The organism is Pseudomonas sp. P9_2, assembly GCF_034008255.1.
In the GTDB taxonomy this organism is placed as follows: Bacteria; Pseudomonadota; Gammaproteobacteria; order Pseudomonadales; family Pseudomonadaceae; genus Aquipseudomonas; species Aquipseudomonas synxantha_A.
In genome coordinates, this window is record NZ_CP125376.1 from 2,818,769 (window position 1) to 2,876,196 (window position 57,428).

A 57,428-nucleotide genomic window follows, 5' to 3' on the forward strand; every position below is an offset into this window, starting at 1 on the left:
AAGGTTCCAGCTGTTACAGGCCTGTACGCTGAATTTGCTCACTTCGCCGACGTTACCGGCGTCTTGACCGCCGACGAACAGCAAGTGCTGGCACGCCTTCTGAAGTACGGCCCAAGCGTTCCCGTTCAAGAGCCGACTGGCCGCTTGTTCCTGGTTCTGCCGCGGTTCGGCACCATCTCGCCCTGGTCGAGCAAGGCCAGTGACATCGCCCGCAACTGCGGCCTGGATAAAATCCAGCGCTTGGAGCGTGGGATCGCCTTTTACGTCGCTGGCCAGTTCAGCGATGCCGAAGCCGAGCTGATCGCCAGCAGCCTGCATGACCGCATGACCCAGATCATCGTCAGCCAGCTGGAGCAGGCTGCCGGCCTGTTCAGCCACGCCGAGCCCAAGCCGCTGACCGCGATTGACGTGCTCGGCGGCGGCCGCGCCGCCCTCGAGAAGGCCAACACCGAGCTGGGCCTGGCCCTGGCCGAAGACGAGATCGACTACCTGGTCAACGCCTTCACCGGCTTGAAGCGCAACCCCCACGACATCGAACTGATGATGTTCGCCCAGGCCAACTCCGAGCACTGCCGTCACAAGATCTTCAACGCCAGTTGGGATATCGACGGTCAGAGCCAGGAAAAAAGTCTGTTCGGCATGATCAAGAACACCTACGTGATGCACAGCGAAGGCGTTTTGTCGGCTTATAAGGACAATGCCTCGGTGATCGTCGGCTCCGTCGCCGGTCGCTTCTTCCCGGACCCGGAAACCCGCCAGTACGGCGCGGTGCAGGAGCCGGTGCACATCCTGATGAAGGTTGAAACCCACAACCACCCGACCGCGATTGCCCCATTCCCGGGCGCAGCCACCGGGTCTGGCGGCGAAATCCGTGACGAAGGCGCCACCGGCCGTGGCGCCAAGCCCAAGGCGGGCCTCACCGGTTTTACGGTGTCCAACCTGCAGATTCCGGGCTTCGAACAGCCGTGGGAAGTGCCGTACGGCAAGCCTGGGCGCATCGTCACCGCGCTGGACATCATGATCGAAGGCCCCCTGGGCGGCGCCGCGTTCAACAACGAATTCGGGCGTCCGGCGCTGACCGGTTACTTCCGTACCTTCGAACAGTCCATCACCACCCCGCGTGGCGATGAAGTGCGCGGTTACCACAAGCCGATCATGTTGGCCGGCGGCATGGGCAACATCCGTGAAGAACACGTCAAGAAAGGCGAGATCCTGGTCGGCTCCAAGCTGATCGTGCTCGGCGGCCCGGCGATGCTGATCGGCCTGGGCGGCGGCGCAGCTTCCTCCATGGCCACCGGCACCAGCTCGGCCGACCTGGATTTTGCTTCCGTACAGCGCGAAAACCCGGAAATGGAACGCCGCTGCCAGGAAGTCATCGACCGTTGCTGGCAGTTGGGTGACAAGAACCCGATCAGCTTCATCCACGACGTCGGTGCTGGCGGTTTGTCCAACGCCTTCCCGGAACTGGTCAACGATGGCGACCGTGGTGGCCGTTTCGAACTGCGCAACATTCCAAACGACGAGCCGGGCATGGCCCCGCACGAAATCTGGAGCAACGAATCCCAGGAACGCTACGTGCTGGCGGTCGGCCCTGAAGACTTCGCACGTTTCCAGGCCATCTGCGAACGCGAGCGTTGCCCGTTTGCCGTGGTCGGCGAAGCCACTGCCGAGCCGCAGCTGACAGTTACCGATAGCCACTTCGGCAACAGCCCGGTAGACATGCCGCTGGAAGTGCTGCTGGGCAAAGCCCCACGCATGCACCGTTCGGCGGTACGTGAAAACGAACTGGGCGATGATTTCGACCCAAGCACGCTGGAACTGGCCGACAGCATCGAGCGCGTGCTGCACCACCCGGCCGTGGCGAGCAAAAGCTTTTTGATCACCATTGGCGACCGCACCATCACTGGCCTGGTGGCCCGTGACCAAATGGTCGGCCCATGGCAGGTGCCGGTGGCCGACGTTGCCGTCACCGCCACCAGCTTCGACGTGTACACCGGTGAAGCCATGGCCATGGGCGAGCGCACGCCGCTGGCCCTGCTGGACGCTCCGGCGTCGGGCCGCATGGCGATTGGTGAAACCCTGACCAACATCGCGGCCTCGCGTATCGGCAAGCTGTCCGACATCAAACTGTCGGCCAACTGGATGTCCGCTGCCGGCCACCCCGGTGAAGATGCGCGCCTGTACGACACCGTCAAAGCCGTCGGCATGGAGCTGTGCCCGGAACTGGGGATCACCATTCCGGTGGGCAAGGACTCCATGTCCATGGCCACCCGTTGGAACGAAGATGGCACCGACAAGAGCGTGACCTCGCCGCTGTCGCTGATCGTCACCGGTTTCGCGCCGGTCACCGACATCCGCCAGACCCTGACGCCGCAACTGCGCATGGACAAGGGCACCACTGACCTGATCCTGATCGACCTGGGCCGTGGCCAGAACCGCATGGGCGCTTCGATCCTGGCGCAGACCCATGGCAAGTTGGGCAAACAGGCGCCGGACGTCGATGACGCCGAAGACCTGAAAGCCTTCTTCGCCGTGATCCAGGGCCTCAACGCCGACGGTCACCTGCTGGCTTACCACGACCGCTCCGACGGTGGTTTGCTGACCAGCGTTGTCGAGATGGCCTTCGCTGGCCACTGCGGCCTGAACATCGTGCTCGACAGCGTTGCCGAGGATGCTGCGGAAATCAACGGCATCCTGTTCAACGAAGAGTTGGGTGCAGTGATTCAGGTGCGTCAGGACGCTACCCCGGATGTACTCGCCCAGTTCAGCGCTGCCGGCCTTGCCGAATGCGTGGCGGTAATTGGCCAGCCGATCAACAATGGCGAAGTCAATATCTCGTTCAACGGCGACACGGTCTTTACCGGTCAGCGCCGCCTGCTGCAACGCCAGTGGGCCGAGACCAGCTACCAGATCCAGCGCCTGCGCGACAACGCCGACTGCGCCGAGCAGGAGTTCGACGTGATCCTGGAAGAAGACAACCCGGGCCTGAGCACCATGCTCAGCTTCGACGTCAACCAGGACATCGCCGCGCCTTACATCAAGAAGGGCATTCGCCCACAGGTTGCCGTACTGCGTGAGCAGGGCGTCAACGGTCAGGTGGAAATGGCCGCGGCGTTCGATCGCGCCGGTTTCAATGCGATTGACGTGCACATGAGCGATATCCTCGCCGGTCGCGTTGATCTCAACGAGTTCAAAGGCCTGGTGGCCTGCGGTGGTTTCTCCTACGGCGACGTGCTGGGTGCCGGTGAAGGCTGGGCCAAGTCGGCGCTGTTCAACAGCCGCGCTCGCGACGCGTTCCAGGGCTTCTTCGAACGCAACGACAGCTTCACCCTGGGTGTGTGCAACGGTTGCCAGATGATGTCCAACCTCAGCGAACTGATCCCGGGCAGCGAGTTCTGGCCGCACTTTGTGCGCAACCGTTCCGAGCAGTTCGAAGCCCGTGTCGCCATGGTGCAGGTGCAGGAGTCCAACTCGATCTTCCTGCAAGGCATGGCCGGTTCGCGTATGCCAATCGCCATCGCCCACGGTGAGGGCCATGCCGAGTTCGCCAGCGAAGAAGCGCTGCTTGAAGCCGACCTGTCCGGCACCGTGGCCCTGCGTTTCGTCGACAACCACGGCAAGGTCACCGAAAGCTACCCGGCCAACCCGAACGGCTCGCCGCGCGGCATTACCGGCCTCACCAGCCGCGACGGTCGCGTCACCATCATGATGCCGCACCCGGAGCGTGTATTCCGCGCCGTGCAGAACTCGTGGCGCCCGGAAGAGTGGAACGAAGACGGCGCCTGGATGCGCATGTTCCGCAACGCTCGCGTGTGGGTGAACTAAGGCCGTGTACAAGCTCGCCTTCTTCGTGCCCGACAGCCATGTAGAGACGGTGAAAACCGCCGTCTTCGCAGCCGGCGGTGGGCGCATCGGCGACTACGACAGCTGCGCCTGGCAAGTGCTGGGCCAGGGCCAATTCCGCGCGTTGGACGGCAGTCAGCCGTTTATCGGGCAGGTCGGTCAGGTTGAAGTGGTTGAGGAATGGAAGGTGGAGCTGGTGGTGGCGGATGAGTTGATTGTGGCGGTTGTGGCTGCACTCAAGCTTAGCCATCCGTATGAGACACCGGCGTATGAGGTGTGGCAGTTGGCGGATTTTTAATCGGCTGGCTGCATAAACAAGAAACCCGCTGGGCCAGTTTGGTCAGCGGGTTTTTTGTTGGCTGTAAGTGCCAATCGCAGGCAAGCCAGCTCCCACATTTGACCCCGTTGTCAGACCGTACATCAATCCCATGTGGGAGCTGGCTTGCCTGCGATGGCGTCGGTGCAAGCGCCTCAGAACTTTCCGACAAGCCTTTCAGGTTGTCCGTCGGAACCTGTCTCCCTAGCCTCAATCGGTCACTGATAACTCAGTGATCGGGGCTTGAATTCAAGACCCGTCCAGCAATGATCTTGCGTACGGTTTGAAATTCAATATGCAAATTCCAGATTTCGTTGTTCCTCGCCTCAATACCAGCTCTGCGCTAGGGCAAGCTCTGATTTCAATGTTCAGAGCCATTGAAATGGAATTGACGCTCGAAGGCGCCAGTCCGGGTGCGGTCCAGGTCATTGTATTCGGTGGTTGTGCTGTTCATTTATATACCCACCACCGTGTGTCCACGGACGTGGATGCGGAGATTTATTGCGCAAATACTCAAGACACGCTGCGCCTACGAACATTGCTTGCAGAGTTTCCAGAACAGTTTTTCGATGAGCAGTCTGGCCGTGTCATGGAGTTGAACTATGACCTCCAATACAACACTAGCTTTGGTCCGCTCCACGAAGACTACTGGGAGCGAAGTCTTCCTCTGGAAGAGTTTCCTCTTGAGTCTGCGCTGCATCTTCATGTAGCTGCGCCTATCGACATTGCAATCTCCAAATTGGGCAGAGCCACTGATCAGGATGTAGATGACATCATGGCGTTGCTCAGGGCTGGCTTCATAGTGACCGCTGAGCTCCGTCAGCTGGCATTGCAGGCGATTGATATGTATGTTGGCAACAAAGAGCCACCCAGATCCATACTGACCAATATCTTGCACGATTATCTGGAGACTGCAGATGGCGAAGCCCTTTAACGGTCCGGTCCTCTCGTCCGCCTTGGACACACTGGTCAAAAGCCCCTTGAATCAGGCTGATGATGCTGCGTTGGTCAGTGCAGCGAAAGCTGTGTGGTATTCGGATACGAATCTTGTGGACGAGGTGAGGGCGTTCATTCAGGAGCACTCCAGTGAGGTAGAGCTTCGTCGCGCAGGCTATTTGCTTGAGCGCTTCACACGCTTTTCGTGTGCGACCGATAGTCGGGTAAAGGAAGCGTTGAAGGCGCTTGAACTGTTCTCAGCCTCAAGGCAATACGTGAAATCCCAAGGCGCTGTTGCGTTGCGCAGTCGTCGTGACGAACTGGCAATGTCCTGGGGATTATGTGAGGGTCTGGGTTTGAAGGTTCAGACCTTGATGCCTTTTCAGACCCGCCACTATGAAGCCGAACAGCGTGCGGCGTCTGCCTAGGTATAGATAGCTATCAAAGAACCCGGCTTAGTCCGGGTTTTTGCTGTCTGCGATGTCTTCAGTTCTCGGAGATTTCCGGCAAGCCTTTCAGGTTGTCCGTCGGGACTCGCACAACTAACCTTCTCGCGTCGCTGCCAATTCAGTGACCGGGACTGCAAGCCTGAAAAATCACTAGGAGCCTATTCCATATGGAGTTTAATGATGATCAGCGACAACTTGCTAACTGGTTCAATCTCATCTCAAGCCGAGTCCCGCCAAGCTGGTGATTCACCGTCCGACCAGATCTTCACCGTACTACCCAGTCTGAACAGCGAAACTCTGCTCGCCAACGCCTCCCAAGACCTGGCATCCGTGCAGGCACTGGCGGGTCATCTGGCTTTTGATGTCGACGGTCCCCAGCGTGATGCAGTGCTGGGTATTCATCGGATGGTGGAAGGGATTCAGTTGATGGTGGATCGGGTGCTGGATTTAGTTGAGGTGCCTGAGCAGAAGTGATCAGGCGCCTGTGAGGGCCAATCGGGAGCAAGTCGAATCGTCGCACCGCCCCTCCCACATTTTGAATTGTGAATACCTTCAAATGTGGGAGGGGCGGTGCGACGATTTGACTTGCTCCCGATGAGGCCAGAACAGTCACTACCTCTCTAAACCCTGGCGCCGACCTCACGGGCACTGACCAACCGCTCCAACGCCTCACCCAGCCCAGAGGCCTTGTCACCAATCAACAAGTGCCAAACACCGCTCTCAAGCTGACTCACACCTTGGCAACCGAGTGCAGTGAGCTGAGCTTCAGACAACCCCGAATCATCCCCCAACTCCACCCGCAACCGGGTCATCGCCACCGCTCCTAGTTGGCGTACATTCCCTCGGCCACCCAGAGCATTCAGCCATTTTTCGGCCTCTTGCACATTCACCGTCACGGGCTTATCCCCAGGTGCAACTGCTACAGGTGCTGTGGCAACAAACCCCGGCATCGCCAAGCGAATTTCATCGGCAATGCTATCGGCCATCGGCCCAACCACCACCTGCAAACTACCGCCGTTACCCGGGCGCACTACAGCCATGGCGCCCAGTGCTTTCAGTTCAGCATCCACCGCCTTGTTGCGATCCACCATGTCCAAGCGCAGCCGCGTGGTGCAGGCACCCACACTCAGCAGATTCTCAGCACCACCCAGCGCCTGGATATATGCCGTGGCACGCTGGTTATCACTCATCGCTTCAGCCTGCACCACCTGGATATCTTCACGCCCCGGTGTCTTGAGGTTGAAGCGGCGGATGCAGTAGCTGAACACCGTGTAGTAGATCACCGAGTAGGCCAGGCCCACCGGTACCACCAGCCAGCCATTGGTGGACTTGCCCCAACCCAGCACCATGTCGATAAACCCACCGGAGAAGGTAAAGCCGAGGTGGATATTCAACATATTGGTAACAGCCATCGACAGGCCCGTCAGCACGGCGTGGATCAGGTACAGGAACGGTGCCAGGAACATGAAGGCAAATTCAATCGGCTCGGTCACCCCGGTCAAGAATGACGTCAGCGCCATGGACAGGAAGATCCCGCCCATCACTTTGCGCCGCTCAGGCAACGCATTGCGGTACATCGCCAGGCACGCAGCCGGCAGGCCGAACAGCATCACCGGGAACATGCCGGTCATGAACTGGCCGCCTTTCGGGTCGCCGGCAAAGTAGCGGGTCAGGTCGCCGGTCACCACCGCGCCGGTTGCCGGGTCGGTAAACGTGCCGAACACGAACCACGCCATGTTATTGAGGATATGGTGCAACCCGGTGACGATCAGCAGGCGGTTGAACACGCCAAACACGAACGCACCCAGGCTGCCGCTTTCCATCAGCAACACGCCAAAGCTGTTGATGCCGTGCTGGATCGGCGGCCAGATCAGGCCGAAGATCACGCCCAGGCCCACCGCCGAAAAACCGGTGACAATCGGCACAAAGCGTCGCCCACCAAAGAATGCCAGGTACTCCGGCAGTTTGATGTCCTTGAAGCGGTTATACAGCCCGCCCGCCATCAGGCCACTGGCGATACCGGCGAGCATGCCCATGTTAATGGACGTGTCCATCACCTTGAGCGTGGAGATCATCACCAGGTAGCCAATCGCCCCCGCCAGGCCGGCCGTGCCGTTGTTGTCGCGGGCAAAGCCCACGGCGATGCCGATGGCGAAGATCAGCGCCAGGTTGGCGAAGATCGCCTGCCCGGCATCGTGCATCACCGCGATGTTGAGCAAGTCGGTGTCGCCCAGGCGCAGCAAGAGGCCGGCGATTGGCAGGATCGCAATCGGCAGCATCAGCGCGCGGCCCAGGCGTTGCAGGCCTTCGATAAAGTGTTGGTACATGGCGTGTCTCCCTATTCTTGTTGTTTTCAGCTCAGCGGCCAGTGGTGTTGACAGGCTTGGCGAACGGCCTTGGCGCTGCTCAGGTCGAGCAGCTCAAGGCTCAGTTGCCGGCATTGCGCCGCGTCCAGGTGGCGGACGCGGTCCTTGATTTCGCCGATCTGCGGCGGGCTTACCGACAGTTCGCTGACCCCCAGGCCGACCAGTACCGGCGTGGCCAGTGGGTCAGATGCCAAGGCACCGCACACGCCGACCCAGCGACCATGCTTGGCCGCCCCGGTGCAAGTCTGGGCAATCAACCGCAGCAGTGCCGGGTGCAGGGCGTCGACCCGGGCGGCCAGGCCTGCGTGGTCGCGGTCCATGGCCAGGGTGTATTGGGACAGGTCATTGGTGCCGATGGACAAGAAGTCAGCATGTTTGGCCAACTGCTCGGCCATCAGCGCGGCGGCGGGCACTTCGATCATCACGCCCAGCTCGGGGCGCTGCGTCAGCTCCAGCTCCACGCACAGTTCATCCAGGCGCTGGCGAATCTGCAGCAATTCATCCACCTCGCTGACCATCGGCAGCAGGATGCGGCAGCGCGCCAGTGGCGAGATTTGCAACAGGGCGCGCAGTTGCTGGTCGAGCAGTTCCGGGCGCACCTGGGCCATGCGAATACCGCGCAGGCCCAGCACCGGGTTGGCCTCGACAGGCAGCGGCAGGTAGTCGAGCTGCTTGTCGCCGCCCACATCGATGGTGCGGATGATCACCGACTTGTCGCCCATGGCATCCAGCACGGCCTGATAAGCCTGGCGTTGTTCCTGCTCATCCGGCGCGGTACGGCGGTCGACGAAGAGGAATTCGGTGCGCAGCAGGCCGACGCCGTCGGCGCCGTTGTCAAACGCCACTTGGGCTTCGGCGCTGGAGGCGACATTCGCCGCGACTTCAACCGTCACGCCATCGGTGGTGCATGCCGGTTGCCGGGCTTGGGCCTGTTGCTGCTGGCGTCGTAATTTCTGTGTTTCGCGAATCTGGTGAACTTCGGCGTGACGTGCATCGCTGGGCGCCAGTTCCAGACGGCCGTTGGCGGCATCGAGCACCACCCGCTGGCCTTGGGGTACGTCGAGCACTTCATTGCCCAGGGCGACGAGGCACGGCAGGCCTTTGCCCCGGGCCAAAATCGCCACATGGGAGGTCGCACCGCCTTCGGCCATGCAGATGCCCGCGGCCTGTTGCGCGCTCAGTTGCAGCAAGTCCGAAGGCGTCAGCTCATGGGCGCTGACAATCGCCCCCGCCGGCAATTCGAAATGCCAGGCTTCACCCAGCAACGCACGCAGCACCCGTTGTTGAAGGTCTCGCAGGTCATTGGCGCGCTCGGCAAACAGCGGCTTGCCCAACGCCAGCAGTACGGCGCATTGGGCCTGGATCGCATCACGCCAGGCATGGGTGGCGGCGCTGCCTTGTTCGATGGCGGCGGTGGCTGCGTCGAGTAATGCCGGGTCTTCCAGCAGGGCGAGGTGGGCGGCGAAGATCTCTTCTTCTTCGACATTCTTGCGTTGGCGCGCCTGGTCCAGCGTGTTGCGGATTTCGCCGCGCACTTGGTCAAGGGCGGCATTCAGGCGTTGCAGTTGTTCGTCGACGCTATGATTGCCGCTGTCCTGCGGCAGCTCGATGCCCGTCAGGCGGAACAATGGCCCACATACCAGACCGGGTGCCGCGCATACGCCTTGCAGCACATTGGCTTCGGTATTCGCCCGGCGTGGCGCGGCAACGACCGGCGCGTGATGCTCCTCGTGGATCGCCACGGACAGCGCGGCGACCAGTGCCTGTAACGCCGCCTCGCCATCCTTGCCACGACAGGTCACCCGTACCTCGTCACCTTCGCCAATACCCAACCCCATCAGGCCGATCAGGCTGTCGCAAGCCGCGGTCTTATCACCGAAGTGCAGCTGCGATTGGCTGCTGAAGCCCTGGGCAGTCTTGCGGATCAGCGCGGCAGGGCGCGCATGCAAGCCGCCACGATGGGTGATGCGTACCGTGGCGCTCACTTCTGCGACCGAGTTATCCACAGCGGTTTGAACCGGCGCGGATGTGCGCAGGGCAATCCGCATCAGTGATTCACCGAGCTTCACGGTCTTGCTCGCGATGGGTTGCAGCTCGAAGCGGTCACTGTTGGTCAGGATGATCAGGCTCACCAGGCTTTTGCACTGGCGCGCTATGCGGTCCAGGTCAAACTGCACCAACGGCTGGCCCTCGCTCACCCGTGCGCCATCCTTCACCAGCAAGGCAAAGCCTTCGCCATTGAGCTCCACGGTGTCGATGCCCACGTGCATCAGCACTTCGGCACCGTTGTCGGCGCGGATGGTCAATGCATGACCGGTGCGGGCGACATGGATGATCACGCCGTCACAGGGCGCGTGCAGGCAATCGTTCAACGGGTCGATGGCAATCCCGTCGCCCATGGCGCCGCTGGCGAACACTTCGTCGGGGACGCTGTTCAGGGCCAGCACCGGCCCACTCAAGGGGGCGCTTAAGGTCAATGGATTATTGTTGTTGGGCATGGGCACGGTACTCATCAGGAAAACGCCGCTTTAGTGCGTGCGGGTGACTTTGCTCAGGTGGCGCGGCTGGTCCGGGTTCATGCCCCGTGCCTCAGCCAGGCCGGCGGCCATCACGTAGAAGCTCTGGATTGTCAGGATCGGGTCCAGGCTCGGATGTTCGGCGCGACTAAGGGTCAGGTCGCGTTCGGCGATATCGTCCGGTGCGGCCAGCAGCACGCGGGCGCCGCGTTGGCGCATATCGGCGGCCAGGCTCAACAGGCCGGGCTGCTCGGCGCCGCGTGGGGCGAACACCAGTAGCGGGTAGTTTTCGTCGATCAAGGCCATCGGCCCGTGGCGCACCTCTGCGCTGCTGAAGGCTTCGGCCTGGATCGCCGAAGTTTCCTTGAGCTTGAGCGCAGCTTCCTGGGCGATGGCAAACCCGGCGCCGCGGCCGATTACCATCAATTGCTGGCAGTCGCGCAGGGCCTCGATGGCTTGGGTCCAATCCTGCCGGGCGGCTTCACGCAAACCGTCGGGCAGCGCCTGGCAGGCCTGGAGCAACTCGGTTTCCTGGTTCCAGTGGCCGATCAATTGCGCGCTGGCGCTGAGGGTGGCGATAAAACTCTTGGTCGCGGCCACGCTTTGTTCCGGCCCGGCGCACAGTGGCACGTGGAATTCACAGGCGGCTTCCAGCGGCGAGTCTTCGGCGTTCACCAGCGAGATGCTCAGGGCGCCGCGCTTGCGCAGCAGTCGCAGGCTGTTGACCAGGTCCGGGCTCTGCCCCGACTGGGAGAACCCAAACGCCACCTGGCCGCTGACTTTCATCGGTGCCTGCAACAGGGTCACCACCGACATTGGCAACGACGCCACCGGGATGCCCACATGCTGCATGGCCAGGTAGGCGAAGTAGCTGGCGGCGTGGTCGGAGCTGCCGCGGGCAATGGTCATCGCCACTTGCGGCGGCTGGCGACGCAGGCGACCGGCGATTTCTTCCAACTGCGGGTTCAGGCGTTGCAGTTGTGCCGCGACGGCGTCGCAGGAGGCCAGGGCCTCTTCAAGCATTTTTGAAGTCAATGGTTTCTCCTTCGACCATTACGTCGGTGAGTGTCAGGGAGCGGTCCAGGCGCACGCAGTCGGCATAGCTGCCCGGTTGCAGGCGGCCGCGTTCTTCCAGGCCCAGGTAGTCCGCAGGAAATTGCGACAGGCGCTGTGAGGCTTCACTGATGGGCAGGCCGATTTTCACCAGGTTGCGCAGCGCCTGGTCCATGGTCAGGGTGCTGCCGGCCAGGGTGCCGTCGGCCAGGCGTACGCCACCCAGGCATTTGGTCACTGTGTGGCTGCCCAGCTTGTATTCGCCGTCGGGCATGCCGGCGGCGGCGGTGGAGTCAGTGACGCAGTACAGGCACGGGATCGAACGCAAGGCCACGCGCATGGCGCCGGGGTGTACGTGGAGCAGGTCCGGGATCAGCTCGGCGTATTGGGCGTGGGCCAGCGCGGCGCCGACGATGCCCGGCTCGCGGTGGTGCAGCGGGCTCATGGCGTTGTACAAATGGGTGAAGCTGGTGGCGCCGGCGGCGAGGGCGGCGACGCCTTCTTCATAGCTGCCCAGGGTGTGGCCGATCTGCATGCGCACGCCGCGTTGGCTGAGGGCGCGGATCAGGCCGTCATGGCCGGCAATTTCCGGGGCGATGGTGATTACCCGGATCGGCGCCAGGCGCAAATAGGCTTCGACTTCGGCCATCAACGCGGTGTGGGCGAAGTTGGGTTGGGCGCCGAGTTTGCCCGGGTTGATATAGGGGCCTTCTAGGTGCACACCGAGCACCCGCGCACTGCCGGCAGGACGTTGTTCGCAGAAGTTGCCGAGTTCACTGAGGACCTGGGAGATTTCATCCACCGGAGCAGTCATGGTGGTGGCCAGCAGCGAGGTGGTACCAAAGCGCACGTGGGTGCGGGTAATGGTCTCAAAGGCTTGCGCCCCTTCCATGATGTCGGCACCGCCACCGCCGTGTACATGCAGGTCGATAAAGCCTGGCAGCAGGTAGGGCAGGTCGTTGTCAGCCGGGTCGCAAGGCGTGCCTTCAATGGCGACCACCTTGCCGTGTTCATGCACCAGGCGGCCGCGCATCCAGCCGCTGGGCGTGAGGATATTGTCTTCTGACATGGGCAGTTCTCTAGATTCGCAATTCGGCGGAGTAATCATGACGGCGCAGCTCTGCGACAAAGTCGTAGTAGTCGTTGCGGCAGTAGGTGTCGGTGATTTCAATCGGCGTGTTGTCGGCGGTGTAGCCCACGCGGGTCATCAGCAGCATGGCGGTGCCGGGGGCGATGCCCACCAGCTTGGCGAACTCGTCCGAGGCGTTGATCGCCTGGATATGTTGCAGGGCGCGCACGATGGGCTTGCCGATGCCTTCCAGGTATTCGTACAGCGAATTGCCGATGGCTTGCGGGTGTGGCAACACCGAGGCGGGCATGGCGGTCATTTCAATCGCCATCACCGTGTCATCGGCTTTGCGCAAACGCTTGAGGCGCGCCACTTTGTCGGTAGGCGACAGGCACAGGCGGATCAGCTCTTCGTGGGTCGGCGGGGTGATGTCGCGCTCCAGCCACTGGGAGGTGGGCACAAAGCCCTTGAGCCGCAGCATTTCGCTGAACCCCGACAAGCGCGACAAGGGTTGTTCCAGGCGCGGCGTGATAAATGTGCCGGAGCCCTGGCTGCGGCGGATTAGGCCCTGGGCAAGCAGCACTTCCAAGGCTTTGCGGGCGGTGACCCGCGAGATGCTCAACTGCTCGCTGAGGGCGCGTTCCGACGGCAGGGCCTGCTCGGATTTCCACTGGCCGGCGTGGATCGCCGCCTCAAGGTTGCGGGCCAGTTGCAGGTACAACGGCGTGGATTGCTTGTCGTCGGGGCGCAGCGTCAGGATGGGGTTCATCTGTGAAGTTTCCGATGCGGTTATTGGAGTGTTGTCGCCCGGTAATGGCCGGAAATTAATACCACTTAAATACCATGTCAATGCTACCAAAACGGTGCAAGCCCCGGTTTCAGGGCTCTTTAATGGGGCTTGGTATCAAGTGGTATTAGAGAGGTCTTTGTGTCGCGCACAAGTGCACTGTCCCGCGCGGTGAACTGGTATTCACCGGCAGGCGCTGCTGGAGGCAGGAATTATTTTCGAATTAATTTACGAACGGTACGAGATTACGGCCGGATCTCGATCAGGGTGCCGTCCTTGACCAGGTTCCAGACTTCACGCATATCCACATTACGCATGCCGATGCAGCCGTCGGTCCAGTCCAGGGTGTGGAACCACTGCTCCGGGTAGTCTTCTGTGTCGGGGGTGCCGTGAATCATGATCATGCTGCCCGGTTTCACCCCTTCGCGGCGGGCGCGGGCGGCGTCGCTGATGTTCGGGTAGGAGATGTGCATGGCCAGGTTGAAGCGGTCGCTGGTCTTGCGCCAGTCGATCCAGTAGAAACCCTCGGGGGTACGGCGGTCGCCTTCGATCAGCTTGTGGCCCTTGGGGTTCTTGCCCAGGGAAATGCGGTAGGTCTTGAACGGTTTGCCGTCGTTGATCAATTGCAGCTGATGAGCGGACTTGAGCACCAGGACTTTTTCGACCGGTTTGCCGCCCAGGGTGATTTGGGTTGCGGCTGGCGACAGCGTGGCGAACGACAGGCAGATCAGAGCAAGCAACCAGCGCATTGAAACGGTATCCCTTTGGCGACAATCGGCCGGCTTGTTATTGGGCGGGCTTGGACAGCGGTGGCACGGACTCGCTACGTACCGGGTACACCTGTTGGCGACGGTCAGCGAAAAAGCATTCTAAGGTACGTCCGACCGTGCGGAAAGCCAGCTCGGACCAAGGGATATCAGCTTCATCGAACAGCTTCACTTCCAGGCTTTCCGGGCCTGCGGCAAAGTCCAGGTCGATCAGCTCGGCGCGGTAGAAAATATGCACCTGGCTGATGTGCGGCACATCGATCAGGGTATAGATGTTCAGGTTACGCACCCGGGCGCAGGCTTCTTCCAGGGTTTCACGCATGGCCGCCTGTTCCACGGTCTCGCCGTTTTCCATAAAGCCTGCGGGCAGGGTCCAGTAACCCAGGCGTGGCTCGATGGCGCGGCGGCACAGCAACACTTTGTCGCCCCACACCGGTACGGTACCGGCGACGATATTGGGGTTCTGGTAATGAATGGTCGAGCAGTGATCGCATACATAACGCAGGCGTGCGTCGCCTTCGGGAATGCGTTGGGTCACCGGTTTGCCGCACTGGCTGCAGAAATTCATGCTGGGGTTCCTGAACAATGGGCACATCTTGGCTTGGTGCCGGGCGTTCCTGCAAGTTGTCGTTTAGCGACAGCCCTGCGGTTTTGGGGTTGGGCGCGTTCACGCTTTGGTGCATGATGCAAGGTAGCCAACAGACCGAGATGACTCATGCTGGACGAGCTACTTCGCCGGGTAAGCAATCACACCCCTCACCTGCTTGAGACTGACGGGCGTTTCCCCGAGGCCGCGGTGCTGGTACCGATTACCCGCAGTGATGAACCCGAGCTGATCCTGACCCTGCGCGCCAGCGGCCTGTCGACCCATGGTGGCGAAGTGGCCTTTCCTGGCGGGCGGCGTGACCCTGAAGACCCGGACCTGATCTTTACCGCCTTGCGCGAAGCCGAAGAAGAAATCGGCCTGCCGCCGGGGCTGGTTGAGGTCATTGGCCCGTTGAGCCCGCTGATTTCCCTGCATGGCATCCGCGTAACGCCCTATGTGGGCGTGATCCCTGACTACGTCGAATACCTGGCCAACGACGCCGAAATCGCCGCCGTCTTCAGTGTGCCCCTGGAGTTTTTCCGACAGGACCCACGCGAGCATACCCACCGCATCGATTACCAGGGCCGAAGTTGGTATGTGCCCAGCTACCGCTTCGGCGAATACAAGATCTGGGGCCTGACGGCGATCATGATCGTCGAGCTGATCAATCTGCTCTATGACGACGCCAAGATCAGCCTGCACCAGCCGCCCAAGAGTTTTATCAATATCTAAGCCATCGCATGAATGGCAAGCCGTGAGGGAAAACCATGAAATACCGCCTGGGCGACGCCCGTGTCGAGACCCATCCCAACAGTTGGGTCGCACCCAATGCCACGCTGGTGGGCAAGGTCAAGCTGGAGGAGGGCGCCAACGTCTGGTTCAACGCGGTGTTGCGCGGCGATAACGAACTGATCCTGATCGGCAAGAACAGCAACGTGCAGGACGGCAGCGTGATGCACACCGACATGGGCTATCCGCTTACCCTCGGCACTGGCGTGACCATCGGCCATAACGCCATGCTGCACGGCTGCAGCGTCGACGACTACAGCTTGATCGGCATCAACGCCGTGATCCTCAACGGCGCCAAGATCGGCAAACATTGCATCATCGGCGCCAATTCGCTGATCGGCGAAGGCAAGGAAATTCCCGATGGTTCGCTGGTGATGGGCTCGCCGGGCAAGGTGGTACGTGAGCTGACCGAGGCGCAGAAACGCATGCTCGAAGCCAGTGCCGCGCACTATGTGCATAACTCGCAGCGCTATGCCCGAGACTTGGTTGAGCAGGAAGAATGAGTGCGGTTGAACGGCCTGTAGCCTCGCCATGCGTGAGTATCTGCGCGTTGGATGAGGACGATATCTGTACCGGTTGCCAGCGTAGCGTGGATGAGATCACACGCTGGAGCCGCATGGATAACGCCGAGCGCCGGGTGGTGTTGGGGTTGTGTCATGAGCGGGCGGTGGCGGGTGGGTTGGTGTTTATGGCTTCTGGTAAATCCGGTGCCTGAACCACCGCTATCGCAGGCAAGCCAGCTCCCACCCTTGATGTGTGAATGCGTTCAAATGTGGGAGCTGGCTTGCCTGCGATGAGGCCCTGCCAGACGACATCCTTGTAATTGTGTACCCTGTGCGGCATTACCCACAGGTCCATCCCCATGTTTTTCCTGATCGCCTACATCAGCAGCGTCGTGCTGATCAACTTCGCCTTCTCCACCGCCCCGCACCTGGATGTCATCTGGTCCGCCTGGGGTGGCCTGGTATTTATCCTGCGCGACATGGTGCAAACCCGCTTCGGTCACGGCGCGATCATCGCCATGCTGGCGGCGCTGGTGCTTTCGTATATCACTTCCGACCCGTCCATCGCCCTGGCCAGTGCTACGGCGTTCGCGGTGTCCGAGTGCATCGACTGGCTGGTGTTCAGCATCACCAAACGCCCGCTGCATGATCGCCTGTGGATAAGTTCGGCACTGAGTATTCCCCTCGATACCTTTATTTTCTTCGGCTTGATCGGCGCGCTCACACCGGCGGTGGCGGGCACGGCGTTGGTGTCTAAATTTGCCGGTGTCACCGTGGTCTGGCTGATCATGGCCTGGCGCATCCGCCGCCGCACCATCGCCAACTGAGGCCAATTTTTACAGTTCATGTAAAATGCCGGCCTTTCTCCCCCATGATCCGCTCCCCTGAGGACCTGAGATGACCCGAATCGGAACTCCATTGTCGCCAACCGCGACCCGCGTTTTGCTGTGTGGCTGCGGTGAGCTGGGCAAGGAAGTGGTAATCGAACTGCAACGCCTGGGCGTTGAAGTGATTGCCGTGGATCGCTACGCCAACGCGCCGGCCATGCAGGTGGCGCACCGTAGCCACGTGATCAACATGCTCGACGGCGCCGCCCTGCGTGCGGTGATCGAGGCGGAGAAGCCGCACTTCATCGTGCCGGAAATCGAAGCCATCGCCACCGCCACTCTGGTGGAATTGGAGGCTGAAGGCTTCACGGTTATCCCGACCGCCCGCGCCACGTCGTTGACCATGAACCGTGAGGGCATCCGTCGCCTGGCCGCCGAAGAACTGGACCTGCCGACCTCGCCGTACCACTTTGCCGACACCTTCGAAGACTACAGCAAGGCCGTCCAGGACCTGGGCTTCCCCTGCGTGGTCAAGCCGGTGATGAGTTCGTCGGGCAAGGGCCAGAGCCTGTTGCGCAGCACTGATGACGTGCAGAAAGCCTGGGATTACGCCCAGGAAGGCGGGCGTGCCGGTAAGGGTCGAGTCATTATCGAAGGCTTTATCGATTTCGACTACGAAATTACCCTGCTGACCGTGCGCCACATTGGCGGCACCACCTTCTGCGCGCCGGTTGGCCATCGTCAGGAGAAGGGCGACTATCAGGAGTCCTGGCAGCCACAGGCCATGAGCCCGATCGCCCTGGCCGAATCCGAGCGCGTTGCCAAGGCGGTAACCGAAGCCCTGGGCGGCCGTGGTCTGTTTGGTGTGGAGTTGTTCATCAAGGGCGATCAGGTGTGGTTCAGCGAAGTGTCGCCGCGCCCACATGACACCGGTTTGGTCACACTGATTTCTCAGGACCTGTCGCAGTTCGCGCTGCACGCTCGCGCCATCCTGGGCTTGCCAATTCCGTTGATCCGTCAGTTCGGGCCTTCGGCATCGGCGGTGATCCTGGTGGAAGGGCAGTCGACCCAGACGGCGTTTGCCAACCTCGGCGTTGCATTGAGCGAGCCGGACACGGCGTTGCGCCTGTTTGGCAAGCCGGAAGTGAATGGCCAGCGCCGTATGGGTGTGGCACTGGCGCGGGATGAGTCGATTGAGGCTGCACGGGCTAAAGCTACCCGCGCTTCGAAGGCTGTTGTTGTAGAGCTCTAAAACCGCGTCGCGTCTATCGCAGGCAAGCCAGCTCCCACATTTGATTGGGTTCACATAGTTTGATGTGTGAATGCTTTCTAATGTGGGAGCTGGCTTGCCTGCGATAGCGGTCTATCAGGCGACCTTGTTCAAATCATTATCCCGCGTCTCTTTAAGGCACAGCACCGCAATCAAACTCAACAACGCTGCCGCCGACACATACCCACCGACATAGCTGAGCCCACCCATCGCCACCAGCTTGGTCGCGAAGAACGGTGCTGCAGACGCCCCGACAATCCCACCCAGGTTATACGCCGCCGAAGCACCGGTATAACGCACACGCGTCGGGAACAACTCCGGCAGCAGGGCGCCCATCGGTGCGAAGGTCACACCCATCAGAAACAGCTCCAACGCCAGGAACAGCGCCACGGCCCAGGTCGAGCCGTGGGTCAGCAGTGGCTCCATGGTAAAGCCCGAGAGAATCGCCAGGATCGCCCCAACGATCAGCACCGGCTTACGTCCATAACGATCACTGGCCAGCGCTGCCAGCGGCGTCGCCAAGCCCATGAACAGCACGGCAAAGCACAGTAAGCCGAGGAACGTCTCGCGGCTGTAGCCCAGTGTGGAAACGCCGTAGCTCAGGGAAAACGCCGTGGTGATGTAGAACAGCGCGTAGCACACCACCATCGACGCAGCGCCCAGCAGCACCGGCAGCCAATGCTGGCTGAACAGTTCCACCAGTGGCACCTTCACCGGTGCTTCTTTGGCTACGGAGTTGGCGAACACTGGGGTTTCATGCAGCTTCAGGCGCGCATACAGGCCCACCATCACCAGTGCGGCGCTGAGAATGAACGGAATACGCCAGCCCCAGCTACGGAACTGCTCGTCATTCAGGCTCATGGCCAGGATCAGGAATAAACCGTTGGCCGCCAGAAAGCCAATCGACGGGCCCAGTTGCGGGAACATGCCGAACCAGGCGCGCTTGCCCTTGGGCGCGTTCTCGGTCGCCAGCAATGCCGCGCCGCCCCATTCCCCGCCAAGGCCCAGGCCCTGGCCGAAGCGTAATACGCACAACAGAATCGGTGCCCAGGCGCCGATGCTGTCGTAGCCTGGCAGCAAGCCGATCAAGGTGGTGCACACGCCCATCAGCAGCAGCGAGGCCACCAGTGTGGATTTACGCCCGATACGGTCGCCGAAGTGGCCGAACAACGCCGAGCCCAGCGGGCGGGCGATAAAAGCGATGCCGAAGGTCAGGAACGAGGCCAGCATCTGCGCCGTACCGGAGCTCTGGGGAAAGAACACCGGGCCGATCACCAGTGCGGCAGCCGTGGCGTAGATATAGAAATCGTAGAACTCGATGGCGGTGCCGACGATGCTCGCCGTGGCGACGCGGGCGGTCGAATTGGTCGGGGCGGCGGTCGCAGCCTCTTGGTAGGTGGTGCTCATGGCAGTATCCCTGACGGTCATTGCGCGTTTGGACGCGGATTATTATTGGTCGAACACCCATGGATCAGGGTTGTGCGCGGGGCGGCTCGGGATGGGAGCAAACACCGGTCGGACATGATAAAGCGGTGCCTGGACACGCTGAGTGCGGGTAGCACGCGGTCGGGCGGGGCTTGGGTAAGCCGCAGGGATTATAGGAAGGGGGCTAAGGATCCAACAAGGGGCTGGTGAGGATCTATGGCCTGGAACTGGATCAATGTGGGAGCTGGCTTGCCTGCGATAGCATCACCTCGGTTCAACTGAAGGACCGAGTCGCCTGCATCGCAGGCAAGCCAGCTCCCACATTGACCGGGTTGAGCCTGCTGAGGTCAGGCGGCCACCGGCACATGGCTGGTATGCCAGATCAACACCTTGCTCACCCGGTTGTCCTCGGTTTCGAGGATTTCCAGGCGATAGCGGCCGATCTTCAGGCACACCGCGCAATCGGGGATGGTTTCCAGCGCTTCGGTCACCAGGCCGTTGAGGGTCTTGGGGCCGTCGCTGGGCAGGTGCCAGCCCAGGCTTTTGTTCAGTTCGCGGATCGAAGCGGCGCCGTCAATGATGTAGCGGCCATCGGGCTGGGCCTCGATGTGGGGGTTATCCACAGCCTGATCGCTTTCGAATTCGCCGACGATTTCTTCCAGGATATCTTCCAGGGTAACGATGCCCAGCACTTCGCCGTATTCGTCCACTACCATGCCCAGGCGCCGCTGTTGCTTGTGGAAGTTAAGCAGCTGCAGCTGTAGAGGCGTGCTTTCCGGGACGAAGTAGGGTTCGTGACAGGCAGCGAGCAGCGCCTCTTTTGTCAGGCTTGCGTCGGGGAGCAGATGCTGGACCTGGCGCGTGTTGAGCACCGCTTCGACCTGGTTGATATCACTGTGGAACACCGGCAGGCGCGTGCGTTGGGAACTGCGCAGCTGCTCGATGATCTCGTCGATCGAGTCATCCAGGTTGATGCCATCCACTTCACTGCGGGGCACCAGGATGTCGTTGACGGTGATGTTATCCAGCGCGTGGATGCCGGGCATACCGGGCGCACGGTCTTCGTCGGCCTCGGGCGGGGCTTGGTCGTCATGGTCCGGCAGCGGCTCATCACTGTTTTTCACCACGCCGGATTTGCGCGCGAACGGGCGCAGCAGCAACAGGCTGATGCCGTTGAGCAGCCAGGCCAGCGGGTAGAGGATTTTCAGCGGCACGCCCAGCAGGGCGTTACCGAAACCCAACACCGCTTGCGGATGGCGGGTGGCCAGGATGCGAGGCAGGTAGTCGGCGAGAATCAGCAGCAGTGCACAAGAGATCAGCCAACCCAGCCATGGGCCGTTCTGCGCCCAGGCATAGATTGCCAGCAGCGTGCAAAGGATCACCACGGCGGCGCGGCACAGGCTGTTGCACAGGATCAGGCTATGGCGCGGAAAGCTCAGGCGTGCGGCAGCCTTGTCGCCCTGACGGGTACCGGGGCGCAGGGCCAACAGATGCTGTTGTGCTGCTTCGATGGCGGTAAACAGCGCCGCCCATAAAATCAGCAAGGCAATGACGGCGAGCATCGGCTCCAAAGGCAAGTTATCCATGATCGCTGCCCGTCAGATATGCAGGATGTATTCGCGAACCAGCTTGCTGCCGAAATAGGCCAGCATCAGCAGGCAGAACCCGGCCAGGGTCCAGCGGATTGCCTTGTGCCCACGCCAGCCGAGGCGGTTGCGGCCCCACAGCAGCACGCTGAACACCACCCAGGCCAGGCACGCCAGCAGGGTCTTGTGCACCAGGTGCTGGGCGAACAGGTTCTCGACGAACAGCCAGCCGGAAATCAGCGACAGCGACAGCAGGGTCCAGCCGGCCCACAGGAACCCGAACAGCAGGCTTTCCATGGTTTGCAGCGGCGGGAAGTTCTTGATCAGCCCTGAGGGGTGCTTGTGCTTGAGCTGGTGATCCTGCAGCAGCAGGAGCAGGGCCTGGAACACCGCGATGGTGAACATGCCGTAGGCGAGGATCGACAACAGGATATGGGCAAGGATGCCGGGCTCCTCATCGATCACCTGTACGGTGCCGGTAGGGGTGAATTGCGCCAGCAATACCGTCAGCATTCCCAGGGGGAATAGCAGCACCAGCAGGTTCTCGACCGGAATGCGGTAGCAGGCCAGCAGCGTCAGTGCGATGACGGCCGCGGCGATCAGGCTGGCGGCGCTGAAAAAGTCCAGGCCCAGGCCCACCGGCGTCATCAGGTGAGTGAACAGGCTGGCGGCATGGGCCAGCAGGGCCAGCACGCCAAGGCCGACGAGCAGACGTTTGTCCGCTTTGGCGCCTTGGGCCAGACGAGTGCCCTGATAGAGAGTCGCAGCGGCATACAGAATGGCGGCGGCGAGGCTGGGTAGCAAACTGGGTGACAAGGGGAGCATAAATCCTGGTAGGCAAGCCCGAAAGGCGTTGAGTTTGGCACACACCTGCGCTGCAAGAAAGACTCCCGGGCCAGACAGCGGGTGTGCATGGACGCAGTCTTCGCTATAATCCGCGACCTGCCCACGCCGCAGGCTCGGCGAGCGCTGTTTTTAATAGCGATTGACCACAGCCTGGGCCGCCATTACCTCGGTCTACCTGCATTTCGATGAGTAGGGCCTGAAAGGATCGCGCATGTTTGAAAACTTGACTGACCGTCTCTCGCAGACGCTGCGCCACGTTACCGGCAAGGCCAAGCTGACCGAGGACAATATTAAAGACACCCTGCGTGAAGTGCGCATGGCGTTGCTGGAAGCCGACGTGGCCTTGCCGGTGGTGAAGGATTTCGTCAACTCGGTCAAAGAGCGCGCGGTCGGCACCGAAGTGTCCCGCAGCCTGACCCCGGGCCAGGCCTTCGTGAAGGTCGTCCAGGCCGAACTCGAAAGCCTGATGGGCGCGGCCAACGAAGACTTGAACCTCAGCGCTGTGCCGCCAGCCGTCGTATTGATGGCCGGCCTGCAAGGCGCGGGTAAGACCACCACCGCCGGCAAGCTGGCGCGCTTCCTTAAAGAGCGCAAGAAGAAATCCGTGATGGTGGTGTCGGCCGACGTGTACCGTCCGGCGGCCATCAAGCAGTTGGAAATGCTCGCGGGCGAAGTGGGTGTGACCTTCTTCCCGTCCGACCTGAGCCAGAAGCCGGTCGACATTGCCAACGCGGCTATTAAAGAAGCCAAGCTCAAGTTCATCGACGTGGTCATCGTCGATACCGCCGGTCGCCTGCACATCGACGAAGAGATGATGGGCGAGATCAAGGCGCTGCATGCCGCGATCAACCCGGTCGAAACCTTGTTCGTGGTCGATGCCATGACCGGTCAGGATGCGGCCAACACCGCCAAGGCCTTTGGTGACGCACTGCCGCTGACCGGCGTGATCCTCACCAAGGTCGACGGTGACGCCCGGGGCGGTGCCGCGCTGTCGGTACGTGCCATTACTGGCAAGCCGATCAAGTTCATCGGTATGGGCGAGAAGAGCGACGCGCTCGAACCGTTCCACCCCGAGCGTATTGCCTCGCGTATCCTCGGCATGGGTGACGTGCTCAGCCTGATCGAACAGGCCGAAGCCACGCTCGACAAGGACAAGGCCGACAAGCTGGCCAAGAAGCTGAAGAAGGGCAAGGGCTTCGACCTCGAAGACTTCCGTGACCAGTTGCAACAGATGAAGAACATGGGCGGCCTCGGCGGCCTGATGGACAAGCTGCCCAACATCGGTGGTGTGAACCTGGCGCAAATGGGCAATGCCCAGGGCGCGGCAGAGAAGCAGTTCAAGCAGATGGAAGCCATCATCAACTCCATGACCCCGGCCGAGCGCCGCGACCCTGAGCTGATCAGCGGTTCGCGCAAACGCCGGATCGCCATGGGTTCCGGTACCCAGGTGCAGGACATCGGTCGCTTGATCAAGCAGCACAAGCAGATGCAGAAGATGATGAAGAAATTCTCCGCCAAAGGTGGGATGGCCAAGATGATGCGCGGCATGGGCGGTATGTTGCCCGGCGGCGGCATGCCGAAAATGTAAAGTATTCGAGTGGGAGCCCAGCTCCTGCTCCGACCCACAGGGATGTGGGATCTCCAGCAAACCCGCCGTTGGCGGGGGCTGACTCGCCGTTTTAACCGACGGCTCTATAGCAGATCTGAATGGCACGCTGATAGGCGCCAGAAAAAGACATTTGCAAAAGTCCGGATATTCCTTAGAATATGCGGCCTTTCGGGCACCTATGCCCGCTGTGCATTTAGATTTGCAGCACCGACTACAGGAACGATGTTCACATGCTAACAATCCGTCTTGCCCTTGGCGGCTCCAAAAAGCGCCCGTTTTACCACTTGACCGTAACCGACAGCCGCAACCCGCGTGACGGTTCGCACAAGGAACAGGTTGGTTTCTTCAACCCTGTTGCTCGTGGTCAAGAAGTTCGTCTGTCCGTGAACCAAGAGCGCGTAGCCTACTGGCTGAGCGTTGGCGCACAGCCATCCGAGCGCGTTGCAAAACTGTTGAAGGACTCGGCTAAGGCCGCAGCCTGAGCAATATGAACGCGACGCCAGCTGTTGCTGATGATTTGATCGTTATCGGCAAGATTTACTCTGTTCATGGCGTTCGCGGCGAAGTGAAGGTGTATTCCTTTACTGATCCGACTGAAAACCTGTTGCAGTACAAAACCTGGACGCTCAAGCGCGAAGGGAGTGTGAAACAGGTCGAGCTGGTCAGTGGACGCGGGAGCGACAAGTTCCTGGTCGCAAAGCTCAAGGGTCTTGATGATCGTGAAGAAGCTCGTCTTCTGGCCGGTTATGAGATCTGCGTGCCGCGCAACCTGTTCCCTGAATTGACCGACGGCGAGTACTACTGGTACCAGCTGGAAGGTCTGAAGGTTATTGATCAACTCGGGCAATTGCTGGGGAAAATCGATCATCTTCTGGAAACCGGCGCCAATGATGTAATGGTGGTCAAGCCTTGCGCTGGCAGCCTGGATGATCGCGAACGCCTGTTGCCCTATACCGAGCAATGCGTGTTGGCCGTCGACCTGGCAGCGGGCGAGATGAAGGTGGAATGGGACGCGGACTTCTAAGCGTGGCTAATTTGCGCATTGAAGTGATCAGTTTGTTTCCCGAGATGTTTTCCGCCATCAGCGAGTACGGCATCACCAGTCGGGCGGTGAAACAGGGGCTGTTGCAGCTCACCTGTTGGAACCCGCGAGACTACACGACGGATCGACATCACACTGTGGACGATCGCCCATTTGGCGGTGGCCCGGGCATGGTGATGAAGATCAAGCCCCTGGAAGATGCATTGGTTCAGGCCAAGGCAGCCGCCGGGGAGAAGGCGAAGGTAATTTACCTGTCCCCTCAAGGCCGTCAGCTGAAACAGGCGGCGGTACGCGAACTGGCGAATGAGGAAAGTTTGATCCTGATTGCCGGTCGCTATGAAGGCATTGACGAGCGTTTTATTGAAGCTCATGTCGATGAAGAGTGGTCGATTGGGGACTATGTATTGTCTGGTGGCGAGCTGCCGGCAATGGTCCTGATAGATGCGGTTACACGACTGCTGCCTGGAGCTTTAGGGCATGTGGACTCTGCGGAGGAGGATTCCTTCACGGATGGTTTGCTGGATTGCCCGCACTACACCCGACCGGAGGTGTATGCGGATCAGCGTGTTCCCGACGTATTGCTAAGTGGCAATCACGCACACATCCGGCGTTGGCGTTTACAGCAGTCCCTTGGTCGGACCTATGAACGACGCGCCGATCTTCTGGAAAGCCGCTCGCTTTCTGGAGAAGAGAAGAAGCTGCTCGAGGAATACATCCTCGCGCGGGACGATAGTTAACAACGTATCGATGGTAGGTCCATTGACTTACCTTAGGAGCACAGCATGACTAACAAAATCATCCTTGCACTCGAAGCAGAGCAGATGACCAAAGAGATCCCTACCTTTGCCCCGGGCGACACCATTGTCGTTCAGGTGAAAGTGAAGGAAGGCGACCGTTCGCGTCTGCAAGCGTTCGAAGGCGTGGTAATCGCCAAGCGTAACCGTGGTGTGAACAGTGCTTTCACTGTTCGTAAAATCTCCAACGGTGTTGGCGTAGAGCGTACTTTCCAGACCTACAGCCCGCAAATCGACAGCATGGCCGTCAAGCGTCGCGGTGACGTACGTAAAGCCAAGCTGTACTACCTGCGTGACCTGTCCGGTAAAGCAGCTCGCATCAAGGAAAAACTGGCTTAAGTCCAGCTTCCCGATGCAGAAAAAAGCAGCCTACGGGCTGCTTTTTTGTGTCTGAAATTTGTCCATTTGCCGGTATTGACCATGACCACCCGTCTCGAAGAAATCCAGCGCCGCACCGACCTGTCCGTCACCCGCGTGACCAAGGCCGTGTTCCCGCCGACCACCAACCACCACAACACCCTGTTCGGCGGCACCGCCCTGGCGTGGATGGACGAAGTGTCGTTCATCGCCGCCACGCGTTTCTGTCGCTTGCCTTTGGTGACGGTCTCCACCGACCGTATCGACTTCAATCACGCAATCCCGGCCGGCTCCATCGTTGAGCTGATCGGCCGGGTGATCAAAGTCGGCAACACCAGCCTCAAGGTTGAAGTGGAAGTGTTTGTCGAGAGCATGAGCGCTGATGGCCGTGAAAAGGCGATCCAGGGCGTGTTCAGCTTTGTCGCGATTGACGCGGACAAACGCCCTGTACCGGTATTGCCTGGGTTTGCCGACTGATTATGTGGCGCTGCCGTTTTCCGGTTGAATCACCGCCAGCAGGGTCCAGCCGGCCACGGGCTTCAAGCTGCTCTCGGGCGTAACCACATGCACCCAGCCGCTGGTGTCCCGGGCAAACAGCAAGGTGGCGCGCTCCCCGTGCAACGCCTGGTACTGCTCCCAGCCAAAGCCGTCGGTGAGGTTGGTGCTATACAGTTCGGCGCCCTGGCCCAACAGGCTGGCCAGTTTGGTATAGCTCAGGGGTTGGCTGCCCAGCAGGTGGCCGCGGTGTTCGTGGCTGGCCTTGTGTTTGTCGGTGCGACGGCTTTCCTGGCTGCTGGCCAGGGCGAACAGGCGATGGCCGAAATCATGGCGAAAACGCATGGTCGCCAAGGCGTTCAGCTCGCCGGACGGGGAGAGCGCGAGCAAATGCCCCAGGCCGACCAGATCCAGATGGGACTCGGCATGTTGGGAGGCGGGGTTGCCGAAGTAGGTCGGCAGGCCCTCCATGCGACTGGCGCGGATATTTTCCCAGCTGGAATCCGTCAGCAACACCCGGCTGCCCAATTGCTGCAATGCCTTGCCGAGCGCCCGCGCCGGGCCGTTCGCGCCGACGATCAGGAAACCGCTGGGCGCAGGCTCGGCGACTTTCAGCAGGCGCGCCAAGGGGCGCGCCGTGGCACTTTGCAGCACCACGGTGCCGATGATCACCGCGAAGGTCAGCGGCACCAGCAATAACGCGCCTTCATGCCCTGCCTCGTCCAGGCGAATCGCAAAGATCGCCGATACCGCCGCCGCCACAATGCCCCGTGGCGCGATCCAGGCCAGCAGCGCGCGCTCGCGCCAGTTGAGTCCGGAGCCAAAGGTTGAGAGCGCTACGTTCAGTGGGCGTGCAATAAACTGGATGATCACCAGCAGAATCAGCACGAATGGCCCCAGGGCGATCAAGGCATTCAGGTCCAGGCGCGCCGCCAGCAGGATGAACAGCCCGGAAATCAGCAGCACACTGAGGTTTTCCTTGAAGTGCAGGATATGCCTGACATCCACGCCCTTCATATTGGCCATCCACATCCCCATCAGCGTGACCGCCAGCAGGCCGGACTCATGCATCACCTGGTTGGCAGCGATGAAGATGCCCAGCACACCGGCCAGCGTCGCGAGGTTATGCAGGTATTCCGGCAACCACTGCCGGCGCATGATCTGCCCCAGTACCCAGCCGCCGGCGATCCCGAACAAACTGCCGCAGAGGATGACGCCGCCAAAGGTCAGCAGGCTGTGGCTCAAGCCGTCGCCGGAAGCCCGGGCAATGATGAAGCTGTAGACCACCACCGCCAGCAACGCGCCAATCGGGTCGATGACGATGCCTTCCCAGCGCAGGATATTGGCGATGGAGGCTTTGGGGCGTACCACGCGCAGCATCGGCACGATCACGGTCGGGCCCGTTACCAGGGTCAGCGTGCCGAACAGCAGCGCGAGCATCCAGTCAAAACCCAGCAGCCAGTGAGTGGCCAGGGTGATCACTGCCCAGGTCGACAGGGCGCCAACCGTGACCAGGCGATGCACCACGCTGCCGATTTCCTTCCACTCCGAAAGGTGCAGGGTCAGGCTGCCTTCGAACAGGATCAGCGCTACGGCCAGGGACACCAACGGCATCAGCAGGGGGCCGAACATCTCCTGAGGGTCGAGCCAGCCCAGTACCGGCCCCGCCAAAATACCCGTCAATAACAGAAACAGGATCGCCGGCAGCTTGAGCCGCCAGGCCAGCCATTGGCAGCCCAGCGCCGCCACTCCAATACCGCCAAAGGCCAGCAAAATCTGTTGTTCATTCATTGAAGCTTCCTGTTCCTTGAAGTAGCGGGCTATGAAAGACTAGCGGCCCTTGCCACAGTTCACTAAATAATTCGCACAGCTCCCATGCTGCGCCGCTTTGAGTACCCATGCCCGCCATCGACCACCCTTTGATCGACCGTTTCCTCGACGCCCTCTGGCTGGAAAAAGGCCTCTCGGACAACACGCGCCAGGCCTACCGCAGTGATCTGGCCCTGTTCAACGGCTGGTTGCAGGAAAAAAACCTTGAGCTGATCAACGCCGGGCGCGAGTTGATCCTCGATCACCTGGCCTGGCGCCTGGAGCAGAATTACAAGCCGCGCTCCACCGCACGGTTTCTCTCCGGCGTGCGTGGCTTTTATCGCTACCTGTTGCGGGAAAAGCTCATCGCGGCCGATCCAACTCTACAAGTTGATATGCCGCAATTAGGCAGGCCTCTTCCCAAGTCTTTGTCGGAAGCTGACGTGGAGGCTTTGCTGGCTGCGCCGGATCTCAGCGAAGCCATCGGCCAACGTGATCGCGCCATGCTGGAAGTGCTCTACGCCTGCGGCCTGCGCGTGACCGAACTGATCAGCCTGACCCTGGAGCAGGTCAACCTGCGCCAGGGCGTATTGCGCGTGATGGGCAAGGGCAGCAAGGAGCGGCTGGTGCCCATGGGCGAGGAGGCGATTGTGTGGGTCGAGCGCTACATGCGCGATGCGCGCCACGAATTGCTCGGTGGGCGCCCCAGTGATGTGCTGTTCCCCAGCCTGCGCGGCGAGCAGATGACCCGCCAGACCTTCTGGCACCGCATCAAGCACCAGGCCAAAGTGGCTGGAATCGGCAAGGCCCTGTCGCCCCACACCCTGCGCCATGCGTTCGCCACCCATTTGCTCAACCATGGCGCCGATTTGCGCGTGGTACAGATGCTGCTCGGGCACAGCGACTTATCCACAACCCAGATCTACACCCATGTGGCACGCGCCCGTTTGCAGGATATGCACGCCAAGCATCACCCGCGCGGATAAAACCGTCAGAAATGGCCCATTTTACCTGTCGCGGTCTGCCCTCCCGCCCAACTGTGGTAGGCTTTGCCGGTTCGCAAAGGGGACGGCACCCGTTGTGTTCCAGATCAGTATTCTGCTCCCGTCCCTGCCTCTGCCTTCAGGAGTTCCCATGCGCTTGACCCAGATTATTGCCGCCGCAGCCATTGCGTTGGTTTCCACCTTTGCTGTCGCCGATGATGCGGCCGAGCAGACCATTCGCAAGAGCCTGGCCAACCTGGCGCTCGACACCCCGATCGAAAGCATCAGCGCCAGCCCGATGGCCGGCCTGTATGAAGTCAAGCTCAAAGGCAGCCGCGTGCTGTACGCCAGTGCCGATGGCCAGTACATCGTGCAGGGCTACCTGTTCCAGCTCAAGGACGGTAAGCCGGTCAACCTGACCGAGAAGGCCGAGCGCCTGGGCGTGTCCAAGCTGATCAACGGCATCCCGGTGGCTGAAACCGTGGTGTACCCGGCCATCGGCGAGACCAAGACCCACATCACCGTGTTCACCGACACCACCTGCCCGTACTGCCACAAGCTGCACGCCGAGATACCGGCACTGAACAAGCTGGGTGTGGAAGTGCGCTACGTCGCGTTCCCGCGCCAGGGCCTGGGTTCGCCGGGTGACGAGCAGTTGCAGGCCGTATGGTGCTCGGCCGACAAGAAGGCCGCCATGGACAAGATGGTCGACGGCAAGGAAATCAAATCGGCCAAATGCGCCAACCCGGTTTCCAAGCAGTTCGCCCTGGGCCAGTCCATTGGTGTGAACGGTACACCGGCCATCGTTTTGGCCGACGGCCAGGTGATTCCGGGCTACCAGCCGGCGCCGCAAGTTGCCAAACTGGCACTGGGTGCCAAGTAAGCATTAATCGTCGAGCTTTGACGATCATGACCCGCCGAACTGTCGACGGGTCATTAATTGAGAGCCGCAGTTGTGCGGCTGTTTTCACGGCCGACCTAGCGTCGGCCGTTTCATGGGGAGTTCTTCAGTGAAACCGGTCAAAGTAGGCATCTGTGGGTTAGGGACCGTCGGTGGCGGTACCTTCAACGTACTTCAGCGTAACGCTGAAGAAATTTCCCGCCGCGCAGGTCGCGGGATTGAAGTGGCGCAAATTGCCACGCGTTCGCCAAAGCCTCAGTTCGAAACGACCGGTATTGCGATTACCAACGATGTGTTCGCCGTGGCCACCAACCCTGAGATCGATATCGTCATCGAGCTGGTAGGCGGCTACACCGTGGCCCGCGAGCTGGTGCTCAAGGCCATCGAGCACGGCAAGCACGTGGTCACCGCCAACAAGGCGCTGATCGCCGTGCACGGCAACGAGATCTTCGCCAAGGCCCGCGAGAAGGGCGTGATCGTGGCGTTCGAAGCCGCGGTGGCCGGCGGTATCCCGGTGATCAAGGCGATCCGTGAGGGCCTGTCTGCCAACCGCATCAACTGGGTGGCCGGCATCATCAACGGCACCGGTAACTTCATCCTCACCGAAATGCGCGAGAAGGGCCGTACCTTCGAAGACGTACTGGCCGAAGCCCAGGCCCTGGGCTACGCCGAAGCCGACCCGACCTTTGACGTGGAAGGCATCGACGCAGCACACAAGTTGACCATCCTGGCGTCCATCGCCTTTGGTATCCCGCTGCAGTTCGACAAAGCCTACACCGAAGGCATCACCAAGCTGACCACCGCCGACGTGAATTACGCCGAAGCCCTGGGCTACCGCATCAAGCACCTGGGCGTGGCGCGCAGCACCCCGGCCGGTATCGAGTTGCGTGTGCACCCGACGCTGATCCCCGCCGACCGCCTGATTGCCAACGTCAACGGCGTGATGAACGCGGTGATGGTCAATGGTGACGCCGCCGGCTCCACCCTGTTCTACGGCGCCGGTGCCGGCATGGAGCCGACTGCTTCGTCGGTGATCGCCGACCTGGTGGACGTGGTTCGCGCCATGACCAGCGACCCGGAAAACCGCGTGCCGCACCTGGCCTTCCAGCCGGACTCGCTGTCGGCCCACCCGATCCTGCCGATCGAAGCCTGCGAAAGCGCCTACTACCTGCGCATCCAGGCCCAGGACCATCCGGGCGTGCTGGCCCAGGTCGCCAGCATTCTGTCGGAGCGCGGTATCAACATCGAATCGATCATGCAGAAGGAAGTCGAGGAGCAAAACGGCCAGGTGCCGATGATCCTGCTGACCCATCGCGTGCTCGAGCAGCATATCAACGATGCCATCCACGCCCTCGAAGCCCTGCAAGGTGTGGTCGGCCCGGTGGTGCGCATTCGCGTCGAGCACTTGAACTAACCGATTTGTTCCAGGGGCCCCGCAGCTTCGGCGGCCCCTGTTCGAGAATGTTTTAGAGGAGCCAGTCATGCGTTACATCAGCACCCGCGGCCAGGCACCGGCCCTGAATTTCGAAGACGTCCTGCTGGCAGGCCTTGCCACCGACGGCGGCCTGTACGTGCCGGAAAACCTGCCACGCTTCACCCAGGAAGAAATCGCTTCCTGGGCCGGCCTGCCGTACCACGAGCTGGCGTTCCGGGTAATGCGCCCGTTCGTCACCGGCAGCATTCCGGATGCGGACTTCAAGAAGATCCTGGAAGAGACGTACGGCGTGTTTGCCCACAGCGCCATCGCGCCTCTGCGCCAGCTGAACGGCAACGAGTGGGTGCTGGAGCTGTTCCATGGCCCGACCCTGGCGTTCAAGGACTTCGCCCTGCAACTGCTGGGGCGCCTGCTGGACTACGTGCTGGAAAAACGCGGCGAGCGCGTGGTGATCATCGGCGCCACCTCCGGTGATACCGGTTCGGCTGCCATCGAAGGGTGCAAGCACTGCGAAAACGTCGACATCTTCATCCTGCACCCGCACAAGCGCGTGTCGGAGGTGCAACGTCGCCAGATGACCACCATCTTCGGTGAGAACATCCACAACATCGCCATCGAAGGCAACTTCGATGACTGCCAGGAAATGGTCAAGAACAGCTTCGCTGACCAGAGCTTCCTCAAGGGCACACGCCTGGTGGCGGTGAACTCGATCAACTGGGCGCGGATCATGGCCCAGATCGTCTACTACTTCCACGCCTCCCTGCAACTGGGCGGCCCGGCGCGTTCGGTGTCGTTCTCGGTGCCGACCGGAAACTTCGGCGACATCTTCGCCGGTTACCTGGCACGCAACATGGGCCTGCCGATCAATCAGTTGATCGTTGCTACCAACCGCAATGACATCCTGCACCGCTTCATGAGCGGCAACCAGTACGTCAAGGAAACCCTGCACGCCACACTGTCGCCATCCATGGACATCATGGTCTCGTCTAACTTCGAACGCTTGCTGTTCGACATGCACGGTCGCAATGGCGCGGCGCTGGCCGAGCTGATGAGCAGCTTCAAGCAGGGTGGCGGTTTCAGCGTCGAACAAGAACGCTGGACCGAAACCCGCAAGTTGTTCGACTCCCTGGCCGTGGATGATGCGCAGACGTGCGAAACCATTGCCGAGGTCTATGCCCAGACCGGCGAAGTGCTCGACCCCCACACAGCTATCGGCGTGAAAGCTGCGCGCGAATGCCGCCGCAGCCTGGATATTCCGATGGTGATCCTGGGTACCGCGCACCCGGTCAAATTCCCCGAAGCGGTGGAGAAGGCCGGTGTTGGCAAGGCGCTGGAATTGCCGGAGCACCTGGCCGACCTGTTCGCGCGTGAAGAGCGCTGCACCGTGTTGGCTAACGACCTGAAGGCGGTGCAGGCGTTTGTCAGCCAGCATGGCAATCGTGGCAAGCCGCTCTGATGCCCGCAGTTGATCAGATTACATCCGGCAGTTAGCTTTTTTGCAGTCGGCCAAGCCCGTCCTCGTGACGGGCTTTTTTATTTTGGCGAGCCATACTTGTTCCTTCGCCCAATCAAGGAAGCCAAATCGGTGCAGGTTTTGATTCAATGGACAGTGCGGCTGATGTGCATGCTGTGGCTCACCCAACTACCGGTAAGCCTGGCGGCCGTCAGCCTGCCCTTCAAGCTGGTGCCGGCGTTTATCCCGCTTGAGCCTTTGCCCCTGGCGCCCGCAGAGCAGCAGTGGCTGGCGACGCATCGGACGTTGAAGGTGGGCATTTCCATTGATGACTATCAGCCGATCGATATCACCCGCGACCGCAACCGCTACCAGGGTATCAGTGCCGATTACCTGAGCCTGGTCGGCGCGCGCTTGCAGGTGCCGATGCAGGTGCTGGGCTTTGCCGAGCGGGCCCAGGCGGTCGAGGCGCTGCGCAGTGGAGCCATCGATATCCTGACCAGCGCCAACGGCTATGAGCGCGATGTGCCCGGCTTGCAGTTCACCCAGGACTACATGCCCGATCGGTCAGTGGTGGTGCTGCGTCGCGATGAGCTTCAAGAGGACGACCTGGCGGGCAAGAAAGTCGTATTGCTCGATGGCTACGCCAATGTGCACAACGTGCAGGCGGCCTACCCCGATAGCCACATCATGCTCGCGCCCAACCTCTACAGCGGCCTGGAAGCGCTCAAGCAAGGTGATGCCGATGCGTTTATCGGCAATGAAGTGATTGTGCGGGCCTACAAATCGCTGCGGCCTTACCTGGGGTTGCAGATCAAGGAACAAAGCCGGCTGGCGCCCATCGGCTTTGCTTTCGCCACCCGTCAGGCCGACCCATTGCTGGGGGCGATGATGAACCGCGCCTTGGCGAGCATTGACGAGTCGGTGCAGCGGGAGATCCTGGGCCGCTGGACCACAGGGCTCGGTGTCGGCTTCAGGGGTGAGCGCGTTGAATTGTCGGCCTCGGAGCGCACCTGGCTGTTGCAGCATCCCCATGTCGTGGTGGTGGCGCAGCAGATGTCACCTTACATATTCAAGGACAAGGACGGTCACTGGGTGGGTTTGAATGTCGACCTGCTGCACCGCATATCGCGCATGACCGGTTTGCAGTTTGTCTTCGAAGAGGTGCACTCCACCGCGCAAACCCTGGAATGGCTGGAAACCGGCAGGGCGCAGATGAACACCACCCTGGCGTCGAATCAGGAGCGCAGGGCGCTGCTTGACTTCAGTCACGGCTTTGGCGGCTCCGGCTGGGTGTTCGTCGAACGCGCCGATGCCACGCCGCTGACTGGGTTGAAGCAGTTGGAAGGCAAGGTCCTGGCGCTGCCGGCGCGCCATGTGCTGGAGAGTTACATCCGCCAGATGCACCCGCAGATCAAGCTGCGCCTGGTGGACAATTACGCCCAGGCCCGCGAACTGGTGCAACGGGGCGAGGCCGCTGCCACGTTGCAGACCGAGGTGGAGGTCCAGAGTTACTCCCAGGAAGGCTTGCGTATTGGCCGCAGTGTCGACGGCAAGTGGTCATCCAATTGCTTGTCGGTACGCAAGGACCAGCCTGAGCTGCTGAGTATCCTGAACAAGGCCCTGGAAGCCTTGCCGGTGGCCGAGTTGAGCGCACTGCGCCTGCGCTGGATCGGCGCTGTGGCGATCCCCCTACCGGCCTGGCAACGGGTGCCGCCCTGGGCGTATTGGATGGTGGCCACGGCGCTGCTGTTTGTGCTGGTATCGCTGGTGTGGAACAGCCGGCTCAAGCGTCAGATTCGCCAGCGGCTGGAGGCCGAGCAGCGGCTCAATGACCAATTGGCGTTCAAACGTGCGTTACTCGACGGCATGCCCAACCCGCTGTTTGTGCGCGACCTGGCCGGGCGGCTGGTGACCTGCAACAAAAGCTATGAACAGCAACTGGCGACCCGGCTTGAGCTGATTCAGGGGCTGACGCTGATGGAGAGTGGGGTAATGCCCGAGGCCACGGCGGCGCGCCTGCACGCCGGCCATATGGAACAACTGGCCACGCAACAGTCGTTGTTTGTCGATCGCGAGCTGGAGTTCAACGGCGGCAGCTTTCATGTTTACCAGTGGACGGTTCCGTTCTTCGATGCTCAGGGCCGCTTGCAGGGGCTGCTGGGCGGCTGGATCGATATCAACGAACGCAAAGACCTGGAGCACCAACTGATGGATGCCCGCCAGGCTGCCGACGAAGCGAACTACGCCAAAAGTGCATTTCTTTCTGCGCTAAGTCATGAAATTCGCACACCCATGACCGCCATCATCGGTTTGCTCGAGCTGGAGCAGGAACGCTGCCTGGCAAGCGGCCAGCCCGTCTCTGAAGCATTACAGGTGGCCCATCGTTCAGCGCGTGAGCTGATCGCGCTGATGGGCGACAGCCTGGACCTGGCCAAGATCGAGGCCGGTCACCTGCAACTGGTTCCGCAAACCACCGAGTTGAAGGGTTTTTTCGAAGGCATCCAGCGTCTGTTCGAAGCCACGGCGCAAAAAAAGGGCCTGCATTTGACCCTGGCGTTTGATCCTGCGGCCAAGGGCTATTACTGGTTCGATCCGCTGCGTTTACGCCAAGTGATGCACAACCTGCTGGGTAATGCGCTGAAGTTTACCGAGCAGGGTGGGGTGCGGCTCAGCGTCACCTGCCAGCGGGATGAGTCTGATACCGAATACCTGCACCTGTGCGTCGAAGACAGCGGCCCGGGGATCAGCGCCGAACAGCAGCCAAGGTTGTTCAAGCCGTTTACCCAAGTGAGCGCATTGACCGCGGCGGAACATGGCGGCACCGGGCTGGGCCTGAGTATCTGCAAGCAATTGGTGGAGTTGATGGGCGGTCGCATTCACTTGGCAAGCGTGGTGGGTGAGGGCACCGAGGTGTGCATCGACCTGCGCCTTGATCGGGTCAGCACCGACGATGTGCCGGCCACGCCAGCGCCAGCGTTGCCCCCAGCGGGGCGTAGCCTGTCGGTGCTGGTGGTGGATGATTTGGCGGCCAACCGCTTGGTGCTGGCGCAGCAGTTGCAGTTCCTGGGGCATCAGGTGATTGCTCTGGATTCGGCCGAGGCCGCGTTGCAGCGTTGGCGTGAGCAGCGTTTCGACGTGCTGGTGACCGATTGCCAGATGCCGGGTATGTCCGGCTATGCCTTGAGCGAGGCGGTCCGGCGTATCGAAACCGAAGAACAACGGCCCCGTTGTGCGTTGATCGGTTGCACGGCGAACGCGATGAAAGATGAACAAAGACGCTGCGAGGACGCGGGTATGGATGAGCTGCTGGTCAAGCCGGTGACTCTGGAGGATTGGACGCGCGTGCTGGTGCGGGTGGCGCCGCAGCGTTCGTTTGATATCCAGGCCCTGCGTACCATGACCCAGGCTGACGGGCCTGTGCTGCATAGCATGTTGCAAGAACTGGCAAAAAGCCTGGATCACGAGCATGAGGTATTGGCCAGCGCATTGGCCGAGCGTGATGTTGCGCGCTTGAATGCGGCGCTGCATCGGCTCAAGGGTATTTGTTCGCTGGTGGATGCGCTGCCGTTGGCCAAGGCTTGTGTGGTGCTTGAGCAATGCGCGCGGGAGCAGCGTGGGGCTGAGCTTGAGGAGCCGTGGTTGAGGTTGTCTGAGGTGTTGAAAGTGTTTCGTCGCGATCTGCAGCCTTATCTGGACTGACGGCTGATACGCCTCGTTCCAAATGTGGGAAGAGGCCAGCTCCATTGTAGGAGCGAGCTTGCTCGCGAAAACCTCACAGGCTCCGCGTTTATTCAGGAAGCACCCATTATCGTTAACGTTTTTCGCGAGCAAGCTCGCTCCTACAGGGTGACTTATTTCGGACACGTCCTATGGGACGCTTCGCGTCTTATGGCTACTGTGAAGGACTTTTCCCAGTACCGACTTCATGACCCATGCGCTCTCTCAATGTCCTGATCCTCGAAGACAACCCGTTTCAGCTGATGGCACTGCACCAGATGCTCAATGCCAATGGCGTGTTCAATGTACTGACTGCTGAAGATGTTGAAACGGCTCGCCAGTCCCTGGACAGCAAAGGCCCGGTGGATGTCGCCATCTGCGATCTGTACCTGGAGCAGGGCGATGGGCTGGAGTTGATCCGCGAACTGGCCGAGCGCCGTTTGGCTCAAGTGTTGGTACTGCTCAGCAACGCCGAGCCCGATGTGCTCGAAGGCGTGGCGAACATGGCCCGGCAATTGGGCCTCAACGTGCTGGCGTGCTTGCCCAAGCCGGCCTCGGCAACGCTGATCGGGCAGGTGTTGGCCGATTGTCAGCGGCACTTGCGCCCAGGGCCAGCGGTGCTGTCCTGGGAGCGTGTGCGCCAGTTGCTGGGGTTGAGCGCGCGGGAACAACTGCCACCGTCGGCGGACGTCAGCCAAGCCACCATCGCGGCCTGCGGCAGGGTCTGGTACCAACCCATCGTCAGCCAGGCCGGGGTGTTGCAAGGGGTGGAGGCGCTGGCGCGTTGGCAGTTGCCGCACGCTCAATTGCTGCTGCCCGAAGAGTTCCTGCCGGTGTTGGAGTTTGCCGGCATGGAAGAGGCCTTTACCTGGCATGTGCTGGAACAGGCACTTGGCCTGGCCAACCAGGTCATGGGCGAGACCGGCCAGGTGCTGCCGGTGGCGGTGAACATTCCCGGACGTATGCTTGAGCGCACACACTTCCCACAGATATTGCAGGGGCTGCTGCAACTTCACGGCATACCCGCCCATAGCCTCACCCTGGAGCTGGTGGAAACCTCAACGCTGAAAACCGACAGTGCCCACCTCACTGGCTTGTTGCGCCTGCGGATGCTGGGTTGCCAGTTATCCATCGGGGATTTCGGCATGGGCGGCACCAGCTTGCAGCATTTGCTGGAGTTGCCTTTCACTGAACTGAAAATCCCCCCGGCGTTTGCCTGCGGAATGGCCGATGACGATCGCAAGGCGGCTGTGGTGGCGGGGGCCATGAGCATGGCCGCGCGTCTGGATATCGCGGTGGTGGTTACCGGGGTTGAAAGTGCTGCCGACTACCACGCTGTGGGTGAGTTGGGGGCGGCGTGGTTGCAAGGCTGCTTCATTGCCCGGCCGATGGAGGCCGAGGCGCTTAAGCAATGGATTGCGTTCCAGGCTAGGCCAGCCCGTGTTCCTGCACATAAATAAACAGGGCGGCATCATTGGCCAGCCCCAGTTTGCGCATGGCGCTGACTTTTTGCGCACTGACGGTCTGCTTGCTGCGATGCAGATTCGCGGCGATCTGGCCCACCGTCATGCCAGTGGCCAACAGGCGAATCACCTCCAGCTCCCGGGGTGACAACTGTTCTTGGGAGTGCAGGCGATCGGCACCGACTTCTCCGGCCAGGCTCAGCGCCTGGCGAATGGTCTGGGCCACGTAGGTGCGTTGCTGGCGGACCTGACGAATCGCCTGCGGCAGTTCATCGGCCAGGCTGGCCTTGCTCAAAAGGCCCATCACGCCCGATGTCAGAATCGAATGAAACAAACCGGCATTGTTGAGCATGGTGACCACCACAATCGGCAGGTCCGGGTAGTGTCGGCGCAGTTGGTCAATCAGGCGCAACCCGTCGGCATGGGGCTCGGCAGGCATCATAAAGTCGGTCACCAGCACATCGCAGGCACAGTCTTGCAGCAACGCATTGAGGGCCTGCGGCGAGTTGGCCTCCCCGACGATGCTGATGTGCGGGTCACGCTCAAGCACTGCGCGCAGGCCAATCAGGAAAATCGGATGATCGTCGGCAATGACGACGCGCAAAGGTGTTTCAGACGCAGCTCTCAAGGCAGGCTCCCAGGTAATCCAGGGATTCTAGCGTGTGAGCCTGTGTTTTTTCTCTGTCATCTTTTCCGTGCATGCTCGTTTTCCTCAAGCAGTGGATTACACAAAAGGTAGAACTTTCTGCTTTGAGCACGGGTCACTTGAATGTCAGCCTCTTCGTGACATTTTTGTTTTTCGAACCTTTTTCGAATGATTGAGTGGTGATCGAGATGGAAAGTATCCACCTATTGCTCAGTGAAGCACTGAGCCCTTATCAGGTTACGCTGACCACTTCTGGTGTGCGGGAAGACTGCCTGGTAACCGTAAAGAATCCCGGCGGCGCGATTGTGGTCGAGCGAGACGTCGATCGCGCGCAATTGTCCGACAAGCGTGCGCTGGTGGATGTCGCGGATTGCCTGCTTCGCGACGTGAAAATCGCCGAAGGGCGCCTGGAACCCTCGGTCATTGCTGCATTGCGCAATGCTGCCCAAACCCGTGGCGGCGCACTCGCATGAAACATTATTTTTCTTCGGAACCTTCCTACGCGGCGGTCAGTCAGAGTCCGTAACAGCAAGAGCAATCATTGTGCTCCGGTGTTTGTCGCTTGCTGTGCGTGCCTTTTTAAGGCCACGTTTAACCCCGAGTTGTCTCCCCACTGCTCGGGGTTTCTTTTTGCCCGCGATTCTCAGATCGCGCCATTTTCACGCAGACGTGCAATAGCTGCCGCGTCGTAGCCCAGGGCATTGAGCAGCACATTGTTGTGTTCACCCAGCTGCGGGCCCACCCATTCACAACTGCCCGGTGTATCCGAAAGCTTGGGCACGATGCCCGGCATCTTGAAGTCCTTGCCGTCCGGGAGCTGAGCCTTGAGGAACATCTCCCGGGCCAGAAATTGCGGGTCGCCCAGCATGTCTTCGGCGCTGTAGATACGGCTGGCGGGTACTTCAGCCTTGTTCAGTTGCTCAATCACCTCCTCCAGCGGCAGCGAGTTGCCCCAGCGGTCGATCACGCCATACAGCTCGTCGCGGCGGCTGTCACGCCCATCGTTGCTGGCCAATTGCGGGTCGTTCGCCAAGTCGTCACGGCCGATGGTCGCCATAAAGCGCTTGAAGATTGCATCGCCATTGGCGCCGATCTGCACATGCTTGCCGTCGGCGCTGGTGTGGATAGAAGACGGTGTAATGCCGGGCATGATGTTGCCGGTACGCTCGCGAATAAATCCGAACACATCGAACTCGGGGATCATGCTTTCCATCATGGCGAAGATGGCTTCGTACAGCGCCACATCCACCACTTGGCCCAACCCGCCGTTGACCTCGCGATGACGCAGCGCCATCAGCGCGCCGATCACCGCCCACAGCGCGGCAATCGAGTCGCCGATGGAGATCCCGGTGCGCACCGGCGGGCGGTCTTCGAAGCCGGTGATATAGCGCAAGCCGCCCATGGATTCACCCACGGCACCAAACCCTGGCTGATCCTTCATCGGCCCGGTCTGGCCGAAGCCCGAGAGGCGCACCATCACCAGCTTGGGGTTCAGAGCGTGCAGGGTTTCCCAGCTCAGGCCGAGTTTTTCCAGCACGCCGGGGCGGAAGTTCTCGATCAGGATGTCGGCGTCGGCCAATAGTTTTTTGAGGATTGCCAGGCCGTCGGGGTGCTTGAGGTTGAGGGTCAGCGACTGCTTGTTACGGGCCTGTACGAACCACCACAGCGAGGTGCCTTCATACAGCTTGCGCCATTTGCGCAGCGGGTCGCCGCCGTCCGGGGATTCGACCTTGATCACCTCGGCACCGAATTCAGCGCAAATGCGTGAGGCAAACGGGCCGGCGATCAGGGTGCCCAGTTCGATGACTTTCAGACCGGCAAGTGGTTTGGCGTTGAGCGACATGGGGATCCTTACAAGCGCGGGACGATGGTGTCCTGCTTTTTAACATAGGCGAGCCGCCCGGATGCAGCGCAGTATTCGTTGAATGACCTCGCCATCGGTTAGACTGGCCGCCTTTCCTTGTCTTTAGAAGCCCGTTCATGGCCCAGCCGTCCACGACCTACAAGTTCGAACTCAACCTCACCGACCTCGACCGCTCGGTGTACGAGAGCGTCAAACAGACCATTGCCCGCCACCCTTCGGAAACCGAAGAGCGCATGACCGTGCGCCTGCTGGCCTACGCCCTCTGGTACAACGAGCAGCTGGCGTTCGGGCGTGGCCTGTCGGATGTAGACGAACCAGCCCTGTGGGAAAAAAGCCTGGATGATCGGGTCCTGCACTGGATCGAAGTCGGCCAGCCGGATGCCGATCGCCTGACCTGGTGCTCGCGCCGTACCGAACGCACCAGCCTGCTGGCCTATGGCAGCCTGCGTGTGTGGGAAGGCAAGGTAGTGCCGGTGGCCAACAACCTGAAAAACGTGCACATCGCTGCCGTGCCCCAGGAAGTGTTGGAGACCCTGGCCAAGGACATGCCGCGGGTGATCAAGTGGGATGTGATGATCAGCGAAGGTACGATCTTCGTGACCGACGACCGTGGCCAGCATGAAGTGCAACTGCAATGGCTGGTTGGCGAGCGCGGTTGAAAAGGTGGGAGCTGGCTTGCCTGCGATGCATACCACTCGGTACATCAGACACACCGAGTGGATGCCATCGCAGGCAAGCCAGCTCCCACACTTGATCTTTGTTGCGTTCAATATCTGTGTTTAACCGATGTATTAGAAGAGAAGCGCCCGTCACCCCATGCGTATCGATCCCCGCCCATTGCCCGCCGTCCTGCCTTTTCTCGGTGAATTGCCGCCGCTGTTGACCCGTCTCTATGCCGCGCGCGGGGTGCAATCGGAAGCCGAGCTGGACAAGAGCCTGGCGCGGTTGATTCCCTACCAGCAGCTCAAAGGGATCGACGCGGCGGTGGACTTGCTGGTGACCGCCCTGGAGCAGCGCCAACGCATTCTGATCGTTGGTGACTTCGACGCCGACGGCGCCACGGCGAGCACCGTAGGTACCCTGGGCCTGCGCTTGCTTGGGGCGGCCCATGTCGATTACCTGGTGCCCAACCGTTTCGAGTACGGCTACGGCCTGACGCCGGAAATCGTCGCGGTGGCGTTGCAGCGCGAGCCCCAGTTGCTGATTACCGTGGACAACGGCATCTCCAGCGTCGAAGGTGTGGCGGCGGCGAAAGCGGCGGGGCTGAAGGTGCTGGTCACCGACCACCACTTGCCCGGCGATGAACTGCCGGCCGCCGACGCCATCGTCAATCCGAACCAGCCGGGCTGCACGTTTCCCAGCAAGGCCCTGGCCGGTGTCGGCGTGATCTTCTACGTGTTGATGGCTCTGCGCGCGCGGTTACGCAGCCTGGGTTGGTATGACAACAAACCCCAGCCGAACATCGGTGAACTGCTTGATCTGGTGGCGTTGGGCAGCGTCGCCGACGTGGTGCCGCTGGACGCCAACAATCGCATCCTCGTTCATCAAGGCCTGGAGCGCATTCGTGCCGGTCGGGCGCGGCCTGGCATCAAGGCGATCCTGGAAGTGGCCAAGCGCGACCACGCTCGGATCACCTCCACCGACCTGGGGTTTATCCTCGGCCCGCGTCTGAACGCGGCCGGGCGCCTGGATGACATGAGCCTGGGCATCGAATGCCTGCTCACCACCGACGCTGGCGCCGCACGGGAAATGGCCGCGCAACTGGACGGCATGAACCAGGACCGTAAATCCATCGAACAAGGCATGCAGCGCGAGGCCCTGGCCCAGCTCAAGGACTTGCCGGTGGAGTCGATGCCGTACGGTTTGTGCCTGTTCGACCCGGAGTGGCACCAGGGGGTGATCGGCATCCTCGCGTCGCGCATGAAAGAACGTTACTTCCGCCCGACCATTGCCTTTGCTGACGCGGGCGACGGCCTGCTCAAGGGGTCTGGGCGTTCGGTGCAAGGCTTTCATATCCGCGATGCGCTGGCGGTTGTCGCCAGCCAGCATCCCAACCTGATCAGCAAGTACGGCGGTCACGCCATGGCCGCCGGGCTGACCCTGCCCGAGGCGAACTTCCCGCTGTTTGCGCAAGCCTTTGATGCCGAAGTGCGTCGGCAGCTGCGTGAAGAAGACCTCACCGGCCGCTTGCTCTCCGACGGCACTTTGGCTGTGGAAGAGTTTCACCTGGAACTGGCCCGCGCCCTGCGTCACGCCGGCCCTTGGGGGCAGCACTTTCCGGAGCCGTTGTTTCACGGTGTGTTCCAGTTGGTGGAGCAGCGGGTAGTGGGGGAGCGGCACCTGAAGGTGGTGCTCAAGAGCGAATGCGGGTCAGTGAAGCTTGATGGCATCGCCTTCGGCGTGGACCGCGAGGTGTGGCCGAACCCGACTGTGCGTTGGGTGGAGTTGGCTTACAAGCTGGATGTGAATGAGTTTCGGGGCAATGAGACTGTGCAGTTGATGATTGCCCACATCGAACCGCGCTAGATATTACTGACAATACAAAACAAATGTGGGAGGGGGCTTGCTCCCTCCCACATTTGGTTTTGTGTACAGCTCTGGAGCTACTCGGCTTTGGCCTGGTGTTTGACGATAATATCCACCAAGCGCTTGGCCAGCGCCGGGTAGTTCTCATCGAAGTGGTGCCCGCCCGGCAGCTTCATGGCTTCCCCCACCGCAGTCTTGTCGGTGCAGCCACTCTCGTCGACTTCCTCTGCACCATAGATGCACACGACCTTCTCAGGTGGCAGCTTGGCCATTTCCGGGCCGGTGGCGGCTTCTTTGCCGGCGTTGCCCAGCCAACCTTCCACTTCGATTTCAAAGCTGCCAGTGCGCGCAAATGCCAACAGGATGATCGCATCGACGCGCTGCTGTTCGTTTTCCGGCATACGGTTGTAAATGGCCGGCAGTACATCGGCGCCGAACGAATAACCGGTCAGCACGAAGCGCTTGGTGCCCCACTTCTGCCGATAGTGTTGCATCAACTCGGTGAGGTCCTTGGCGCTTTGCTCCGGGCTCTTGTGCTGCCAGTAGTAGCGCAGGGTGTCGATGCCAACCACCGGGTAGCCGATCTTCGCCATCTCGCCGGCCACATCGCGGTCCAGGTCACGCCAGCCTCCGTCACCGGAGAGGAACAGGGTCACGGTGTCTTTGGCCTGCCCGGCAGGAACTTCCACCACGGGAATCGCCAGGCCACCGTTGTCCGAACCGACCAGTTGCTTGCGCAGCTCGTTGTTCAGCACTTGCGGGTAATGAATGTCGTAGTCGCTGATGCTGGTGGTTGCACGCGGCGTGTCACGTACGAAGCTGGCGCTTTCATCGTCAGGATTGTCGTTCCACGCCACCAGCCAGTTGCCGTGGGCAGAGGTCTTGGGCAGCGGGTCGTTGCAGCCTTCCTGTTTCAGGGCAAAGCCGACGGAGATCGCGTTAGCCTTGTCATCATTCTGAGTGGCCAGCCAGCGCCAGGCGAGCGCAGCGCCAGGGCCGATGCCACTGACCAGGGTCGCCGGGCCCTTGAGCTGGGCCAGGGCGCCTTGCAGCGCTTGTTCCTGCAGCTTGCAGTCATCCTTGGGCAGGATCACCTGAACGATTTGCGCCGCGCCGCCCTGGCTCAGGGCAACCAGTTGGCTATCGGTCAGCGCTTCATCGGCCATCACGGCCACGGCCACACGGGCTTTGGCGGTGCTGGCGGGGGTGACGCGGGTCATTACCGAGCCATCGGCCTGGGGCAATTGCTCCAGGGTCGGTTGCGGGGCAGGGCGGTTCCAGTACCAAAAGCCACCCGCCACGACCAGCGCGAGCAGCACTACAAAGGCCAACACATACCGCCAGGAGCGTCGAATCATCAGCGTTTCACCAATCCAGTCAAGCCGCCCGCAATCAGGGCGGCGGTATCGGCCAGTGCCACCAGCGGATCAAGTCCTGCGGGCACGGCCATGTAACGGGGTTCCCAGTCGGGCTGGAACTTGTCTTTGAAGCGGCGCAAACCTTGGAAGTTATACAGTTGCTCGCCACGGCGGAACACCATCGAGCCCAGGCGCTGGGTCAGCGGTGCGCCACGGCGCGGTTGCAAGCCCGACAGCGGCACCATACCGAGGCTGAAGCGGGCGTAGCCGTGGTTCTTATAATGTTGAATGAGGCCCACCATCATGAATTCCATCGTGAGCTTGGGCGCGTCGGGGTGGGCGCGCATCAGGTCAAGGCTGGCCAGGTCATGATTGTAGGTCTCCAGCAGGTTGGCGAAGGCTACCGGGCGCCCTTCAAAGCGAATGATCGCGATACGAAAGTGCTTGAGGTAGTCGTCGCTGAAGCGGCCCAGGGAGAAGCCTTTTTCCCGCACATTCTTACCTGTAAGCCAGGCATCGGAGATGACTTTTAATTCATCCATCGGCGCCTGGCCCGGTTCGAAGATTTCCAGGGACAAGCCGTCCCGGGTGCCACGGTTCCAGGTGTAGCGCAAATCCTTCATCTCTTTGCCCTTGGCTTCCAGGTCAAAGCGTTTCAGGTCGACGCGGGCTTCTTCGCCCAGCTTGATCGCGGTGAGGCCGATGTCCATGTAGTACGGCAGGTTCTCGGCGCGTACCTGGTAGAACACCGGTCTTGCGTGGTGGATATCGCACAGGTCACGGAACTGCCAGATCATCTCGGCGCGCGGTTGGGTCGGGCCGATCGGGTCGTACAGAGCCACCAGGCTACGCCCGCGACGGGCGTACATCAGGAAGGCTTCATCGTTGGGGTGAAACAGCAGCGCCTTGTCGCCGGTCAGCGCCAGGCCGCCGTCGGGTTGGGACGAGGCCATCAGGATCTTGCTGGCGCGCTCCAGTTCTTCCGGGGTGGGCAAGTGGATGACCGGGCGCGCCGTGCGCAGCAGCCAGGTCAGCGATACGATCACCAGCAGCACCGCAGCGCCCAGCAACGAGCGCAAACCGCGAGGGGCGTTGGCGTCGAGGGTGAACTGCCACCACAGTTGATGGCTGTAAGGCACATCCTGATAGGCGAACAACAGCAGCCAGATCGAGGCGCCGAGTACACAGACACTGGCCACCAGGTAAAGCGGCGAAAACGGCAGCTCGGTCAAGCGGCTGGCGCGGTAGAACGAGCGGCGAAAGATCGCCAGCAGCACCGCGGTCATGGTCATCAGGCTGGCTTCTTCCCAGTCGAAGCCCTTGAGCAACGAGAGCAGGGCGCCGACCAGCAGCAGCACCATGGTCAGCATCCAGGCCGCCGACAAACGTCGACGCAGGCCCTGGGCGAGCAACAGGCACAACACGCCGATCAGGCTGGCACCGAAGTGCGAGGCGTCAATCAGGCGGTGGGGAATCAGGAAGCCGATGTTTTCCAGGCGTGAGTCGATCTCTGGCGTGGCGCCGGAAAACAGCAGGACCACGCCGGACAAAAAAACCAGGACGGCCAATACCGGCGCTGCCAGCCCCGACGCCACCCGCAGGCTTTGCTGGGTCTGGAACAGGCGCTGGGCCTCGTTGACCAGCAGGAACACACAGGCGATCAGCAGCGGCAATACCACGTAGATCATCCGGTACAGCAGCAAGGCGGCAGCCAGGGGTGCGGCACCGAGTTTGTCGGCGAAGGCCGCCAGCAGGATCGCTTCGAATACACCCACGCCTCCCGGCACATGGCTGAGCACACCGGCGGCCAGGGCCAGCAGGTACACCAGCAGGAACGGGCCGAATGGCGGTGCTTCCGGCAACAGCATATAAAGGACGGCAGCGGCAGCGGCCACGTCGAGGGCGGTGATGATCAGCTGCAGGAAGGTCAGGCGGCGGCCCGGCAGGCGCAGGGTGCGACGCCCGGCCTTGACCAGCAGGTTATCGGGGTAGGGCTGTTCCGGCAGGCGACGGCGATAGATGCCGATGCACAGCATGGCCGACAACACCAACACGGCGCCTGAAATACCCCCGAGCAGGCTTTGCGGTAAATGCAGGTAAGTCGAGGCCGCCGGCAAATTGCTAAGTGTCGCCAATGCGGCCAGTGGCGGCAGGGCGCAGCCCAGGGCCAGGCTGGCGAACACGGTCATGTGCGCCACTTCCGATGCGCCGATGCCGTGGCGTGCATATAAACGGTAGCGCACCGAACCGCCCGAGAGCATCGACAAGCCAATGGCGTTGCCGATGGCAAAGGCGGTGAAGCCGCCCAGGGCCAGGGTCTTGGCGGGTAACTTCACGCCGGCATAGCGTGCGCCGGAAAATTCATAACCGAGCAGGATAATGAAACCTGCGACTGCCGCTGCAAATGCACCGAGCAAGGCTGGCTTGGGCACTTCCAGAATCGAATCGTGGAGTGCGTAGAGATCCAGTTCCAGCAGCAGGTGTCGGCAGGCGATCAGGGCGATTGCAAACAACAGCAGCGTTACGGCCAGGCCAATGGGCTGGCGATACTTGCTCAACAAATCCAGCCATCGCAAGCGGGTAGGCGTGATCGGTTGTTCTGCTGTGACGGTGTCTTGTGGTTCAGACGAGTTGGCGCGCATCAATCACCTCGTGGATTGTGCGCGACAGGATGGGGGTATCCGGCCAAGTTACCAATCCCTATGGACAAAATAATTACAAATATTAACGCGGATCACCGGGGGCGGCGACTGCGGCCATTGGTCGTAGAGGGTAGCGCTTGAGCATTGAGCCTAGCGTGCAATGAGATGGACTCTACAAACCGACTACGGTTTCATGAAAGATGCCATGCCATTGTTTCAGAAGAACTTTTTCGTCGGATACAAAAAAGGCCACTCTTTCGAGTAGCCTTTTTTGATGTTTGGTTGCGGGAGCCGGATTTGAACCGACGACCTTCGGGTTATGAGCCCGACGAGCTACCAGACTGCTCCATCCCGCGTCTGTGGGCGGCATTCTACAGCCAAGCGGCGAGGTGTCAACCGTTAATGAGTCGATGGTGCAAATAAGCGCTAATTATTCTGAAATCAAGGCCTTGGCCGCATTTTGCAGAAGCAGGGGGTGAAAAACAGGCACGCACAAAAAAGGCCACTCTTTCGAGTAGCCTTTTTTGATGTTTGGTTGCGGGAGCCGGATTTGAACCGACGACCTTCGGGTTATGAGCCCGACGAGCTACCAGACTGCTCCATCCCGCGTCTGTGTGTCGGCATTCTACAGCGGAACGCGAGTGTGTCAACCTGTAAATCAAACAAAAGCGCTTGTGGTTCAATCGGTTAGCTCTCCAAGGCTGGGTCGTGAAGCGCTTCGGGCCAGTCAGGCTGAGGCTTTCAGCTCTATCGGAAGCCTGAATTCGATTGAGAAAATAAATTCATCGGGGAAACTTCCTACCACTTGGAAGGAAGAATCAAACTACTGGTGCTATATACAGGGGTGAATGCGATACTGGCCACCTGTTGGTTCACACCCCGTTTATATGACGCAGCGCAAAATCATCCACGTCGACTGTGATTGCTTCTACGCCGCCATCGAGATGCGTGACGACCCGAGCCTGGCGCAAAAGCCCTTGGCTGTGGGCGGCTCGGCGGACCGGCGGGGGGTTATCGCTACCTGCAACTACGAAGCGCGTGCGTACGGGGTTCGTTCTGCCATGTCGTCGCGCCACGCCTTGAAGCTGTGCCCCGACCTGACCATCGTCAAACCGCGCATGGATGCCTATAAAGAAGCATCAAAGGAAATCCAGACGATCTTTCGCGACTACACCGACTTGATCGAGCCGTTGTCGCTGGATGAAGCCTACCTCGACGTCTCCGACAGCCCGCATTTTGGCGGCAGCGCCACGCGCATTGCCCAGGACATCCGTCGGCGGGTCTCCAACCAGTTGCATATCACCGTGTCTGCCGGCGTGGCGCCGAACAAGTTCCTGGCCAAGATTGCCAGCGACTGGAAAAAGCCCAACGGCCTGTTTGTGATTACCCCGGACCAGGTCGAAGACTTTGTCTCGCAGCTGCGGGTCAGCAAGCTGCACGGCGTTGGCAAGGTCACCGCCGATAAGCTCGCGCGCCTGGGCATCGAAGACTGCTTGCAGCTGCGCGAGTGGAACAAACTGGCGCTGGTGCGCGAATTCGGCAGTTTTGGCGAACGACTCTGGAGCCTGGCCCGTGGGATTGATGACCGCGTGGTGCAAAACGACAGTCGTCGACAGTCCATCAGTGTGGAAAATACCTACGATGTGGACTTGCCGGATCTTTCAAGCTGCCTGGCTAAACTTCCCGAATTGATGGAAACCCTGGCGGGGCGTATGGCGCGCATCGACAGCAGCTACCGGGCGGGCAAGCCGTTCGTCAAAGTGAAGTTTCATGACTTTACCCAGACGACGCTGGAGCAGGCGGGGGCAGGGCGGGATCTGGAGAGTTATCAGCAGTTGCTGACCCAGGCGTTTAACCGTGGGGGCAAGCCGGTGCGATTGCTGGGGATTGGGGTGCGGTTGCTGGACCTGAGCGGCGGTAACGAACAGCTCGAATTTTCCTGGTAGAAACCCGAAAAAAATGTGGGAGCTGGCTTGCCTGCGATAGCGGAGTGTCAGTCAAGAATGCTTTAACTGATACACCGCTATCGCAGGCAAGCCAGCTCCCACAGTTTGATCTTCACAGGTATTGCGCGATCAGCGTGCGCCAGGATCTGCGACCAACCGCCCAGCATCCTTGGTCAGTGCCTGCACAAACTCCTGCTGCAATTCCGGATCATTGCGGGTCAGCTCGATCAGGCTTTGTTCCAGTTCGCTGGCTTCTTCTTCCAGGCCCAGTTCCGACAGGCGCTTGACGCGGTGCACCCACTGGTTCACTTCGTCATCTTCCAGGTCGTCGTAGATCAGGCCATGGGCTTCCAGCAACTTGCCGCGCAGGGAGTTGCTGACCGCCAGGGTCGAGTCTGTGTGCACATCGTCCTGACCATCTGCCACGCTGATCTTCAAGGTCGTGACGCGGTTCAGGTCCTGCTCGGCAAACGGGCTGTCCAACAGGTTCAGGCGCAGGATGCCGTTGCGGTCGGTGGTCAGCTCATGGGTCTGCTTGCCGGCAGTGACTTGTACCGGGCGCTCGCTCCACGGCAGGCTCGAATACTCCAGGCGCTTGTCGCGCTGGACTTCATCGATAGCTGCCAGGTTCTGTTGCGCACGGCCATGGGATTGCACGTTCATGAACGGGTTGATGCCGTCCACGCCATAGCTTAGCCAGTCTCGCGTCACACTCGTGGGCAGGTTGCCGAGGGCGAAGATATTCGCCACGTTGGCACCCACGCCCGCCACCAACGCCACGGCACCCAGCGGCATCTCATAGAGTTTGCGCCAGGGCTGGTAAGGCGTGTAGCGATCGTAACGACGGGTGACTTCGAATTCGGTGACCTCGAAGGTCTTCTGCTCATGAATGCGAACCCGGCGTTGCGGCAGCTCCAGCACTTTGGGTTCGCCTACATCGATCTGCAGGCTGTGATCGAGCAATTTACGCTCGACCCGCTCCTCGTGCTCACTGCGTTGCGACATCTGATTGGCGCAGCCGCTGACCAGCAGGGCGCCGCACAAGGCGGCGCCCCCCAGGGCTTTGGTGTTTCGCTTGAACATGACTTCTCTTGATCTGGTTTTCAGCGACGAATACGCGCCTGAAGGAAAGACAGCACGTCAGCCACCGGCAACGGTTGGGCTTGCGCTTCGGTCCGGCTCTTGTATTCCAGATTGCCATCGGCCAGGCCACGGTCACTGACCACGATCCGGTGCGGGATGCCAATCAGTTCCATGTCGGCGAACTTGATGCCCGGGCTGGTTTTCTTGTCCCGGTCATCGAGCAGCACTTCAAAACCGGCAGCGGTCAGTTCAGCGTACAGCTTGTCGGTGGCTTCGCGTACTTGCTCGGTTTCATAGCGCAACGGCACCAGGGCCACCTGGAACGGCGCCAAAGCGTCACTCCAGATGATGCCTTTCTCGTCGTTGTTCTGCTCGATGGCAGCGGCGACCACGCGGGAAACACCAATGCCGTAGCAGCCCATGTCCAGGGTGATCGGCTTGCCGTTCTCGCCCAGCACTTCGCACTTCATCGCCTTGCTGTACTTGTTGCCCAGCTGGAAGATGTGCCCGACTTCGATGCCGCGCTTGATTTCCAGGGTGCCCTTGCCATCCGGGCTTGGGTCACCGGCTACGACGTTGCGCAGGTCGGCCACGGTCGGAACCGGCAGGTCACGCTCCCAGTTCACGCCGAAGTAGTGCTTGTCGTCGATGTTCGCGCCGATACCGAAGTCGCTCATCAGCTCGACGGAACGGTCGATGATGATCGGCAGCGGCAGGTTCAGCGGGCCGAGGGAACCGGCACCGGCACCAATGGCGTCGCGCAGTTCGGCATCGGTGGCCATGACCAGCGGGCTGGCTACGCCAGGCTGGTTGGCGGCCTTGATTTCATTGAGCTCGTGGTCGCCACGGATCACCAGGGCGATCAGCTTGCCTTCTTCTTCAGCGCGCACGATCAGGGTCTTGATGGTCTTTTCAATCGGCAGATTGAATTTCTCCACCAGGGCCGCGATGGTTTTGGTGTCCGGCGTGTCGACCAGGCGCAGCTCCTCGGTGGGAGCAGGGCGCGAGGTTTCACGTGGTATGGCTTCGGCTTTTTCGATGTTCGCCGCGTAGTCGGAACCGTTGCTGAACACGATATCGTCTTCACCGGATTCGGCCAGCACGTGGAATTCGTGGGAGCCGGCACCGCCGATGGAGCCGTTATCCGCTTCAACCGGGCGGAACTTCAGGCCCAGGCGCGTGAATACGTTGCAGTAGGCCTGGTGCATGCGGTCGTAGGTCGCTTGCAGGGAAGCCTGGTCGGCGTGGAACGAATAGGCGTCCTTCATGATGAATTCGCGACCACGCATCAAGCCGAAGCGCGGGCGGATTTCATCGCGGAATTTGGTCTGGATCTGATACAGGTTCAGCGGCAACTGTTTATAGCTGCTCAACTCGTTGCGCATCAGGTCGGTGATGACTTCTTCATGGGTCGGGCCGGCGCAGAAATCGCGGCCATGACGGTCCTTGAAGCGCAGCAACTCAGGGCCGTACTCTTCCCAGCGCCCGGATTCCTGCCACAACTCAGCCGGTTGGGTGCTCGGCATCAACACTTCCAGAGAGCCGGCAGCGTTCATTTCTTCGCGAACGATGGCTTCGACCTTGCGCATCACCTTCAAGCCCATGGGCAACCAGGTGTACAGGCCCGAGGCCAGTTTGCGGATCATGCCGGCGCGCAGCATCAGCTGATGGCTGATCACAACCGCGTCGGAAGGCGTTTCTTTCTGTGTGGCGAGCAAATATTGACTGGTACGCATGGTAGGCCGTTGTCGGTTGCTTGGACTTGAAATGACTTGGGATTGTACGGGCGGTTGCTGCTGGAGTACAGGCGTGAGGTGGCGAGGCGTATCTGTGGTAACCGTCGCTTGTGTGGGAGCTGGCTTGCCTGCGATAGCGGCGTTGGGTTCACCATCGCTATCGCAGGCAAGCCAGCTCCCACATTGACCGAGTCGTATCAGTCTTCCTGCGGCGGATTCAACCGGGCGCGCCGGTTCTCCTGGAACCAGTGCAATGCAATCAGGAGCAGCGTCGGCACCCCCAGCAGGCAAGTGATCATGAAGAAGTTGTGATAACCGAACTTCTCCACCATCACCCCCGAATACCCGCCGATCAGGCGTGGCAACAACAGCATGATCGAGCTGAGCAACGCATATTGGGTAGCGGAGAACTTGAGATTGGTCAGGCTCGACAGGTACGCCACGAACGCCGAGGTGGCCATGCCCGAACTGAAGTTGTCCAGGGAAATGGTGACGATCAGCATCTGCAGGTCGGGGCCCATGTCGGCGAGCATCACGAACAAAAGGTTGGTGCCGGCCGAGGCCACGCCACCGATGAACAGGATTGGCAGGATCCCGAACCGCACAATCAACAGGCCGCCCATGCCGGCGCCGAGCAGGGTCATGATCAAGCCGAAGATCTTGCTCACTCCGGCGATCTGGTCCTTGGTGAAACCCTGGTCGATATAGAACACGTTGGCCATCACGCCCATCACCGTGTCGGACATGCGATACGTGGCAATCAGCCCGAGCAGCAGCAGCGCCTGCCAGCGATAGCGCAGGATAAAGTCGTTGACCGGCGTCAGCACCGGCGCCAGGCCCCGACGGCCCATGGCCGAAAGGCACAGGGTGGTGAGGATGATATAAAGGATGGCGCGCAGGAACGCGCGGTCTTCCATCAGCAGTTGCCACAGGCTCACGCCCTGGAACAGCACGCTGGCGAAGTCGGTGTTGTACAGCTGGGTGAACATCGCCGGCACTGACACCAACAGTACGATCAGTACAAACACCGACACCAACTGGTGCATGAAACTGTAGCGGCCGGCCTGCAACTGGGTGCGCAGTGGCACATCAGGTTCACGCATGAGGAAGGTGGTGAGCAACGCCGGCACCATCAACACGCCGAACAGCACATAGGTGCCGGTCCAGGCCGAGTGTTTATAGTTGAAGCCGGTGGAGCCAAAGCCTTCGGCAAAGAACAGCGCACCAGCCGTGGCCAGCAGGGCGGCAATGCGATAGCCGGACATGTAGCTTGCCGCCAGGGCGGCCTGACGGCTGTCGTCGGCGATTTCCAGGCGGTAGGCATCCACGGCGATATCTTGGGTGGCCGACGCGAAGGCGACGATCACCGCGATGGCGATCAACCAGGACAGGTGTTTTTGCGGGTCACAAAAACCCATGCCGATCAATCCGAGGATCACCAGCGATTGGGCCAGCACCAGCCAGGAGCGACGACGCCCCAGTTTACCGAGCAACGGCAAGCGCCATTGATCGAGCAGCGGCGACCAGACCCATTTAAAGGCGTAGGCCAGACCGATCAGGCTTGCATAGCCGATGGTCTCGCGGGCCACTCCGGCCTCGCGCAGCCACACGGAAAGCGTCGAGAACACCAACATGTAAGGCATGCCGGCAGCGAAGCCGAGCAACAACAGCACTAATGTCGAGGGGCTGGCATAGGCGGCGAGCGCGGCGCGCCAGGTTTTACGGGGCATGGGCTGGAGTCTGCCTCAGGTTTGCGGAAACAAAGCGCGCACTCTAACCGCTGTGCTCTACCGGACGCCAGCCATGGCGCTGAATATCAACACGATTGTTCAAGATAGTGACGCCTTCGCTACGCAAACGCGCACGTTGTTCGTCGCCTGAGGCGCTGCCCGCCGGCAGACTTATCCGACCACCGGCGCCCAGCACCCGATGCCAGGGTAATCGGGTGTCTTCGGGCAACTGGCTCAGGGTGCGCCCGACCCATCGGGCGGCACGACCCAGACCCGCCAAGTGAGCCAGCTCGCCGTAGCTCACCACACAGCCTTCGGGCACTTGCGACAAGGTCAGGTACAGCGCGGTACGCCGCATTTCGGCGGGGCTTTGCGGCGTATCGGCGGGTGGCTTCACTATGGGGATATCCGTTGAGATCGTCGCGGTTTTGTCAGAAACGTCTGTAAACATGACGATGAGCATTGAACTCAATATAAATCCTTGAGTCAGTTCTAGCCATGTAACACTATAACGCCCCTATTTTTTGCCACCCCTGAGCCCCGTATCTGCTTATGTTGTCCAGAACCCTGTTGTGCCTTGCTGTTTTCAGTGCTTCCACGCCCTTGCTTGCCGATACCGTCTGGTTGAAAAACGGCGACCGGCTGACCGGCAAGATCAAAGTCTTCGACGGTGGCAAACTGCTGATCCAAACCACCTACGCGGGCTCGATCCCGGTGGACTGGAAGCAGGTCAAGACCCTGGAAAGCGATCAGGAGTTGCTGGTCAAGCAGGACGCCTACAGCGGCGAAAAGGCCAAGTCGTTGCAGGCGTCGGATGACGGCAAGGTGGTGCTGGCCAATGGCGAGGCACCCAAGACGGTCGACCTGGCAAGCATCCAACAGATCATGAAGCCCAAGCCGGTGATCGAAGACCTGGTGTGGAAGGGCAACGTCGACCTGGCGCTGGACTACAAGCGTGCCGACAAAGACACCAACGACTACGACATCGACTTCAAGACCTCGGCCCGTCACGGCCAATGGCGTCATACGGGCAAAGGCGAATACAACCGCGAGTTCCAGGACGACATTACCACCACCGATAACTGGGCGCTGGAGTACAACCTGGACCGCTTCATCACCGAGCACTGGTTCTGGCAGGGCCGCCTGACCTACAAGCGCGACAAGGTCGAAGACCTGGCCCGTCAGCGCGTTGTCGGTACCGGCCCTGGCTATCAGTTCTGGGACGATGAACTGGGCGCGTTCTCCCTCGGTTCGCTGGTCAACCGCACCGACTACGAATACGCCGACGGCGGCAAGGACAACTTCTATTCCCTGGCCATGAAGTGGAACTACAACCGCTACCTGGTGGGCAAGACTGTCGAGTTCTTTACCAACGGCGAATTGGGCAAACCGCTTGCCGGGCCGTCCGAGTATTCCCTGGATGCGGAAATGGGGCTGCGCTACAAGGTCACCGAGTGGGCCTCGCTCAACTTGAAGGCCGAGCGCAACGAGGTCAGCGGCAGTTCCGAGAGCAGCCTGAGCAAGACTCGCTACACCGCAGGCTTTGGTGTGGCCTGGTAAAAGCTGCGTCGGCCACTCTGGCAACCTGCGCGGATATTGATTACCTTGTGTTGAGATCCATTCCCATATGCCATGGGCGGCGGAACACCCGAGGAGTCATACGTTGAGCGCGCACGTTGCCAAGAACGCCCGAGAGCTGTTGCTCAAGGAATACCGTGGGGCTTTGGCCACACAGTCAAAAGCCATGCCCGGTTTTCCCTTCGGCTCGGTCGTGCCCTACTGCCTCGATGAGCAGGGCCGCCCGCTGATCCTGATCAGCCGCATCGCCCAGCACACCCATAACCTGCAAAAAGATCCCAAGTGCTCGTTGCTGGTGGGTGAGCGCGAGGCCGATGATGTGCAGGCCGTGGGACGCCTGACCTACCTGGCCGAGGCCGAGAAACTGGAAGACGGCGCAGCCATTGAAGCCGCCGCCGAGCGTTACTATCGCTACTTCCCCGATTCGGCCAACTACCACAAGGCCCACGATTTCGATTTCTGGGTGCTCAAGCCGGTGCGCCACCGTTATATCGGTGGGTTTGGCGCGATCCACTGGGTCGACCAGCTGACCCTGACCAATCCGTTTGCAGGCAAGGCCGAGCGCAGCATGATCGAGCACATGAACAGCGATCACACCAAGGCCATCGCCCATTACGTCGACCTCAGCGGTTTGCCGGCTGGCGAGCCTGCGCAGTTGGCCGGCATCGACAGCGAAGGCATGCACCTGCGTATTGGCCAAAGCTTGCATTGGTTGCCTTTCGAGACGCCTTGCAACACACCGACACAAGTACGCGAGGCCCTGGTTTCATTGGCTCACGCCGCGGTATGGCCGAAAAAAACCACTGCCGACGCTTGAATTCACACAATGGCGACGTCATCTAAGGTGAACTGGCAAGGCATTCTTGCGTTGAGGAACCATTTGATGCGCCCTTTTTTATTGCTCTTTCTGCTGTTCCCGGTGTTGGAGCTGTTCGTATTCGTCAAAGTCAGCGGTGCGATCGGGTTTTTCCCGGCGCTGCTGCTGATCATCGCAGGCTCCATGCTCGGCGTCATGGTGCTGCGCGTGGCCGGCCTGGCCACGGCGTTGCGTGCCCGTGAAAGCCTGAACCGCGGCGAACTGCCGGCCCAGACCATGCTTGAGGGCCTGATGATGGCCCTGGCCGGTGGCCTGCTGATCCTGCCGGGCTTTATCAGCGACGTGCTCGGCCTGGTGCTGCTGTTGCCGTTTACCCGCAAACTGCTGGCCGGCAAGATGCGCCAGCGCGCCGAAGAAGCGGCGATTCGCCAACGCGCGTTTGCCGACGACCTGCAACCCCGTGGCGGCCCGGCCCCGCGTCAACCGCTGGGGCGTGAAGGCGACGTGATCGAAGGCGAGTTCGAACACCGCGACAACAAATAACCGCTTCACTGGCACGGCACCTTCGGGTGCCGTGTTGCATTGGCCCGGCGAGCAATCTGAGAAAAAATTTCCTCCCGGCCCCCTTGTAATAAGCGCATGCGCCCTTATGTAACGGTCACCGCAAGGTTTCTGGTGGTGACATCAGACAGACTTCCGCGTCTCGCCAAGCGAGCCGCAACCGGCACCGCCGGAATTTAACCCGCCGGAATTGATACCGGCCGATGAAAAACACAATTAGGAGAGATCGACAATGAAGCTTCGTCCTCTGCACGACCGCGTCGTAATCCGTCGCAGCGAAGAAGAAAAGAAAACCGCTGGCGGGATCGTTCTGCCAGGTTCGGCTGCTGAAAAAGCCAACCACGGTGTGATCGTCGCTGCTGGCCCAGGCAAGACCCTGGAGAACGGTGATGTACGCGCACTGGCCGTGAAAGTGGGTGACAAGGTTGTTTTCGGCCCTTACTCCGGCAGCAACACTGTGAAAGTCGACGGCGAAGACCTGCTGGTCATGGCTGAGAACGAAATTCTCGCCGTACTGGAAGACTGATTTCCTCGCTCATTTTCCCGTTACTACAAAGTATTTAAGGAATATCGATCATGGCTGCTAAAGAAGTTAAATTCGGCGACTCCGCCCGCAAGAAAATGCTCACCGGTGTCAACGTCCTGGCTGACGCAGTAAAAGCGACCCTGGGCCCGAAAGGCCGTAACGTGATCATCGAGAAGAGCTTCGGCGCTCCGACCATCACCAAGGACGGCGTTTCCGTCGCCAAAGAAATCGAACTGGAAGACCGTTTCGAGAACATGGGCGCGCAGCTGGTCAAAGACGTTGCCTCCCGTGCCAACGATGACGCAGGCGACGGCACCACCACCGCTACCGTCCTGGCTCAGGCGATCGTCAACGAGGGCTACAAGGCCGTCGCTGCCGGCATGAACCCTATGGACCTCAAGCGTGGCATCGACAAGGCGA

Annotated in this window: 50 protein-coding genes and 2 tRNA genes (2 of these 52 running past the window's edge); 31 read left to right on the forward strand and 21 right to left on the reverse strand. The window is 60.7% G+C overall.

What is annotated here, in order from left to right:
* The 5 genes from purL to QMK52_RS12600 all read left to right on the forward strand — a co-directional run.
* Positions 1-3,825 carry the 3' portion of a phosphoribosylformylglycinamidine synthase gene (purL, locus tag QMK52_RS12580; RefSeq protein ID WP_320404147.1) on the forward strand. Its footprint begins 72 nt before the window's first position, so the window shows 3,825 of its 3,897 coding nt (coding positions 73-3,897); its start codon lies off the left edge, out of view; its stop codon occupies positions 3,823-3,825.
* A 4-nt stretch (positions 3,826-3,829) separates the two neighbouring features.
* Positions 3,830-4,141, forward strand: a complete 312-nt coding sequence (locus tag QMK52_RS12585) for an NIF3 1 (RefSeq protein WP_003193986.1) — start codon at positions 3,830-3,832, stop codon at positions 4,139-4,141.
* 313 nt (positions 4,142-4,454) lie between these two features.
* On the forward strand, positions 4,455-5,093 hold the full coding sequence (locus QMK52_RS12590; protein WP_005791146.1) for a DUF6036 family nucleotidyltransferase: 639 nt from the start codon (positions 4,455-4,457) through the stop codon (positions 5,091-5,093).
* On the forward strand, positions 5,077-5,523 hold the full coding sequence (locus tag QMK52_RS12595) for a hypothetical protein (protein WP_032803705.1): 447 nt from the start codon (positions 5,077-5,079) through the stop codon (positions 5,521-5,523). Before QMK52_RS12590 ends, QMK52_RS12595 begins: the two co-directional genes overlap by 17 nt.
* A 201-nt stretch (positions 5,524-5,724) precedes the next feature.
* Complete coding sequence (locus QMK52_RS12600; protein WP_005791144.1) at positions 5,725-6,018, forward strand: DUF6124 family protein; 294 nt, start codon at positions 5,725-5,727, stop codon at positions 6,016-6,018.
* 146 nt (positions 6,019-6,164) lie between these two features.
* Here QMK52_RS12600 and nagE read toward each other — a convergent pair whose 3' ends face one another.
* The 7 genes from nagE to QMK52_RS12635 all read right to left on the reverse strand — a co-directional run bounded on the left by nagE (position 6,165) and on the right by QMK52_RS12635 (position 14,670).
* Positions 6,165-7,871 carry an N-acetylglucosamine-specific PTS transporter subunit IIBC gene (gene nagE, locus QMK52_RS12605; protein ID WP_005791143.1) on the reverse strand — a complete coding sequence of 569 codons (1,707 nt, stop codon included), beginning with the start codon at positions 7,869-7,871 and terminating at the stop codon, positions 6,165-6,167.
* A 26-nt stretch (positions 7,872-7,897) separates the two neighbouring features.
* Positions 7,898-10,408, reverse strand: coding sequence for a phosphoenolpyruvate--protein phosphotransferase (ptsP, locus tag QMK52_RS12610; protein WP_194440706.1), 2,511 nt, complete (start codon positions 10,406-10,408; stop codon positions 7,898-7,900).
* A 30-nt stretch (positions 10,409-10,438) separates the two neighbouring features.
* Positions 10,439-11,449 carry an SIS domain-containing protein gene (locus tag QMK52_RS12615; protein ID WP_413817844.1) on the reverse strand — a complete coding sequence of 337 codons (1,011 nt, stop codon included), beginning with the start codon at positions 11,447-11,449 and terminating at the stop codon, positions 10,439-10,441.
* On the reverse strand, positions 11,442-12,548 hold the full coding sequence (nagA, locus tag QMK52_RS12620) for an N-acetylglucosamine-6-phosphate deacetylase (protein ID WP_320404148.1): 1,107 nt from the start codon (positions 12,546-12,548) through the stop codon (positions 11,442-11,444). The genes QMK52_RS12615 and nagA overlap by 8 nt, the downstream gene beginning before the upstream one ends.
* Before the next feature lie 10 nt (positions 12,549-12,558).
* Positions 12,559-13,317 carry a GntR family transcriptional regulator gene (locus QMK52_RS12625; protein WP_320404149.1) on the reverse strand — a complete coding sequence of 253 codons (759 nt, stop codon included), beginning with the start codon at positions 13,315-13,317 and terminating at the stop codon, positions 12,559-12,561.
* A 263-nt stretch (positions 13,318-13,580) separates the two neighbouring features.
* Positions 13,581-14,084, reverse strand: a complete 504-nt coding sequence (locus QMK52_RS12630; RefSeq protein WP_194439131.1) for a L,D-transpeptidase family protein — start codon at positions 14,082-14,084, stop codon at positions 13,581-13,583.
* Between the two features lie 37 nt (positions 14,085-14,121).
* Positions 14,122-14,670, reverse strand: a complete 549-nt coding sequence (locus tag QMK52_RS12635; protein ID WP_005791137.1) for an NUDIX hydrolase — start codon at positions 14,668-14,670, stop codon at positions 14,122-14,124.
* A 147-nt stretch (positions 14,671-14,817) separates the two neighbouring features.
* Here QMK52_RS12635 and QMK52_RS12640 point away from each other — a divergent pair, with 147 nt between their 5' ends.
* The 5 genes from QMK52_RS12640 (at position 14,818) to purT (ending at position 18,059) form a co-directional block, all read left to right on the forward strand.
* The gene (locus tag QMK52_RS12640) at positions 14,818-15,420 is read left to right on the forward strand and encodes a CoA pyrophosphatase (RefSeq protein ID WP_005791136.1); all 603 of its coding nucleotides are present in this window, start codon (positions 14,818-14,820) and stop codon (positions 15,418-15,420) included.
* 35 nt (positions 15,421-15,455) lie between these two features.
* Positions 15,456-15,980: a gamma carbonic anhydrase family protein gene (locus QMK52_RS12645; RefSeq protein ID WP_005791135.1), complete on the forward strand. Its 525-nt coding sequence runs from the start codon at positions 15,456-15,458 to the stop codon at positions 15,978-15,980.
* A complete protein-coding gene (locus QMK52_RS12650; protein ID WP_005791133.1) occupies positions 15,977-16,192 on the forward strand; it encodes a DUF1289 domain-containing protein in 216 nt (71 codons plus the stop codon). The genes QMK52_RS12645 and QMK52_RS12650 overlap by 4 nt, the downstream gene beginning before the upstream one ends.
* Before the next feature lie 147 nt (positions 16,193-16,339).
* Positions 16,340-16,807, forward strand: coding sequence for a preQ0 transporter (locus QMK52_RS12655; protein ID WP_005791131.1), 468 nt, complete (start codon positions 16,340-16,342; stop codon positions 16,805-16,807).
* A 70-nt stretch (positions 16,808-16,877) separates the two neighbouring features.
* Entirely contained in the window at positions 16,878-18,059 is a 1,182-nt protein-coding gene (gene purT, locus QMK52_RS12660) for a formate-dependent phosphoribosylglycinamide formyltransferase (protein WP_005791130.1), read from the forward strand.
* Positions 18,060-18,173: 114 nt separating this feature from the next.
* On the opposite strand, the gene QMK52_RS12665 is transcribed toward purT, so the two are convergent.
* From QMK52_RS12665 to QMK52_RS12675, 3 genes are all read right to left on the reverse strand, one after another.
* A complete protein-coding gene (locus QMK52_RS12665; protein WP_005791128.1) occupies positions 18,174-19,484 on the reverse strand; it encodes an MFS transporter in 1,311 nt (436 codons plus the stop codon).
* Between the two features lie 365 nt (positions 19,485-19,849).
* Positions 19,850-21,088: a transporter associated domain-containing protein gene (locus QMK52_RS12670; RefSeq protein WP_005791125.1), complete on the reverse strand. Its 1,239-nt coding sequence runs from the start codon at positions 21,086-21,088 to the stop codon at positions 19,850-19,852.
* Positions 21,089-21,100: 12 nt separating this feature from the next.
* Positions 21,101-21,913, reverse strand: a complete 813-nt coding sequence (locus QMK52_RS12675; protein ID WP_003193966.1) for an inner membrane protein YpjD — start codon at positions 21,911-21,913, stop codon at positions 21,101-21,103.
* Positions 21,914-22,145: 232 nt separating this feature from the next.
* Between QMK52_RS12675 and ffh the strand changes: the two genes are divergently transcribed.
* The 6 genes from ffh to QMK52_RS12705 all read left to right on the forward strand — a co-directional run bounded on the left by ffh (position 22,146) and on the right by QMK52_RS12705 (position 26,213).
* The gene (gene ffh, locus QMK52_RS12680; protein ID WP_017139724.1) at positions 22,146-23,522 is read left to right on the forward strand and encodes a signal recognition particle protein; all 1,377 of its coding nucleotides are present in this window, start codon (positions 22,146-22,148) and stop codon (positions 23,520-23,522) included.
* Positions 23,523-23,773: 251 nt separating this feature from the next.
* The gene (gene rpsP, locus QMK52_RS12685; protein ID WP_003175899.1) at positions 23,774-24,025 is read left to right on the forward strand and encodes a 30S ribosomal protein S16; all 252 of its coding nucleotides are present in this window, start codon (positions 23,774-23,776) and stop codon (positions 24,023-24,025) included.
* 5 nt (positions 24,026-24,030) lie between these two features.
* Positions 24,031-24,567, forward strand: coding sequence for a ribosome maturation factor RimM (gene rimM / locus QMK52_RS12690; protein WP_003175898.1), 537 nt, complete (start codon positions 24,031-24,033; stop codon positions 24,565-24,567).
* Positions 24,549-25,322, forward strand: a complete 774-nt coding sequence (gene trmD / locus QMK52_RS12695) for a tRNA (guanosine(37)-N1)-methyltransferase TrmD (protein WP_173664496.1) — start codon at positions 24,549-24,551, stop codon at positions 25,320-25,322. Before rimM ends, trmD begins: the two co-directional genes overlap by 19 nt.
* A 45-nt stretch (positions 25,323-25,367) precedes the next feature.
* Positions 25,368-25,718 carry a 50S ribosomal protein L19 gene (rplS, locus tag QMK52_RS12700; RefSeq protein ID WP_003175895.1) on the forward strand — a complete coding sequence of 117 codons (351 nt, stop codon included), beginning with the start codon at positions 25,368-25,370 and terminating at the stop codon, positions 25,716-25,718.
* An 81-nt stretch (positions 25,719-25,799) separates the two neighbouring features.
* Complete coding sequence (locus tag QMK52_RS12705) at positions 25,800-26,213, forward strand: acyl-CoA thioesterase (protein WP_005791095.1); 414 nt, start codon at positions 25,800-25,802, stop codon at positions 26,211-26,213.
* On the opposite strand, the gene QMK52_RS12710 is transcribed toward QMK52_RS12705, so the two are convergent.
* Complete coding sequence (locus tag QMK52_RS12710) at positions 26,214-28,022, reverse strand: cation:proton antiporter (RefSeq protein ID WP_005791092.1); 1,809 nt, start codon at positions 28,020-28,022, stop codon at positions 26,214-26,216. It abuts the gene before it with no gap.
* A gap of 107 nt (positions 28,023-28,129) precedes the next feature.
* On the opposite strand from QMK52_RS12710, the gene xerD reads away from it, so the two are divergent.
* The 6 genes from xerD (at position 28,130) to QMK52_RS12740 (ending at position 37,992) form a co-directional block, all read left to right on the forward strand.
* Complete coding sequence (gene xerD / locus QMK52_RS12715) at positions 28,130-29,026, forward strand: site-specific tyrosine recombinase XerD (RefSeq protein ID WP_248132456.1); 897 nt, start codon at positions 28,130-28,132, stop codon at positions 29,024-29,026.
* Between the two features lie 148 nt (positions 29,027-29,174).
* Positions 29,175-29,906 (forward strand): thioredoxin fold domain-containing protein, encoded by a 732-nt coding sequence (locus tag QMK52_RS12720; RefSeq protein ID WP_005791088.1) that lies wholly within the window; start codon positions 29,175-29,177, stop codon positions 29,904-29,906.
* A gap of 127 nt (positions 29,907-30,033) precedes the next feature.
* A complete protein-coding gene (locus QMK52_RS12725; protein WP_005791086.1) occupies positions 30,034-31,338 on the forward strand; it encodes a homoserine dehydrogenase in 1,305 nt (434 codons plus the stop codon).
* A 67-nt stretch (positions 31,339-31,405) separates the two neighbouring features.
* Positions 31,406-32,815 carry a threonine synthase gene (thrC, locus tag QMK52_RS12730; RefSeq protein ID WP_005791081.1) on the forward strand — a complete coding sequence of 470 codons (1,410 nt, stop codon included), beginning with the start codon at positions 31,406-31,408 and terminating at the stop codon, positions 32,813-32,815.
* A gap of 129 nt (positions 32,816-32,944) precedes the next feature.
* Positions 32,945-36,514: an ATP-binding protein gene (locus tag QMK52_RS12735; RefSeq protein ID WP_005791078.1), complete on the forward strand. Its 3,570-nt coding sequence runs from the start codon at positions 32,945-32,947 to the stop codon at positions 36,512-36,514.
* 233 nt (positions 36,515-36,747) lie between these two features.
* Positions 36,748-37,992, forward strand: a complete 1,245-nt coding sequence (locus tag QMK52_RS12740; RefSeq protein WP_032879641.1) for an EAL domain-containing protein — start codon at positions 36,748-36,750, stop codon at positions 37,990-37,992.
* Here the strand turns inward: QMK52_RS12740 and QMK52_RS12745 are convergent.
* Positions 37,961-38,623 carry a response regulator transcription factor gene (locus QMK52_RS12745; protein WP_005791073.1) on the reverse strand — a complete coding sequence of 221 codons (663 nt, stop codon included), beginning with the start codon at positions 38,621-38,623 and terminating at the stop codon, positions 37,961-37,963. The genes QMK52_RS12740 and QMK52_RS12745 overlap by 32 nt on opposite strands.
* A gap of 206 nt (positions 38,624-38,829) precedes the next feature.
* On the opposite strand from QMK52_RS12745, the gene QMK52_RS12750 reads away from it, so the two are divergent.
* The gene (locus QMK52_RS12750) at positions 38,830-39,114 is read left to right on the forward strand and encodes a DUF3509 domain-containing protein (RefSeq protein WP_032803962.1); all 285 of its coding nucleotides are present in this window, start codon (positions 38,830-38,832) and stop codon (positions 39,112-39,114) included.
* 170 nt (positions 39,115-39,284) lie between these two features.
* On the opposite strand, the gene QMK52_RS12755 is transcribed toward QMK52_RS12750, so the two are convergent.
* Positions 39,285-40,484 (reverse strand): CaiB/BaiF CoA-transferase family protein, encoded by a 1,200-nt coding sequence (locus QMK52_RS12755; protein WP_320404150.1) that lies wholly within the window; start codon positions 40,482-40,484, stop codon positions 39,285-39,287.
* Between the two features lie 137 nt (positions 40,485-40,621).
* Here QMK52_RS12755 and QMK52_RS12760 point away from each other — a divergent pair, with 137 nt between their 5' ends.
* Both QMK52_RS12760 and recJ read left to right on the forward strand, forming a co-directional pair.
* Complete coding sequence (locus QMK52_RS12760) at positions 40,622-41,164, forward strand: YaeQ family protein (protein WP_003193952.1); 543 nt, start codon at positions 40,622-40,624, stop codon at positions 41,162-41,164.
* A gap of 157 nt (positions 41,165-41,321) precedes the next feature.
* The gene (gene recJ, locus QMK52_RS12765) at positions 41,322-43,031 is read left to right on the forward strand and encodes a single-stranded-DNA-specific exonuclease RecJ (protein WP_005791065.1); all 1,710 of its coding nucleotides are present in this window, start codon (positions 41,322-41,324) and stop codon (positions 43,029-43,031) included.
* 77 nt (positions 43,032-43,108) lie between these two features.
* Here the strand turns inward: recJ and QMK52_RS12770 are convergent, their stop codons facing one another.
* The 4 genes from QMK52_RS12770 to QMK52_RS12785 all read right to left on the reverse strand — a co-directional run bounded on the left by QMK52_RS12770 (position 43,109) and on the right by QMK52_RS12785 (position 47,640).
* Positions 43,109-44,389, reverse strand: a complete 1,281-nt coding sequence (locus tag QMK52_RS12770) for a virulence factor family protein (protein ID WP_005791061.1) — start codon at positions 44,387-44,389, stop codon at positions 43,109-43,111.
* Entirely contained in the window at positions 44,389-47,031 is a 2,643-nt protein-coding gene (mprF, locus tag QMK52_RS12775; RefSeq protein WP_005791060.1) for a bifunctional lysylphosphatidylglycerol flippase/synthetase MprF, read from the reverse strand. The genes QMK52_RS12770 and mprF overlap by 1 nt, the downstream gene beginning before the upstream one ends.
* Before the next feature lie 279 nt (positions 47,032-47,310).
* Positions 47,311-47,387, reverse strand: a tRNA-Met gene (locus QMK52_RS12780).
* 176 nt (positions 47,388-47,563) lie between these two features.
* Positions 47,564-47,640, reverse strand: a tRNA-Met gene (locus QMK52_RS12785).
* 278 nt (positions 47,641-47,918) lie between these two features.
* Here QMK52_RS12785 and dinB point away from each other — a divergent pair.
* A complete protein-coding gene (gene dinB / locus QMK52_RS12790) occupies positions 47,919-48,977 on the forward strand; it encodes a DNA polymerase IV (protein ID WP_005791058.1) in 1,059 nt (352 codons plus the stop codon).
* Positions 48,978-49,106: 129 nt separating this feature from the next.
* Here the strand turns inward: dinB and QMK52_RS12795 are convergent, their stop codons facing one another.
* The 4 genes from QMK52_RS12795 to QMK52_RS12810 all read right to left on the reverse strand — a co-directional run bounded on the left by QMK52_RS12795 (position 49,107) and on the right by QMK52_RS12810 (position 53,884).
* A complete protein-coding gene (locus tag QMK52_RS12795) occupies positions 49,107-50,060 on the reverse strand; it encodes a hypothetical protein (protein ID WP_005791056.1) in 954 nt (317 codons plus the stop codon).
* 20 nt (positions 50,061-50,080) lie between these two features.
* A complete protein-coding gene (locus QMK52_RS12800) occupies positions 50,081-51,796 on the reverse strand; it encodes a proline--tRNA ligase (protein ID WP_005791054.1) in 1,716 nt (571 codons plus the stop codon).
* 197 nt (positions 51,797-51,993) lie between these two features.
* Positions 51,994-53,526, reverse strand: a complete 1,533-nt coding sequence (locus tag QMK52_RS12805) for an AmpG family muropeptide MFS transporter (protein WP_320404151.1) — start codon at positions 53,524-53,526, stop codon at positions 51,994-51,996.
* Between the two features lie 43 nt (positions 53,527-53,569).
* Positions 53,570-53,884, reverse strand: a complete 315-nt coding sequence (locus QMK52_RS12810; RefSeq protein ID WP_050549437.1) for an MGMT family protein — start codon at positions 53,882-53,884, stop codon at positions 53,570-53,572.
* A gap of 194 nt (positions 53,885-54,078) precedes the next feature.
* Here QMK52_RS12810 and QMK52_RS12815 point away from each other — a divergent pair, with 194 nt between their 5' ends.
* From QMK52_RS12815 to groL, 5 genes are all read left to right on the forward strand, one after another.
* Positions 54,079-55,086, forward strand: a complete 1,008-nt coding sequence (locus QMK52_RS12815; protein WP_005791049.1) for a DUF481 domain-containing protein — start codon at positions 54,079-54,081, stop codon at positions 55,084-55,086.
* A 103-nt stretch (positions 55,087-55,189) separates the two neighbouring features.
* Positions 55,190-55,921 (forward strand): HugZ family protein, encoded by a 732-nt coding sequence (locus tag QMK52_RS12820; protein WP_320404152.1) that lies wholly within the window; start codon positions 55,190-55,192, stop codon positions 55,919-55,921.
* Positions 55,922-55,987: 66 nt separating this feature from the next.
* The gene (locus QMK52_RS12825; RefSeq protein ID WP_005791045.1) at positions 55,988-56,464 is read left to right on the forward strand and encodes an FxsA family protein; all 477 of its coding nucleotides are present in this window, start codon (positions 55,988-55,990) and stop codon (positions 56,462-56,464) included.
* 250 nt (positions 56,465-56,714) lie between these two features.
* Positions 56,715-57,008: a co-chaperone GroES gene (locus QMK52_RS12830; protein ID WP_003193940.1), complete on the forward strand. Its 294-nt coding sequence runs from the start codon at positions 56,715-56,717 to the stop codon at positions 57,006-57,008.
* A 50-nt stretch (positions 57,009-57,058) separates the two neighbouring features.
* A protein-coding gene (groL, locus tag QMK52_RS12835) for a chaperonin GroEL (RefSeq protein WP_005791041.1) crosses the window boundary here: on the forward strand, positions 57,059-57,428 show its beginning. It continues 1,277 nt past the right edge of the window; the window shows 370 of its 1,647 coding nt (coding positions 1-370); it begins with the start codon at positions 57,059-57,061; the stop codon falls past the right edge of the window.

Excerpts from the sequence above, each read along its gene's own strand:
- QMK52_RS12590 (WP_005791146.1), top strand. The coding sequence starts at position 4,455 with ATGCAAATTCCAGATTTCGTTGTTCCTCGCCTCAATACCAGCTCTGCG.
- QMK52_RS12595 (WP_032803705.1), top strand. The coding sequence starts at position 5,077 with ATGGCGAAGCCCTTTAACGGTCCGGTCCTCTCGTCCGCCTTGGACACA.
- QMK52_RS12600 (WP_005791144.1), top strand. The coding sequence starts at position 5,725 with ATGATCAGCGACAACTTGCTAACTGGTTCAATCTCATCTCAAGCCGAG.
- nagE (WP_005791143.1), bottom strand. The coding sequence starts at position 7,871 with ATGTACCAACACTTTATCGAAGGCCTGCAACGCCTGGGCCGCGCGCTG.
- ptsP (WP_194440706.1), bottom strand. The coding sequence starts at position 10,408 with ATGCCCAACAACAATAATCCATTGACCTTAAGCGCCCCCTTGAGTGGG.
- QMK52_RS12615 (WP_413817844.1), bottom strand. The coding sequence starts at position 11,449 with ATGCTTGAAGAGGCCCTGGCCTCCTGCGACGCCGTCGCGGCACAACTG.
- nagA (WP_320404148.1), bottom strand. The coding sequence starts at position 12,548 with ATGTCAGAAGACAATATCCTCACGCCCAGCGGCTGGATGCGCGGCCGC.
- QMK52_RS12625 (WP_320404149.1), bottom strand. The coding sequence starts at position 13,317 with ATGAACCCCATCCTGACGCTGCGCCCCGACGACAAGCAATCCACGCCG.
- QMK52_RS12630 (WP_194439131.1), bottom strand. The coding sequence starts at position 14,084 with ATGCGCTGGTTGCTTGCTCTGATCTGCCTGTCGTTCGCCACGCTGTCG.
- QMK52_RS12635 (WP_005791137.1), bottom strand. The coding sequence starts at position 14,670 with ATGAATTTCTGCAGCCAGTGCGGCAAACCGGTGACCCAACGCATTCCC.
- QMK52_RS12640 (WP_005791136.1), top strand. The coding sequence starts at position 14,818 with ATGCTGGACGAGCTACTTCGCCGGGTAAGCAATCACACCCCTCACCTG.
- QMK52_RS12645 (WP_005791135.1), top strand. The coding sequence starts at position 15,456 with ATGAAATACCGCCTGGGCGACGCCCGTGTCGAGACCCATCCCAACAGT.
- QMK52_RS12650 (WP_005791133.1), top strand. The coding sequence starts at position 15,977 with ATGAGTGCGGTTGAACGGCCTGTAGCCTCGCCATGCGTGAGTATCTGC.
- QMK52_RS12655 (WP_005791131.1), top strand. The coding sequence starts at position 16,340 with ATGTTTTTCCTGATCGCCTACATCAGCAGCGTCGTGCTGATCAACTTC.
- purT (WP_005791130.1), top strand. The coding sequence starts at position 16,878 with ATGACCCGAATCGGAACTCCATTGTCGCCAACCGCGACCCGCGTTTTG.
- QMK52_RS12665 (WP_005791128.1), bottom strand. The coding sequence starts at position 19,484 with ATGAGCACCACCTACCAAGAGGCTGCGACCGCCGCCCCGACCAATTCG.
- QMK52_RS12670 (WP_005791125.1), bottom strand. The coding sequence starts at position 21,088 with ATGGATAACTTGCCTTTGGAGCCGATGCTCGCCGTCATTGCCTTGCTG.
- QMK52_RS12675 (WP_003193966.1), bottom strand. The coding sequence starts at position 21,913 with ATGCTCCCCTTGTCACCCAGTTTGCTACCCAGCCTCGCCGCCGCCATT.
- ffh (WP_017139724.1), top strand. The coding sequence starts at position 22,146 with ATGTTTGAAAACTTGACTGACCGTCTCTCGCAGACGCTGCGCCACGTT.
- rpsP (WP_003175899.1), top strand. The coding sequence starts at position 23,774 with ATGCTAACAATCCGTCTTGCCCTTGGCGGCTCCAAAAAGCGCCCGTTT.
- rimM (WP_003175898.1), top strand. The coding sequence starts at position 24,031 with ATGAACGCGACGCCAGCTGTTGCTGATGATTTGATCGTTATCGGCAAG.
- trmD (WP_173664496.1), top strand. The coding sequence starts at position 24,549 with ATGGGACGCGGACTTCTAAGCGTGGCTAATTTGCGCATTGAAGTGATC.
- rplS (WP_003175895.1), top strand. The coding sequence starts at position 25,368 with ATGACTAACAAAATCATCCTTGCACTCGAAGCAGAGCAGATGACCAAA.
- QMK52_RS12705 (WP_005791095.1), top strand. The coding sequence starts at position 25,800 with ATGACCACCCGTCTCGAAGAAATCCAGCGCCGCACCGACCTGTCCGTC.
- QMK52_RS12710 (WP_005791092.1), bottom strand. The coding sequence starts at position 28,022 with ATGAATGAACAACAGATTTTGCTGGCCTTTGGCGGTATTGGAGTGGCG.
- xerD (WP_248132456.1), top strand. The coding sequence starts at position 28,130 with ATGCCCGCCATCGACCACCCTTTGATCGACCGTTTCCTCGACGCCCTC.
- QMK52_RS12720 (WP_005791088.1), top strand. The coding sequence starts at position 29,175 with ATGCGCTTGACCCAGATTATTGCCGCCGCAGCCATTGCGTTGGTTTCC.
- thrC (WP_005791081.1), top strand. The coding sequence starts at position 31,406 with ATGCGTTACATCAGCACCCGCGGCCAGGCACCGGCCCTGAATTTCGAA.
- QMK52_RS12740 (WP_032879641.1), top strand. The coding sequence starts at position 36,748 with ATGCGCTCTCTCAATGTCCTGATCCTCGAAGACAACCCGTTTCAGCTG.
- QMK52_RS12750 (WP_032803962.1), top strand. The coding sequence starts at position 38,830 with ATGGAAAGTATCCACCTATTGCTCAGTGAAGCACTGAGCCCTTATCAG.
- QMK52_RS12755 (WP_320404150.1), bottom strand. The coding sequence starts at position 40,484 with ATGTCGCTCAACGCCAAACCACTTGCCGGTCTGAAAGTCATCGAACTG.
- QMK52_RS12760 (WP_003193952.1), top strand. The coding sequence starts at position 40,622 with ATGGCCCAGCCGTCCACGACCTACAAGTTCGAACTCAACCTCACCGAC.
- recJ (WP_005791065.1), top strand. The coding sequence starts at position 41,322 with ATGCGTATCGATCCCCGCCCATTGCCCGCCGTCCTGCCTTTTCTCGGT.
- QMK52_RS12770 (WP_005791061.1), bottom strand. The coding sequence starts at position 44,389 with ATGATTCGACGCTCCTGGCGGTATGTGTTGGCCTTTGTAGTGCTGCTC.
- mprF (WP_005791060.1), bottom strand. The coding sequence starts at position 47,031 with ATGCGCGCCAACTCGTCTGAACCACAAGACACCGTCACAGCAGAACAA.
- dinB (WP_005791058.1), top strand. The coding sequence starts at position 47,919 with ATGACGCAGCGCAAAATCATCCACGTCGACTGTGATTGCTTCTACGCC.
- QMK52_RS12795 (WP_005791056.1), bottom strand. The coding sequence starts at position 50,060 with ATGTTCAAGCGAAACACCAAAGCCCTGGGGGGCGCCGCCTTGTGCGGC.
- QMK52_RS12800 (WP_005791054.1), bottom strand. The coding sequence starts at position 51,796 with ATGCGTACCAGTCAATATTTGCTCGCCACACAGAAAGAAACGCCTTCC.
- QMK52_RS12805 (WP_320404151.1), bottom strand. The coding sequence starts at position 53,526 with ATGCCCCGTAAAACCTGGCGCGCCGCGCTCGCCGCCTATGCCAGCCCC.
- QMK52_RS12810 (WP_050549437.1), bottom strand. The coding sequence starts at position 53,884 with ATGCGGCGTACCGCGCTGTACCTGACCTTGTCGCAAGTGCCCGAAGGC.
- QMK52_RS12815 (WP_005791049.1), top strand. The coding sequence starts at position 54,079 with ATGTTGTCCAGAACCCTGTTGTGCCTTGCTGTTTTCAGTGCTTCCACG.
- QMK52_RS12825 (WP_005791045.1), top strand. The coding sequence starts at position 55,988 with ATGCGCCCTTTTTTATTGCTCTTTCTGCTGTTCCCGGTGTTGGAGCTG.
- QMK52_RS12830 (WP_003193940.1), top strand. The coding sequence starts at position 56,715 with ATGAAGCTTCGTCCTCTGCACGACCGCGTCGTAATCCGTCGCAGCGAA.